Source organism: Kocuria sp. CNJ-770 (genome assembly GCF_001942375.1).
Classification (GTDB): domain Bacteria; phylum Actinomycetota; class Actinomycetes; order Actinomycetales; family Micrococcaceae; genus Kocuria; species Kocuria oceani.
Genome location: NZ_MKJW01000090.1, coordinates 1 through 46,065 on the forward strand (window position 1 = coordinate 1; position 46,065 = coordinate 46,065).

General features: G+C 74.5%; 47 protein-coding genes, 2 rRNA genes and 2 pseudogenes. 33 read left to right on the plus strand and 18 right to left on the minus strand.

Annotated elements, in window-relative coordinates:
* The 3 genes from BJF77_RS08755 to BJF77_RS08765 all read left to right on the plus strand — a co-directional run.
* Nucleotides 1-237 (plus strand): 23S ribosomal RNA (locus BJF77_RS08755); the annotation flags it as partial.
* 204 nt (nt 238-441) lie between these two features.
* A 5S ribosomal RNA gene (gene rrf, locus BJF77_RS08760) occupies nt 442-558 on the plus strand.
* A 147-nt stretch (nt 559-705) separates the two neighbouring features.
* The gene (locus BJF77_RS08765; protein WP_075871905.1) at nt 706-1,194 is read left to right on the plus strand and encodes a GNAT family N-acetyltransferase; all 489 of its coding nucleotides are present in this window, start codon (nt 706-708) and stop codon (nt 1,192-1,194) included.
* A gap of 12 nt (nt 1,195-1,206) precedes the next feature.
* Here BJF77_RS08765 and BJF77_RS08770 read toward each other — a convergent pair whose 3' ends face one another.
* Together BJF77_RS08770 and BJF77_RS08775 are read right to left on the minus strand one after the other, a co-directional pair.
* On the minus strand, nt 1,207-2,319 hold the full coding sequence (locus BJF77_RS08770) for an EamA family transporter (protein WP_083665042.1): 1,113 nt from the start codon (nt 2,317-2,319) through the stop codon (nt 1,207-1,209).
* Entirely contained in the window at nt 2,316-2,909 is a 594-nt protein-coding gene (locus BJF77_RS08775; protein ID WP_075871906.1) for a TetR/AcrR family transcriptional regulator, read from the minus strand. The genes BJF77_RS08770 and BJF77_RS08775 overlap by 4 nt, the downstream gene beginning before the upstream one ends.
* Nucleotides 2,910-3,105: 196 nt before the next feature.
* On the opposite strand from BJF77_RS08775, the gene BJF77_RS08780 reads away from it, so the two are divergent.
* Nucleotides 3,106-4,212 (plus strand): DUF808 domain-containing protein, encoded by a 1,107-nt coding sequence (locus BJF77_RS08780; protein WP_075871907.1) that lies wholly within the window; start codon nt 3,106-3,108, stop codon nt 4,210-4,212.
* Between the two features lie 120 nt (nt 4,213-4,332).
* On the opposite strand, the gene BJF77_RS08785 is transcribed toward BJF77_RS08780, so the two are convergent.
* Together BJF77_RS08785 and BJF77_RS08790 are read right to left on the minus strand one after the other, a co-directional pair.
* Nucleotides 4,333-6,333: a VWA domain-containing protein gene (locus BJF77_RS08785; RefSeq protein ID WP_075871908.1), complete on the minus strand. Its 2,001-nt coding sequence runs from the start codon at nt 6,331-6,333 to the stop codon at nt 4,333-4,335.
* Nucleotides 6,334-6,373: 40 nt separating this feature from the next.
* A complete protein-coding gene (locus BJF77_RS08790; RefSeq protein ID WP_075871909.1) occupies nt 6,374-7,783 on the minus strand; it encodes a sigma 54-interacting transcriptional regulator in 1,410 nt (469 codons plus the stop codon).
* Between the two features lie 106 nt (nt 7,784-7,889).
* Here BJF77_RS08790 and BJF77_RS08795 point away from each other — a divergent pair, with 106 nt between their 5' ends.
* Both BJF77_RS08795 and BJF77_RS08800 read left to right on the plus strand, forming a co-directional pair.
* Entirely contained in the window at nt 7,890-8,534 is a 645-nt protein-coding gene (locus BJF77_RS08795; protein WP_047803813.1) for an MSMEG_4193 family putative phosphomutase, read from the plus strand.
* A 10-nt stretch (nt 8,535-8,544) separates the two neighbouring features.
* A complete protein-coding gene (locus BJF77_RS08800) occupies nt 8,545-9,240 on the plus strand; it encodes an SCO1664 family protein (protein WP_238986049.1) in 696 nt (231 codons plus the stop codon).
* A 54-nt stretch (nt 9,241-9,294) separates the two neighbouring features.
* Here the strand turns inward: BJF77_RS08800 and BJF77_RS08805 are convergent, their stop codons facing one another.
* The 3 genes from BJF77_RS08805 to BJF77_RS08815 form a co-directional block, all read right to left on the minus strand.
* Nucleotides 9,295-10,251, minus strand: a complete 957-nt coding sequence (locus BJF77_RS08805; RefSeq protein ID WP_075871910.1) for a helix-turn-helix transcriptional regulator — start codon at nt 10,249-10,251, stop codon at nt 9,295-9,297.
* 20 nt (nt 10,252-10,271) lie between these two features.
* Nucleotides 10,272-11,231: an AraC family transcriptional regulator gene (locus tag BJF77_RS08810; protein WP_083665043.1), complete on the minus strand. Its 960-nt coding sequence runs from the start codon at nt 11,229-11,231 to the stop codon at nt 10,272-10,274.
* A gap of 66 nt (nt 11,232-11,297) precedes the next feature.
* Nucleotides 11,298-12,350: a helix-turn-helix domain-containing protein gene (locus BJF77_RS08815; RefSeq protein WP_075871912.1), complete on the minus strand. Its 1,053-nt coding sequence runs from the start codon at nt 12,348-12,350 to the stop codon at nt 11,298-11,300.
* Between the two features lie 343 nt (nt 12,351-12,693).
* Here BJF77_RS08815 and BJF77_RS08820 point away from each other — a divergent pair, with 343 nt between their 5' ends.
* Nucleotides 12,694-13,173: a GNAT family N-acetyltransferase gene (locus BJF77_RS08820; protein ID WP_053004950.1), complete on the plus strand. Its 480-nt coding sequence runs from the start codon at nt 12,694-12,696 to the stop codon at nt 13,171-13,173.
* A 21-nt stretch (nt 13,174-13,194) separates the two neighbouring features.
* Here the strand turns inward: BJF77_RS08820 and BJF77_RS08825 are convergent, their stop codons facing one another.
* Complete coding sequence (locus BJF77_RS08825; protein ID WP_075871913.1) at nt 13,195-14,010, minus strand: hypothetical protein; 816 nt, start codon at nt 14,008-14,010, stop codon at nt 13,195-13,197.
* Entirely contained in the window at nt 14,007-14,801 is a 795-nt protein-coding gene (locus BJF77_RS08830; protein WP_047803811.1) for a ferritin-like domain-containing protein, read from the minus strand. Before BJF77_RS08830 ends, BJF77_RS08825 begins: the two co-directional genes overlap by 4 nt.
* Before the next feature lie 224 nt (nt 14,802-15,025).
* Here BJF77_RS08830 and BJF77_RS08835 point away from each other — a divergent pair, with 224 nt between their 5' ends.
* From BJF77_RS08835 to uvrA, 8 genes and pseudogenes are all read left to right on the plus strand, one after another.
* Entirely contained in the window at nt 15,026-15,700 is a 675-nt protein-coding gene (locus BJF77_RS08835; RefSeq protein WP_053004955.1) for a haloacid dehalogenase type II, read from the plus strand.
* Nucleotides 15,701-15,924: 224 nt separating this feature from the next.
* On the plus strand, nt 15,925-17,637 hold the full coding sequence (locus tag BJF77_RS08840) for an ABC-F family ATP-binding cassette domain-containing protein (RefSeq protein WP_075871914.1): 1,713 nt from the start codon (nt 15,925-15,927) through the stop codon (nt 17,635-17,637).
* 36 nt (nt 17,638-17,673) lie between these two features.
* On the plus strand, nt 17,674-17,979 hold the full coding sequence (locus BJF77_RS08845; protein WP_075871915.1) for a hypothetical protein: 306 nt from the start codon (nt 17,674-17,676) through the stop codon (nt 17,977-17,979).
* Nucleotides 17,980-18,396: 417 nt separating this feature from the next.
* Nucleotides 18,397-18,876, plus strand: a complete 480-nt coding sequence (locus BJF77_RS08850; RefSeq protein WP_075871916.1) for a hypothetical protein — start codon at nt 18,397-18,399, stop codon at nt 18,874-18,876.
* A gap of 220 nt (nt 18,877-19,096) precedes the next feature.
* Nucleotides 19,097-19,510, plus strand: a complete 414-nt coding sequence (locus BJF77_RS08855; RefSeq protein ID WP_139318492.1) for a hypothetical protein — start codon at nt 19,097-19,099, stop codon at nt 19,508-19,510.
* Between the two features lie 198 nt (nt 19,511-19,708).
* Nucleotides 19,709-19,837 carry a hypothetical protein gene (locus tag BJF77_RS21590; RefSeq protein WP_255396193.1) on the plus strand — a complete coding sequence of 43 codons (129 nt, stop codon included), beginning with the start codon at nt 19,709-19,711 and terminating at the stop codon, nt 19,835-19,837.
* Nucleotides 19,834-20,664 (plus strand): FAD:protein FMN transferase, encoded by an 831-nt coding sequence (locus tag BJF77_RS08860; protein ID WP_075871917.1) that lies wholly within the window; start codon nt 19,834-19,836, stop codon nt 20,662-20,664. Before BJF77_RS21590 ends, BJF77_RS08860 begins: the two co-directional genes overlap by 4 nt.
* Nucleotides 20,665-20,758: 94 nt before the next feature.
* Nucleotides 20,759-23,217: pseudogene (gene uvrA / locus BJF77_RS08865) on the plus strand (excinuclease ABC subunit UvrA).
* A 98-nt stretch (nt 23,218-23,315) separates the two neighbouring features.
* Here the strand turns inward: uvrA and BJF77_RS08870 are convergent.
* The 3 genes from BJF77_RS08870 to BJF77_RS08880 form a co-directional block, all read right to left on the minus strand.
* Nucleotides 23,316-23,513: an antitoxin gene (locus BJF77_RS08870; protein ID WP_047803830.1), complete on the minus strand. Its 198-nt coding sequence runs from the start codon at nt 23,511-23,513 to the stop codon at nt 23,316-23,318.
* A 196-nt stretch (nt 23,514-23,709) separates the two neighbouring features.
* On the minus strand, nt 23,710-24,189 hold the full coding sequence (locus BJF77_RS08875) for a nucleoside deaminase (protein ID WP_075871918.1): 480 nt from the start codon (nt 24,187-24,189) through the stop codon (nt 23,710-23,712).
* A gap of 49 nt (nt 24,190-24,238) precedes the next feature.
* Nucleotides 24,239-24,940: a FadR/GntR family transcriptional regulator gene (locus BJF77_RS08880; protein ID WP_047803806.1), complete on the minus strand. Its 702-nt coding sequence runs from the start codon at nt 24,938-24,940 to the stop codon at nt 24,239-24,241.
* Between the two features lie 142 nt (nt 24,941-25,082).
* Here BJF77_RS08880 and BJF77_RS08885 point away from each other — a divergent pair, with 142 nt between their 5' ends.
* The 5 genes from BJF77_RS08885 to BJF77_RS08905 all read left to right on the plus strand — a co-directional run bounded on the left by BJF77_RS08885 (nt 25,083) and on the right by BJF77_RS08905 (nt 30,358).
* Nucleotides 25,083-26,462, plus strand: coding sequence for a GntP family permease (locus BJF77_RS08885; RefSeq protein ID WP_047803805.1), 1,380 nt, complete (start codon nt 25,083-25,085; stop codon nt 26,460-26,462).
* Between the two features lie 7 nt (nt 26,463-26,469).
* Nucleotides 26,470-27,237 carry a glucose 1-dehydrogenase gene (locus tag BJF77_RS08890; RefSeq protein ID WP_075871919.1) on the plus strand — a complete coding sequence of 256 codons (768 nt, stop codon included), beginning with the start codon at nt 26,470-26,472 and terminating at the stop codon, nt 27,235-27,237.
* Nucleotides 27,238-27,301: 64 nt separating this feature from the next.
* Nucleotides 27,302-28,321, plus strand: a complete 1,020-nt coding sequence (locus BJF77_RS08895) for an L-idonate 5-dehydrogenase (RefSeq protein WP_075871920.1) — start codon at nt 27,302-27,304, stop codon at nt 28,319-28,321.
* The gene (locus tag BJF77_RS08900) at nt 28,321-29,868 is read left to right on the plus strand and encodes a gluconokinase (protein ID WP_075871921.1); all 1,548 of its coding nucleotides are present in this window, start codon (nt 28,321-28,323) and stop codon (nt 29,866-29,868) included. Before BJF77_RS08895 ends, BJF77_RS08900 begins: the two co-directional genes overlap by 1 nt.
* A 160-nt stretch (nt 29,869-30,028) precedes the next feature.
* Nucleotides 30,029-30,358, plus strand: a complete 330-nt coding sequence (locus BJF77_RS08905) for an antitoxin (protein ID WP_075871922.1) — start codon at nt 30,029-30,031, stop codon at nt 30,356-30,358.
* Between the two features lie 232 nt (nt 30,359-30,590).
* On the opposite strand, the gene BJF77_RS08910 is transcribed toward BJF77_RS08905, so the two are convergent.
* The 3 genes from BJF77_RS08910 to BJF77_RS08920 all read right to left on the minus strand — a co-directional run bounded on the left by BJF77_RS08910 (nt 30,591) and on the right by BJF77_RS08920 (nt 33,091).
* The gene (locus BJF77_RS08910; protein WP_075871923.1) at nt 30,591-31,427 is read right to left on the minus strand and encodes an alpha/beta fold hydrolase; all 837 of its coding nucleotides are present in this window, start codon (nt 31,425-31,427) and stop codon (nt 30,591-30,593) included.
* A 158-nt stretch (nt 31,428-31,585) separates the two neighbouring features.
* Nucleotides 31,586-32,299: a class F sortase gene (locus tag BJF77_RS08915; protein ID WP_075871924.1), complete on the minus strand. Its 714-nt coding sequence runs from the start codon at nt 32,297-32,299 to the stop codon at nt 31,586-31,588.
* Nucleotides 32,300-32,320: 21 nt separating this feature from the next.
* On the minus strand, nt 32,321-33,091 hold the full coding sequence (locus BJF77_RS08920; protein ID WP_047803799.1) for a hypothetical protein: 771 nt from the start codon (nt 33,089-33,091) through the stop codon (nt 32,321-32,323).
* Between the two features lie 349 nt (nt 33,092-33,440).
* Here BJF77_RS08920 and sigK point away from each other — a divergent pair, with 349 nt between their 5' ends.
* From sigK to BJF77_RS08955, 7 genes and pseudogenes are all read left to right on the plus strand, one after another.
* Complete coding sequence (gene sigK, locus BJF77_RS08925; protein WP_075871925.1) at nt 33,441-34,049, plus strand: ECF RNA polymerase sigma factor SigK; 609 nt, start codon at nt 33,441-33,443, stop codon at nt 34,047-34,049.
* A 5-nt stretch (nt 34,050-34,054) separates the two neighbouring features.
* Nucleotides 34,055-34,165: pseudogene (locus BJF77_RS22590) on the plus strand (zf-HC2 domain-containing protein); the annotation flags it as partial.
* A gap of 5 nt (nt 34,166-34,170) precedes the next feature.
* Nucleotides 34,171-34,878 carry an anti-sigma factor gene (locus BJF77_RS08935; protein ID WP_075871926.1) on the plus strand — a complete coding sequence of 236 codons (708 nt, stop codon included), beginning with the start codon at nt 34,171-34,173 and terminating at the stop codon, nt 34,876-34,878.
* Between the two features lie 25 nt (nt 34,879-34,903).
* The gene (locus tag BJF77_RS08940; RefSeq protein WP_075871927.1) at nt 34,904-35,593 is read left to right on the plus strand and encodes a Pr6Pr family membrane protein; all 690 of its coding nucleotides are present in this window, start codon (nt 34,904-34,906) and stop codon (nt 35,591-35,593) included.
* 4 nt (nt 35,594-35,597) lie between these two features.
* Nucleotides 35,598-36,344, plus strand: a complete 747-nt coding sequence (locus tag BJF77_RS08945; RefSeq protein WP_075871928.1) for an HpcH/HpaI aldolase/citrate lyase family protein — start codon at nt 35,598-35,600, stop codon at nt 36,342-36,344.
* Complete coding sequence (locus BJF77_RS08950; RefSeq protein WP_083665045.1) at nt 36,341-37,255, plus strand: hypothetical protein; 915 nt, start codon at nt 36,341-36,343, stop codon at nt 37,253-37,255. Before BJF77_RS08945 ends, BJF77_RS08950 begins: the two co-directional genes overlap by 4 nt.
* A 90-nt stretch (nt 37,256-37,345) precedes the next feature.
* Nucleotides 37,346-38,296, plus strand: coding sequence for a hypothetical protein (locus BJF77_RS08955; RefSeq protein ID WP_075871929.1), 951 nt, complete (start codon nt 37,346-37,348; stop codon nt 38,294-38,296).
* 153 nt (nt 38,297-38,449) lie between these two features.
* Here BJF77_RS08955 and BJF77_RS20525 read toward each other — a convergent pair whose 3' ends face one another.
* Both BJF77_RS20525 and BJF77_RS08960 read right to left on the minus strand, forming a co-directional pair.
* The gene (locus tag BJF77_RS20525) at nt 38,450-38,605 is read right to left on the minus strand and encodes a hypothetical protein (protein ID WP_158041216.1); all 156 of its coding nucleotides are present in this window, start codon (nt 38,603-38,605) and stop codon (nt 38,450-38,452) included.
* A gap of 82 nt (nt 38,606-38,687) precedes the next feature.
* A complete protein-coding gene (locus BJF77_RS08960) occupies nt 38,688-39,326 on the minus strand; it encodes a hypothetical protein (RefSeq protein WP_075871930.1) in 639 nt (212 codons plus the stop codon).
* A 156-nt stretch (nt 39,327-39,482) separates the two neighbouring features.
* Between BJF77_RS08960 and BJF77_RS08965 the strand changes: the two genes are divergently transcribed.
* The 5 genes from BJF77_RS08965 to BJF77_RS22320 all read left to right on the plus strand — a co-directional run bounded on the left by BJF77_RS08965 (nt 39,483) and on the right by BJF77_RS22320 (nt 42,606).
* On the plus strand, nt 39,483-40,319 hold the full coding sequence (locus BJF77_RS08965) for a Gfo/Idh/MocA family protein (RefSeq protein WP_255396194.1): 837 nt from the start codon (nt 39,483-39,485) through the stop codon (nt 40,317-40,319).
* Nucleotides 40,316-40,618, plus strand: coding sequence for a hypothetical protein (locus BJF77_RS21595; protein ID WP_255396195.1), 303 nt, complete (start codon nt 40,316-40,318; stop codon nt 40,616-40,618). Before BJF77_RS08965 ends, BJF77_RS21595 begins: the two co-directional genes overlap by 4 nt.
* Nucleotides 40,619-40,756: 138 nt before the next feature.
* Nucleotides 40,757-41,122: a YciI family protein gene (locus BJF77_RS08970; protein ID WP_047803793.1), complete on the plus strand. Its 366-nt coding sequence runs from the start codon at nt 40,757-40,759 to the stop codon at nt 41,120-41,122.
* Nucleotides 41,123-41,377: 255 nt separating this feature from the next.
* Nucleotides 41,378-41,962 (plus strand): hypothetical protein, encoded by a 585-nt coding sequence (locus BJF77_RS08975; RefSeq protein WP_139318494.1) that lies wholly within the window; start codon nt 41,378-41,380, stop codon nt 41,960-41,962.
* A 95-nt stretch (nt 41,963-42,057) separates the two neighbouring features.
* Nucleotides 42,058-42,606 carry a CueP family metal-binding protein gene (locus BJF77_RS22320; RefSeq protein ID WP_075871932.1) on the plus strand — a complete coding sequence of 183 codons (549 nt, stop codon included), beginning with the start codon at nt 42,058-42,060 and terminating at the stop codon, nt 42,604-42,606.
* Nucleotides 42,607-42,710: 104 nt separating this feature from the next.
* Here the strand turns inward: BJF77_RS22320 and BJF77_RS08985 are convergent, their stop codons facing one another.
* Nucleotides 42,711-44,156, minus strand: coding sequence for an aldehyde dehydrogenase family protein (locus BJF77_RS08985; protein ID WP_075871933.1), 1,446 nt, complete (start codon nt 44,154-44,156; stop codon nt 42,711-42,713).
* Between the two features lie 178 nt (nt 44,157-44,334).
* Between BJF77_RS08985 and BJF77_RS08990 the strand changes: the two genes are divergently transcribed.
* Nucleotides 44,335-45,942 carry a GMC family oxidoreductase gene (locus BJF77_RS08990; protein WP_075871934.1) on the plus strand — a complete coding sequence of 536 codons (1,608 nt, stop codon included), beginning with the start codon at nt 44,335-44,337 and terminating at the stop codon, nt 45,940-45,942.
* The last annotated feature ends 123 nt before the right edge of the window (nt 45,943-46,065 follow it).

Consider the following 46,065-nt stretch of genomic DNA (forward strand, 5'->3'; position numbering starts at 1 on the left):
GGACGGACGAACCTCTGGTATGGCAGTTGTACCGCCAGGTGCACCGCTGCTTCGCTACGTTCGGAAGAGATAACCGCTGAAAGCATCTAAGCGGGAAGCTCGCTTCGAGATGAGATTTCCAGACCCGCAAGGGTGAGAGGCCCCCAGCGAGACCACTGGGTTGATAGGCCGGAGGTGGAAGCACGAACCAACGACGTGTGCAGCCGACCGGTACTAATACGCCGACAACTTACCCCACACCCCACCCCCCACCCCGGGCCACCGGCACACGGGGGGCACCGGGGACACCGCAGAACACCGCGTCCACTATACGGCTCCCAACCAACAACCCCCGCCGGGGTCACGGTTGCACCAACCGCACAATTGCATCCACAGTCATCACTGTGACCAGATTTCCCCCCCACCCCGGCCCACCGGCCGGGACCGGCGGGGAGACAGAGTTACGGCGGTCATAGCGTGGGGGAAACGCCCGGTCCCATCCCGAACCCGGAAGCTAAGACCCACAGCGCCGATGGTACTGCACCCGCCAGGGTGTGGGAGAGTAGGACACCGCCGGACCACACCCAGGGTCGAGCCCCCGCACCACCCGGTGCGGGGGGCTCCCCACACCCCCCCACACCCCAGGCCCCCACCCACCGGTGCGGGGCCTTTTCTCATGGCTGCACGCGACGCAGGAGAAGCGCCCGACCGGCCTAGCATGAGCGCATGCACCTGCGGCCGACCACCCCCGAGGACCTCGAGGTGCTCCGCACCTGGGTCCCCACCGAGACCGACATGTTCCTGTGGTCCGGGCCAACCTTCGCCTGGCCGTTGGACCGCGCGCAGCTCGAGGCCTACCTGTCGGACGAGCGCCGGCTCTACTGGTCCGGTTCCGCGGCGATCGCGGGGCAGATGTCCGGGCACGGCTCCCTGCTGGTGGACGAAGCGGCAGGCAGGATGCGGCTGGGCTGCGTCGTCGTCGATCCGGCGCTGCGGGGGCACGGGCTGGGCCGTCGGTTCGTGACCGCCGCGGTGCACGAGGCGTTCCGGATCTCGGACCTGCCGGTGCTGACGCTGGGCGTCTACGCCCACAACGCCGTTGCACGGCGGCTCTACGGCAGTCTCGGTTTCCGCGAGACCGGTCTGGTGCGCGACACCAGGGTGGGTGAGCACATCTGGCACGTGCTCGATCTGGAGCGTCCGCGCGTCCTGTGACCGTCTCCCGCGTCACGGGCGCCGGGTGATCACCTCAGTGGGCCCGGTGGAGCTGTCGACGTGCGTGCTGTCCGGCGCGGTTCCATGGCCATCCGACGGCATGGCACCGGACAGGACGTCGCTGGGCAAGGCACCACTGTTCCGACCGGCACTGTTCCGATCGGCACGGGACCGGACGTCGTCGGCCCGATCGGCGCCGGAACCGCCTCGACGGAGCCGGAGGGCACCGGGGTCGGCCTCGACATTGGCCGGTGCGAGGGCGAGGACGACCAGCGCGACGCCGATGACGGTCAACCCGGTCCAGCCGAGACCCGACAGCCGCTCACCCACCACGAGCACGGCCAGCACGGCGGCGACAGCCGGTTCGGTGAGGGTGAGGGTGGTCGCCGTGCTCGGACGCACCCGGGTGAGGCCGAGGCCGAAGAGGAAGTAGCCCAGGAACATCGGCACCAGGGCCGTGTAGGCCGCGGCGGTGAACGCCTGCGCCGAGTGGAGCAGGGGCGCGCCGGTGAGCAGCAGGACGGGCATCAGGAGCGCTCCGCCGGCGCCGAAGACCGCGCCCATCGACGCCGCACGGCCCACCTCGTGGCCCATCAGCCGGTGCACCACCCACGAGTAGAGCGCATAGGTCGTGCCGGCGACCAGGCCGAGCCCGATGCTCGCCGCGGTGGCCGGAGCCGAGGCCGCCGAATCCCCGGCCCTCGCCACGCAGAGCATGCCGCTGCCCAGGATGCCCAGGAACGCGGCCAGCTTCCACCACCGGCTGAGCGGAAGGCGTTCGATCACCCGCTCCAGGACGCCGGAGGCGAGCGGCGCGGAGGCCAATGAGACCACCGTGCCGATCGCAACCCCGCCCAGGCGCATCGAGCTGTAGAACGCCAGAGGATAGATCGCCACCGCGACGGCGCCGAGCGCCACCAGGCCCGCGTGCGTCCGCAGCGCCTGCTGTGCGCGGCGCAGGGCGGGCAGGGCGATGGCGGCCTGCAGCAGACCGCCGATGCCCAGGGCGGCGGCGCCGATGGCCAGGGGCCCGGCCGCGGGGGCGAAGGTCGCGGCGGTCCCGGTCGTCCCCCACAGGACCGAGGTCACCAGGATCGCGGCGATGCCGCCGGCCCGGCCCCTCACCGGGCGGTCAGCAGGTCGGCGGCGATCGCGCGGGCCCGCAGAAGCCGGGCCGGCTCGCCCTCGAGCCCGGCCAGGGCCATGGAGCCCTCCAGCAGGAAGCTCAGGTGCTCCGCCAACCGATGGGCGGTGGCCGGGTCGGTCAGTTCGCCCAGCGGCTCGAGCAGGAGCTGCTCGACCTGCTCCTTGTGGCGGCGCACGGCGGTCCGCGCCGGGTCCGCGGCGGAGAGCTCGGCGGCCGCGTTGAGCAGCCCGCACCCGCGGAACTCGTGCTCGTAGGCGGCCGCCGCGTGGTCGGCGTAGGCGTCGAAGACCGCCAGGACGCGCTCCTGCGGGGTGCTGGTGTCCTGCACGCGGGCCCGGTACAGCTGGAGCCACTCCTCGTGGCGGGCCTCGACGTAGGCCTCGACCAGGGCCGCCTTGGAGGCGAAGTTGTTGTACAGGCTCATCTTGGCCACCCCCGCCGACGCGGTGATCGCGTCGATGCCGGTGGCGGCGATGCCGTCGGCGTAGAAGCGCGCGGCTGCGGCCTCAAGGATCCGCGACCGCGCGGATCCTTGACGACGGTCCACGGCGTGCTGGTCCGTGCTCATGGAACGACCTCCTCGGAGCTGGTTAGACCAGTCTACCTATTAGGGGTGCGGGGTGCGGGCGGGGCCGTCCGCAATTCGTGCCGGCGCCGGACGCTCCCGGGGGCGCATCCGGCCCTCCGAGGACCTACTCTGTCAACATGCTGATCACCACTGCGGCTCCGACCGCCCCTGTTGAGACCGCGCCGGAGGTCCTCCGATGAGCGGCGGTCTGATGGCCCTGCTGGACGACGTCGCCGCCCTGGCCCGCGTCACCGCCGCCTCCGTGGACGACATCGGCGCGGCCGCGGGCCGGGCGAGCATGAAGGCGGCCGGCGTCGTCGTCGACGACACCGCCGTGACCCCGCAGTACGTCCAGGACGTCACCCCGGCGCGCGAGCTGCCCATCATCTGGCGCATCACCAAGGGGTCGCTGCGCAACAAACTGATCTTCATCCTCCCGGCCATCCTGCTGCTGAGCCAGTTCGCGCCGTGGCTGCTGACCCCGATCCTCATGCTCGGCGGCAGCTACCTGTGCTTCGAGGGCGCCGAGAAGATCTGGGCCAAGGTCTCCGGCCACGGGCCCAAGACGAAGACGCCTGTGGTCGAGAAGGGCAAGAGCGCGGAGGACACGATGGTCGGCGGCGCGGTGCGCACCGACCTGATCCTCTCCGCCGAGATCATGGTGATCTCCCTCAACGAGGTCGCCGACGAGCCGCTGTTCTCCAGAGCGGCCATCCTCGTGGTGGTGGCCATCGGCATCACCGTCCTGGTCTACGGCGTGGTGGCCCTGATCATCCGGATGGACGACTTCGGTCTGCACCTGGCCGAGCGGTCCTCCCCGACCAGCCAGAAGATCGGCCACGGCTTGGTCAAGGGCATGCCCGGGCTGCTCGCGGTGATCTCGGTGGTGGGCACCGCCGCCATGCTCTGGGTGGGCGGGCACATCATCCTCGTCGGCCTCGACGAGCTGGGCTGGCACCCGCCCTACGAGGCCGTGCACCACGTCGAGGAGCTCGTGCACGGCGCCGTGCCCGGCGGGCTCGGCGCGGCGCTCGCCTGGCTCACGAACACCTTCTTCTCCGCGGTCCTCGGCCTCGTCTGGGGGGCCGTCCTGGTGCTGGTCTGGGAGCTGCTGCCCTTCGGCAAGGGGGAGCACGAGGCCGACCACGCCGCCCCCGGCCAGCACGAGTCCGAGCACGGCAGGCACGAGGACCACGGCGAGCACCACGGCAAGCACTCCACCGCGGCCACGGATGGCGGCGCCGCCCCGGACGGGTCCGGCCGGACGCCTCCGGGCGAGGGGGGTTCCTCGGCGGCCCGGTGACCGCGGCCGGCCGATCCCGGGAGCCCGACCTCCCGGGACGTGCCGGGGACATGCCGCCCAGCACGAGCACCCTCATGGCGATCCCTCCCGGACAGCCTCAGGCTTCCGGTCGGTGCGCACCTACCCCCACGGGTCGGCGTCGTCGGCGTCCTTGGAGCGGGCGTCGAGGTACTCCTGCAGGACGGCCGAACCCAGGTCCGCGGGATCCGGGGCGACCACCCGCCCGTCCACGCGCTCGGCCATCCGCAGCAGGAACCGCTCCAGCCCCGGGTCGTCGCCGAGCCGGAAGAACGTCGTCTGGGCGCCCAGGCGGCCCAGCCGGTCCAGCTCCTGGACGGTGGCGCGCAGGGTGGCGGGCTCGGCCGGCCAGGAGAACCAGCTCTCGCCGTCGGGCAGCAGGTGGGCCGTGGGCTCGCCGTCGGTGACGACGAGCAGCACGGGCTGGGCGGAGGGGTGCTTGCGGAAGAAGCGGGTGGCGAGCAGCAGCCCGTGGTGCAGGTTGGTGCCCTGCTCCCGCCGCGGCGGCAGGGACGTGAGCTCCTCGATCCGCAGGTCCCGGGCGTAGCGGCCGAACCCGATGAGCTGGAGCCGGTCCCCCCGGAACCGGGTCGAGACCAGGTGGTGCAGCGCCAGGGAGGTGCGCTTCATGGGCACCCAGCGTCCTTCGGCGGCCATCGAGAACGAGGTGTCCACGAGCAGCGCGACGGCGGCCTGGGTCCGCGCCTCGGTCTCGGCCACCTCGATGTCACGCACGTCGATCCGCAGTCCCCGCCCGGCGTCGCCGCCCTCGGCGACCGTCCGGGTGATGGCGTTGGTGAGGGTGCGGGTGACGTCCCAGGGCTCCGCGTCCCCGAACTGCCACTCCCGGGTGGCGCCGGTCGGCTCCCCGGCCGCGCCCGCCAGCCGGGTGTCCCGGGCGCCGGGCCGCCCGGAGAGCCGCTGGGCGGTGTCCCGCAGCAGCGACTTCCCGAGCCGCCGCACGGCCCGCGGCGAGAGGCGCAGGTCCCCGTCCTGGTCCCGCTGCAGATAGCCGCTCTCCCGCATGGCCCGCTCCAGCTCGGCGAGGGTCCGCGCGGACACTGCGGCGTCGTCGCCGAGCTGGCGGGCCAGCGCGTCGAGGTCGAGGTCGTCCAGGTTCGCGCCCTCGTGGTGCTGGGACAGCTCGTCGGCCAGCGCGTCGAGCTCGGCGATGTCCTGCAGCACCCCCGTGCCGTCGCCGAGACCCAGGCCCTCCCCGCCCTGGAAGCGCTCCGACCCGTTCCAATCCTCGCCGGGGCGCAGCGCCTGCAGGTTGGCGTCGAGCTGGCCCAGCTGCGCCATGAGGTCGGGGGAGCCGAACGCCTGGGCCGAGAGCTGCATCAGCTCCTGGCGCTGCTCGGGGGTCATGGAGTTCAGCATCCGCTGGGCCGCCGCCGAGCGCTGGGCCAGGGCGTCGATCAGCTCGTCGACCGATTGCGGGTCCTCCGGGAAGTGCTGGCCGTGCTTGGCCATGAAGTCCTGGAAGTCCTCGTCGGTGTCCTCGCCGCGCCCGTGCTTCTCCAGCAGCTCGTTGAGGTCGCGCAGCATCTCGGCCACCGCCTCCCGGTCGGCGTCGGTGGCGTTCTCCAGGGCCTGTTTCATGCCGGCGAAGCGCTGGTCCAGGATCTCGCGCCCGAGCAGGTCCTTGATCTGCTCGTAGGCCTCCCGCGCGGAGTCGGACTGCCAGTCGTAGGAGGCGAGCTCGCTGACCGCCGCGGCCGTGGAGCGGGGCAGCCCGTCCAGCTGCATCTCGCGGAAGGACCGGTCCATCGGGTCCATCCGGGCGTCGCGCAGGAACTGCTCCCGCTCCAGGCGCAGGGCCTTCTCCAGCAGCTGCTTCGCCTCGTCGAGCGTGCCGCCCAGGCGGTGCTGCTTCAGCAGGTCGCGCCGCCGCTGGTGCACGCGCCGGGACAGGTCGTCGAGACCCTCCCGGCCGCGTCCGCCCCGGCGGAGGAACTCCCGCATCGCCTCCTCCGGCGAGTACCCCGCCATGACGTCCTCCGAGACGGCCGCCAGCGCCTCCGAGAGGTCCACCGGCGGGGCCAGTGGGTCCGGCCCTCCGGCGTACCGTCCGTACCGCGATGACCGGTGGTGTGCGGGCATGACGCCCCCTAACGTGTCGTGGCGCTGACGCGGCGAGCGGTCAGCCGTAGATGGTGCCGTCCTCGTCGGAGTCCTTGGAGATCTTCTGGGCCAGGAACAGCCCCTCGAGGGCCAGCTCGACGGCGCTGGCGCGCTGTCCGGCGCTGGTGGCCCCGAGCCGGGCCGCGATCTGGTCGTAGACCGCGCCGTCCCCGTCGGACTCCGGCAGCTCGGGCAGAGCGGCGAGGAAGTCCCGGGCCGAGACGTCGTCGCCGGTGGAGACCGTGGTGCGGCCGTCGAAGGCCTCCACGACCGGGCCGAGGTCCAGGCCGCGGAAGCGGTCCCGGACGGTCTCGGCGGTCGCCCGGCGCAGCAGGTGGTCGAGGATCGCGCGCTCGCGGCCCTCCTCGCCGGACTCGAACTCGATCTTGCCGCCCAGGACGTCGGTGGCCGTCTCGATGTCGACCATGCGCGCGACGGCGTCGTCCTCGCGGCGCACCGTGGCCCGCCGCAGGGCCGCCGCCGCGACCGTCTCCGCGCCCGCGATGGCGAACCGGGCCGAGACCCCCGAGCGCTGGTCGACGGCGGAGGAGTCCCGCAGCAGGCGGGTGAAGCGGGCCAGGATCTCGAGGATCGTCTCGGGGACCTCCGCGACCAGCTCCGCCTCCTGGCGGATGACGGCGATCTCGTCCGCCAGCTCCAGCGGGTAGTGGGTGCGGATCTCGGCGCCGAACCGGTCCTTGAGCGGGGTGATGATCCGGCCCCGGTTCGTGTAGTCCTCGGGGTTGGCCGTGGCCACCACCAGCACGTCCAGCGGCAGCCGCAGGACGTACCCGCGGATCTGGATGTCCCGCTCCTCCATCACGTTGAGCATGGCCACCTGGATGCGCTCGGCGAGGTCGGGCAGCTCGTTGATCGCCACGATGCCGCGGTGGGCGCGCGGCACGAGCCCGTAGTGGATGGTCTCCGGGTCCCCGAGCCGGCGTCCCTCGGCCACGCGCATCGGGTCCACGTCACCGATCAGGTCGGCCACGGAGGTGTCCGGGGTCGCGAGCTTCTCCACATAGCGCTCCGAGCGGTGCCGCCACACGACGGGCAGCTCGTCGCCCTCGAGCAGCACGCGCCGCCGGGACTCCTCCGTCAGGGGCTCCTCGGGGTGCTCGTTGAGCTCCGAGCCCTCGATGGCGGGCGACCACTCGTCGAGCAGACCGGCGAGCGTGCGCAGCAGCCGCGTCTTGCCCTGACCGCGCTCGCCGAGCAGCACGACGTCGTGGCCGGCCAGCAGCGCCCGCTCCAGCTGGGGCAGGACCGTGCGCCCGAGCCCGTGCAGGCCCGGCCAGGGATCACCGCCCTCCGCCAGCGTCCTCAGCAGGTTCTCGCGGATCTCCTGGCGCAGCGGCCGGGGGGAGTGTCCGGCCGCGCGCAGCTCGCCGAGCGTCCGGATGTCGGGTCGATCTGTCCGATCAGTCACAGCGCCACATTAACCCCGGCGTCAAGAGGGCCGGTGCCGAGAGGACCGGAGTCCGCGGCCGCAGACCCTCTGGTCAGCGCCGCCCTGATCGGTACGCTGGTACATCATGGCAACGCGGAAGAGGCCCCGGAGCACGCTCGTGCTGCTCGTGCGCCACGGCGAGACGCCCACCACCGGCAAGGTCCTGCCGGGGCGGGCGCCGGGCCTGCACCTGTCCGACCACGGCCGCGCCCAGGCCGAGCAGGTCGCCGAGCGGCTCGCGGGGGTGCCCGTCGACGCGGTGCTCACGTCCCCCCTCGAGCGCACCCGGGAGACGGCGGAGCCCACCGAGGCCCGGACCGGCCGGGCGGCCGTCGTGGACCCCGGGCTGCTCGAGTGCGACTTCGGGGAGTGGACCGGGGCGGAGCTCTCCCGGCTGTCCCGGCTCTCGGCCTGGTCCACGGTCCAGCGCGCGCCGTCGACCTTCCGCTTCCCCGGCGGGGAGAGCTTCCCCGAGATGCAGGCCCGGATGGTGGGCGCCGTCGACCGGGCCCGCGCCGAGCACGAGGGCGGGGTCGTGGTGTGCTTCTCGCACGCGGACCCCATCAAGGCGGCCCTCGCGCACGCCCTCGGGACGCACCTGGACCTCTTCCAGCGGATCGTGGTCAGCCCGTGCTCGGTCTCGGCGATCTCCTACGCGCCGGGGCAGGCACCGGCCGTGCTCACGCTCAACTCCACCCACGAACCGCTGAGCGGGCTGAGGGTCTCGTGAGCAGGTCCCGGTGAGCGAGCTCGCTCTGCTCGCGGAGGGGCGGATGGAGCTGCTCGGGATGATCCGGGGCAGCAGCAACTCCGCGCTGCTCGTGCAGGTGTGCCTGGAGGACCGTTCCGCCTGGGCCGTCTACAAGCCGCGGGAGGGGGAGCGGCCGCTGGTCGACTTCCCCCCGGGGCTGCACCGGCGGGAGCGCGCCGCGTACCTGCTCAGCGAGATCCTGGGCTGGGGGATCGTCCCGCCCACCGTGCTGCGCGAGGACGGGCCGTTCGGCGTCGGCTCCCTGCAGCTGTTCGTGGAGCACGATCCGCTGGCGCACTACTTCACCCTGTACGACGGCGTCCCCGGCAGCCACGAGGCGCTGCGCCGGATCGCCCTCTTCGACGTCGTGGCGAACAACGCCGACCGCAAGGGCGGGCACGTGCTGCGCGGGACCGACGGCCGGGTGTGGGGGATCGACCACGGCCTGTGCTTCGCGGCCGGCTACAAGCTGCGCACGGTGGTGTGGGACTTCGGCGGCGACCCGGTCCCCGAGGGCCTGCTGGCGGCCCTCGCCCCCCTGGCGGAGTCCGTCCCGGACGAGCTGGCCGACCTGCTCACCGCCCCGGAGGCCGCCGCGCTCCGGCAGCGGGTGTGCCGGCTGCTGGAGCGTCCGGTCCTGCCCGTCGACGTCACGGGGCGCCGGGTCCCCTGGCCGCTGCTCTAGGATCCCGGATCCTGCCGGTGTCCCGTGCCGCCGCGGCGCGGTGGCACGGGACGCCTAGCGGCGCAGCGTCTCGACCGGGCTCTCGCCGTAGACCTGCCGGTGGCGGCGGGCGAAGTCCCCGGAGTGCACCATCCCCCAGCGCAGGGCGATGGCCCGGACCGTGTCGCCTGCCTCGGGGTCCGCCTGCAGGAGGTCCTGGTGGGCCGCCGCGAGCCGCAGCTCGCGGAGACAGCCCCCCGGCGTCGTCCCGGTGTGGGAGCGGAAGGCGCGGGTGAGCTCGATCGTGCTCAGGCCTGCGTGGCGGGCGACGTCCTCCACGGTGATCGGCGAGGACAGCTGCGCCCGCATGTACTCCACGGCACGCCGGTAGGCGGACTGCCGGTCGGTGGTCGAGGTGCGACGGGTGCGCGGGTCGCCGAGGAGGGCGAAGGTCTCCAGGGTCGCCACCGACATCTTCCGGAGCAGGTCGGTGCGCAGCAGGGGGACGGCGGCGACGGCGGGGTCGGTCAGGGCCTGTGACACGAACTCGTGGGTGCTGCGCCAGTACCGCGCGCGCCCCGGGGAGACCGGGTGCGGGCCGTCGAAGGCCACCTCGAGCGACTCGTCGCCGTGGACGTCCCGGGCCGTGCGGCGCAGGGTCTCCGGGCCGAGGTTCACCGAGGCGACCGACAGCCGGTCCACCTCGCCGTAGTACTCCTGTCCCGGCTGGAGCAGGAACAGGCCCGGTCCGCCTCCGGCCCGCCCGTCGATCCGCCAGCTGACTCCTCCGGCGCGCGGCAGCATGACCGAGAAGGCGCCGTCGACGACCATGTGCCCGGCGATCCTGCCGCGGAAGGTGAGCTGCCCCAGGTTGAGGTCGGAGTCGCCGTCCACGTCCTGGCTGTACAGGAAGGACGTCCGGTCCCGGACCGTGCCCATCCGCGCGCGGGAGTAGACCTGCTGGAGCGCCTCGTTGGCCGTGTCGGGATCGGTGGTCGCGAGGTGCAGGCTCACCGGTGTGGCGGGTGTCATCCTCTGGTCCTCTCGTGGGGTCAGGTGCGCAGCGTGACGGCCGGGGATCGCCCGTACCGGTCCCGGTAGGCGGCGGCGAAGCGCCCGCGGTGGGTGAAGCCCCACCGCGCGGCGACGACCTCCACGGTCGCCCCGGTGCTGGGGTCGGCGGCGACCAGGTCCCGGTGGGCGGCGTCCAGCCGGGCGGCGCGCAGATGGGCGGTCGGGGTGGTGTCCAGTTCGCGCCGGAAGGCCGCCTGGAGCCCGCGCACGCTCATCCCGGCGGCCGCGGCGATCTCGGCGAGGCCGATGTCCGCGTCCACGTGCTCGTCGATGTAGGCCACCGCGCGCCGGAGCCCCGCCGGAGCGGCGCGGGACTGCCCGGGCAGGGCCTGGCTCCGGTCGAGGAACGAGCCGGGGAAGGTGTGCAGCAGCGCGGTGGTGAGGGAGCGGGTGAGCTCGGCCCGGAGGAGCGGGCTGGTCAGCGCCTCGTCGTCGGCCAGCAGGTTCCGGCCGAGGTGGGCGACGGTGCCCAGCCAGTACCGGGACATGGCCGCGGAGACCGGGCGGGACCCGGCGAAGGCGAGCCGGAAGGTCTCGTCCCCGAGCAGCCCCCGTGCGTGGGCCTCCGCCACCGCGGGGTCCACGGCCACCGTCATGGCCTCGATGTCCTCCCACCAGCTGGTGTACGTGCGCTGGGGGAACAGGAAGGGCCCGGTCCGCGGAAAGCGGTCGCCGGCGCTGACGGCGCTGACGGCACCCTGCGTCACGTGGCACACCCGCAGCACCCCGGCCCCGTCCGTGCGCCCGGTCGTGGAGGAGCCCATGAGCCGGACCCGCTCGTAGCTCACCGGGCCCACCGCGGTCTCGGACAGGTCCATCGAGAACCGGCCGTCCCGGTCCCTGCGCACGTCCCGGATGGCGAAGACCTCGTCGAGCACGGCGACGCCCTCGGCCGGGTCCCGGGTGCTGAACACGGAACGCCGCACCTGGCAGTTCATGCCTGAAACGCTACGCCTCGGCGCGCGCCGCGTCGACCGTTCCGCGCGCGGGAACCCGTCCTGCTCTCAGCCGCGCAGAGTGGCGGCGGGATTCTCGCCGAAGCGGTCCCGGTAGGCGGCGGCGAAGCGCCCGGGATGGCTGAAGCCCCACCGGCCGGCGACCTCCGCCACGGTGGCGCCGGCCCCGGGGTCCGTGGTCAGCAGCTCGGCGCGCACCGCCTCGAGGCGCAGCGTGCGCAGGTGGGCCAGGGGGGTGGTGGACAGCTCCCGGCGGAAGGCCGCCTGCAGTCCTCGCGGGCTCATCCGGGCCGCACGGGCGATCTCGCCCAGGCCGATGTCCTCCGCGGCGTGCTCCTCCATGAACGACACCGCCCGGCGCACTCCGGCGGGCGCCGCACGCTCCGGCTCGGGCACGGCCGAGCGCTCGAGGAAGCTGTTCGGGAACGCGTGCAGCACCGCGGTGGCCAGGGCCCGGAACGTCTCGGCGCGCACGAGCGGGCTGGCCATGGCCTGCTCGTTGCCCAACTGGTGCTGCCCCAGGGCGGTCACGGACCCGGCCAGGTACCTGGCCATGGCGGGGCTGACCGGTTCGGCGGCCGTGAAGCGCAGGCGGAAGTCCTCGGCGTCCAGCAGGCCGGCCGCGTGCGCCTCCACGGCGGCCAGGTCCAGGGAGAGCGTCAGCAGGTCCAGTTCGTCCCACCGGCAGCTGTAGGAACGCACCGGGAAGAGGAACGGGCTGGGGCCGGCCGCGGTGGACGTGGCGTCCGTGAAGGCGAGCCGGCCGCCCAGCACCCGTGCGACGCGCAGGGTGCCCGGGGCGTCGATCAGGGCCGCGGCGGGCGCGCCGCTGAGGCGCACCCGCTCCAGGCTCAGCCGCTCCACCGCCCCCAGGGCCTGGTGCATGGAGAAGGGGTTGCCCGGGGACACCCGGACCCGGGCGGCATAGACGCGCTCGAGGACCTCGACGCCCTCCGACGGGTCGTGGGAGACGAACCGGAGCTTGCGCACGGCCGGTCGCCGGTGCGCCGTCTCGTCCGCCCCCCACGCGCGGCGGGACACGGGCGCGGAGGTGACGTCCGGTGGGATCGAAACCTGCGCGTCGGGGGCGGGACGAGGCATGGAGGAGTCCTTCGGGTGCGGCGAACGCTCCGGCCGTCTGCTTGACCTGCCGGTGTGGAGCGGTCCCGCGCTGCGTTCTGCAGCCCGGGGCCGGGTGCACCGGTGCACTGTTCAGTGTAGTCACCACGACCCGCGCACCGCCGGACACCGAATCACGCGCAGGGCCTCATACCTCTGGCCAGAGGGGGCGCGCGCGATCTACTCTTGTCAAGAGACATTGCGTTTTTCGAACTAAGGTGCGCCCAGCGTGCCGTCATGATCCGACATCTCGCGGCCGGACCGTCCGCGGAGATCCGGGGCGGCTGCCGTCCCGGGGCTCTGCACGACGAGTGAGGAGGGCGTCTTGACCATTCCACAGCCTGCCGGTGCGAACCGGGCGGCGCAGGTGGTCCTGCGCCCGGCCCGGGTCTCCGACATGTTCCTGCTCATGGACCTCGCCGACCAGGTGGGGTACAGCCTCAACCCCGAGTGGATCCGCACGCGACTCCGGGCCGAGCCCGCGACCGAGGACCACGTGGTCGCCACGCTCCACGACATCCCGGTCGGGGCCGCGCACGTCTACCTGTCCCCGCGGCAGACGCCCGAGGACGCGGTGCGGGCGAGCGTCACGGCGCTGGTCGTGGACGAGGAGCACCGGGACGAGCGGATCGGGTCCCGTCTGCTGGACCGGTGCGAGGAACTGGCCCGGCAGATGGGGGCGCACACCTTGGAGATCGTCATCCCCTCCCGGCGCCACGAGGACCTGCACGGGTTCTGGCAGCGCCACGGCTACGCCCGTGACGGCTCCTCGCCCTTCGCCAAAGTGCTCGGCGCCCGCCCGTGAGGGCATGCCCTCGGGGAGGGCTCAGCCGCGGGTGATGCGGGCGAGCGCTGTGCGCACCGACCGGGTGCCGTACGGTCCCCGCCGGGCCGCCGCACCGGCTGCGCGCTCCGGGTGCAGCCCGAGGCCGAGCTCCGGGTGGAGCCCCAGCAGGGCGGCGCGGACCTCCGGGTCCGCGGCCGGGCGGGTCCGCGTCCTGCGGGCGGTGTAGCGGGTGCCGGGCCACTGCCACCGGGACACCGCGATCCGCGCCAGCCGCCGCGCGCCCGGGCCGGCGGCGAGCCGGGTCCGGGCCTCGGCGGTGAAGAACGCGAGGTGGCGTTCCTTGAGCCGCACCACGGCCCCGGTCGTGGCGGCCAGCCGCGGTTCGGCCGCCCCCAGCCGGCGGTAGGACTCGGCGAGCACCGCGGTGTCGAGCCGGCTGGTGAGCATCTGGGCGGCGGTGGTCTCGGCGCCCAGGAGGTTGCTGGCGATTGCGCCGAGCACCGGGCCGAGGCGCTCGTCCCGGGCGCGGCGCAGGCGCCCGAGGGCTGTGGCCCGGTCCTGCCCGGCGGCGCGGCCGTTGGCGGCCAGGACCGCTCCCAGGGTCTGGACGAGCCAGTGCTGCTCGTAGGCCCAGGTGGTGAGGAAGGCCGTCACCCTCGACTCCGCATGGGTGGGGGTCACCAGGAAGTCCCGCATGCGGTGCAGCAGGGCGCGCTCGGCGGCCTCCAGGCGGGTGAGCGCCTCCAGGGTGGCCGGGTCCAGGTCGCCCAGGGCGGGCAGGTCGAGGTCGGTGGGGCGCACCTGGAGCGGGTCGCGCATGTAGGCGCGCACGTCGAACCCGGTCGGGTCGCTCACGCCGGCACGCCCCGGGCGTCCAGGGCGTCGGCGACCACGGTGAGCCCCTCCATCCCGGGCAGCTTGGCGATCTGCCGGTCGATGGCCTCGATCTCCTTGCGCCCCTCGGGCCCGGCGAAGAGATGGGTCATCACGTGGGTGACCTCCTCCTCGGGCGAGACGCCGGAGCCGACCGGCTGCCACGCGGTGCGCAGCGCCAGGCGCGCCAGCTTCTGCGCCCGCGGGTTGTCCTGCAGCCGGGCCCGGGCCTGGGTGGTGTAGAAGGCGATGTGCTTGGTCTCCTGCGCGGCGATGCGCCGGACCAGCGGGGCGAGCACGGGGTGGTCCTCCAGCGCGGCCAGCCGCCGGTAGCCGGCGGCGGCCGAGCGCTCGTTCACCGCGCCCCAGAGCATGTGCACGGCGACGAAGTCCGTGCCCACGATGTTGGACAGCAGCGACTGCTTCACCGGGCTGATCCGGTCCCGCCAGCCCAGCTTCACGCGCTTGGCCTTGACCTCGTCGAAGGTCACGGTGATCCCGTGCAGGTCCAGGACGTGGGCGAGGGCCTCGCCGTGCCAGAACTCCTCGTGGTTCCAGATGGTCATGAAGGTGGCGACCTCGGGGTCCCGGCGGGACGGGCTGACGAGCATGTCCCGCAGGTAGCAGACGGTGTGGAACTCGACGTCGCACATGTAGCGCAGGGTGCGCAGCGTCTCCGGGGGCAGCGGGTCCTCGCGGAACGCGTCGAGCCCGAGGTCCTCCCAGTGCACGCTGGTGGACTCGTGGGCGAAGCGGTCGATGTCGAAGGCCATGACATCACTTCCTCTGGTCGTGGGGGCGGTCTCGTGGAAGTATTCGGAGCCGGTGGCGCAGCGGATGGGTGGCCGGCACCCCGGCCCGGCCGGGGGCGTGACGACGGCGGGGCCGGGTCCGCTCCGGCGGCCCGCCGGGGCGGTGGACCGTAGGCTCGTCAGCACGCCGCCCGGCCGTGCACCGGACCCGTGCACAGCATCGACAACCGTGAGGTGAGAACGTGGTGAGCAGTCCCCGGACGATCGTCTTCGACGTCAACGAGACCCTGTCGGACATGGCCCCGCTGGGGGAGGCCTTCGCCGCGGCCGGCGCCCCCGCCCACCTGGCGCAGGTCTGGTTCGCCGGCATCCTCCGCGACGGCTTCGCCGTCACGGCCGCCGGCGGCAACGCGGGCTTCGCCGAGATCGCCCAGGACAGCCTCGTGCGCCTGCTGGCGGAGGCCGGCGACGGGGCGGACGAGGCCGCCGCGGGCTCGATCCTGTCCGCGCTCAGGAGCCTGGAGGTGCACCCCGACGTCGTCGCCGGGATCGAGGCCCTGAGCCCGCTGGCCGAGCTGGTCACGCTGAGCAACGGTTCCGCGAGCGTGGCCGAGGGCCTGCTCGGCCGGGCCGGGGTCCGGGAGCGCTTCCGGACCCTGCTCAGCGTCGACGACGCCCCGGCCTGGAAGCCGGCCCGGTCCGCCTACGCCTACGCCGCGGCGCAGTGCGGCCGCCCGGCCGAGCAGATGCTGCTGGTCGCCGTGCACCCGTGGGACGTCCACGGGGCGCACGAGGCGGGACTGCGGACGGCGTGGCTCAACCGCACCGGAGCCCAGTACCCGGGCTACTTCGCCCAGCCGGACCTCGAGGTGGCCGACCTCCCGTCCCTGGCCGCGCAGCTGGGCGGCTCCCCGGCCTGATCCGCGGTGCCGCGACCCGCCGCACCGCGCCGGCCGCCTGGACGCCGTCGTCGCCCGGGTCCTTGCCGCGCGGCGGCCGCCGGCGTAGCTTGGGGCCATGTTCTCGTCCTGATGCCCCGGCCCGCGTCCGCGGCCGGCACCGTCGATCCGAGCCCGTGCGGCTCCGCGCATCCGGTGCCGCACCGGCCCGGCGGGCCCCGCTCCCGCATCGACAGGACCCCACCATGGCCTCGGCCCCGCACCGCCCCCTGCACCTGCGCCTGGACGGCGTCGCCTTCGGCTTTCCCGGCCGCCGCGTCCTCACCGACGTCTCCCTGACCGTTCCGGCCGGTGGGCACATCGGCCTCATCGGCGAGAACGGCGCCGGCAAGACCACCCTGCTGCACCTGGCCGCCGGTCTGCTGGTGCCCGCCGCCGGCACCGTCCACCGCCCCGAGCGCACCGGGCTGCTCCGGCAGCAGCTGGACCTGCCCGGGCGGGTCACGGTGGGGACGGTGGTCGAGGACGCCGTCGCCGACGTCCGCGCCCTGGAGCACCGCCTCGCCGCGCTCGCCGCCGGGATCGCCCAGGACCCCGGCGACCCCGCGACCGCCGACGCCTACGACACCGTCCTGCGCGACGCGGAACGCCAGGGCCTCTGGGCCCTCGACGCCCGGATCGAGGCGGTCCTCGGCGGCCTGGGCCTCGGCGGGCTGCCCCGGGACCGCCGGATCGGGGAGGCCTCCGGCGGCCAGCAGCGGCGGCTCGCCCTCGCCGCGCTGCTGCTGTCCCGGCCCACGGCCCTGCTGCTCGACGAGCCGACCAACCACCTCGACGACGCCGCCGTGGACTTCCTCGTGGCCGAGCTGGCCGCCTGGCGGGGGCCCGTGCTCATGGCCAGCCACGACCGCTGGTTCCTGGACGCCGCCGCCACCGGGGTGGTCGACCTCGACCCCGCGCTGGGCCCGGACGAGTCCGCCGGCGGCCCGGCCCGGCAGGGCACCGTGTCCACCGGCGGCTACTCGGCCTACCTGGACCGGCGCGAGTCCGCCCGCCGCCGCTGGGGCGAGCGCTTCACGGCCCAGCAGGAGGAGCGGCAGCGGCTGCAGGAGGTCGTCGACGTCTCCGGGCGGGAGATCTTCCACACCACCGCTCCCAAGTCCGAGGGCCGCATCACGCGCAAGTTCTACAGCGACCGCGCCGCCAAGACCATCGGCGGCCGGGTCCGCTCGGCCCGCCAGCGGCTCGATGCGCTCGAGCGCACCGCCGTCGGCGCGCCGCCGGCCCCGCTGCGCTTCGCGGGGATCGCCGGGACCGCGGACGACGACGCCGCCGGCACCCTGCTCCGGCTGAGCGGGGCGGCCGTCGCGGGGCGGCTGGCCCCGACCGACCTGGTGCTGCACGCCGGGGACCGGGTGCTGGTCCAGGGCCCGAACGGCACGGGGAAGTCCACGCTGCTCTCCGTGCTGGCGGGCGAGCTGCGCCCCGACGCGGGCACCGTGGAACGTCGGGGCGGCGCCGTCGTCGGGCGCCTGGCCCAGGAGGACGACTGGCCGGACCTCGCGGTGCCCGCCGAGGCGGCCTGCCGCGCCCGCCTGCGGGACCCCGTCCGCGCCCCGACCCTGCGCGACCTCGGGCTGCTGCGGGACGAGGACGCCGCCCGCCCCCTCGGGGAGCTGTCCCCCGGCCAGCGCCGCCGGGTGGCGCTCGCGGCCCTGGTCGCCGATCCCGCCCCGCTGCTGCTGCTGGACGAGCCGACCAACCACCTGTCCCTGGCGCTGGCGGAGGAGCTCGAGCAGGCCCTGGAGGACTTCCCGGGCACCGTGGTGCTGGCCACCCACGACCGGTGGATCCGGCGGCGCTGGACCGGCCGGGTGCTCTCGGTGCGGCCCGCCGCGGCGGACAGGTCCGCGGTGGGGCGCGGGGCGACCCTTGAGGGTGTTCGGAAGCTGGCTTAGTGTTGGGGTCCGTCGACAACCCACGGAGGAGGAGACATGGCCGCAGCAGCGGACAGGAACTGGTGGCGGAAGGTGCTGGTGATCGCGACCCTGCCGTTCGCGGCGCTGGGCGTCACCGGGTGCGACAACACGGAGCCGGGAGGCGAGGAGAGCATCGAGCAGGAGGCCACCACCGGGACCGAGGAGACCGCCGGCACCCAGGAGACCGCCGAGAGCGAGGAGACCGCCGGCAGCGGGGAGACCATCGGCGAGGAGGAGAGCACGCCGGAGGAGGAGAGCGCCACGGAGGGCGAGCTGCCCTACGAGGACGGCCAGCAGGAGGAGGGACAGGGCGGGAACTGACCCCGCCGGGGCCCTGCTCCGCTCCGCTCGGCTCCGCGTGGGCGCGAGTGCGCCGTGCCCGCCCTGATCGACCGCCGTCCGGTCCAGCCCCACAAGAGGGGGCAGGGCCGGACGGCGCGCTCCTGCGGGGACCGGCGACCCCCCAGCGCGCGGCGGCACCGCACGTCAGCGCGGGGGCACGGGTCCGCCCCGCCGCGGCGCCGACCGGTGACCACGGGTGCCCGGCGTCGTCGCAGGCGGGTCACGGACGAGCACACGGTTCCGGTCGGCCGCCCCGCGGGGTCAGGATGAGGCCATCCCCGGCACGGGCGATCGGGGGGACTCCGGCCGAGGCCGCCCGCCGGGGCCGCTCGCCGGTCCGTGCCGCTCGTCCTGACGGTCGTGCGCCGCGGACGGGCCGGACGCGAAAGGACCGCCGTGACCACACCACTCGTTCCCGAACTGCCCGAGGTGCCCGGGACCGCGCGCCGCGCCTCCGACCGGGGGGCGGGGCGCCACCGTGCGCCCGACCGCACGATCGAACGGGCCGCCGTGCTCGCCCTGCTGGCGCTCCTCGTGCTCGCCCTGGTCCTGGCCGCGTCCACCCGGGTCGCGCCGGTCGTGCCGCTGGTCACCGCGACAGCCCTGCTGCTCGTGGCCGTCGCCGCGCTCGGGCGGGACACCGCGGCCGACCGCCCGGCGCCGCCGGTCCGCCCGGCGGCGGACGGCGCGACGTGCGGGCTCGAGGACCGCTCCGACGTCCTGCGCTGCCACCGGCCGGCCGGTCACCCCGGTCCTCACCGCGACGAGCGGGCCGACCAGGCGTTCGAGGACACGCTCGCCGCCCACATCGGCGACGCCGGGGCCTACTACCTCGACCGGCAGGGCCGCCCGGTGCCGATCGGCGACGCCTTCTGAGCAACGCGTTCCGCCCGTCACGTCCTGCAGGAGGACTTTCCGGCGAGGTCGTGTCCGAATCGTGTCCGTCATCTTCCCGCCACGTCGGCCGTGCCCGCTGACCTGCGCCTACGTTGGGGATGTCGTACAGACACGGGGTTCGACGGGCGTCCGGGGGGACGCCGCGAGCCGGCACCAGTCGCGAAGCGGTCCCCGCTTCTCCACCGGATGGGACAGAACCATGAGAAGAACCACCAGGGCAGTCACGGCCGCCGTCTTCGCGGCGGGAGTCGGCCTCGCCGCCGCCGCACCGGCGCAGGCGATGGTGATCTCCGACATCAGCGACGCCACGCGGATCGCCGAGGGGGCGGCCGTCCAGGGCACCTACACGGTCTCCTGCACCGCGGGCAGCAACGTCTTCGTCTCCCTGAGCGTGACCCAGCGGGTCTCCGAGGGTCGCATCGCCAACGGCAGCTATTTCGAGCAGTGGGTCTGTGAGGGCGGCGAGATCGAGATGGACTACCAGGCCGTGGCCTTCAACATGGCCTTCGACGAGGGGCCGGCCGTCATCTCCGGGTTCATCCAGGAGTGCCAGGCCGAGTTCTGCGGGACCGGCACCAACCTGCCGCTGCAGGTCATCGAGATCAGGGACTGACCGCGGCCCGGCCCCGCTCCGCGTCGACCCCCGCGCCGGCGAGGGGCGGGGCCGCCCGCCGAGCGCACTCCGGGCACCGGGGCCCGGGAACTCTGCCCGAAAGTCCACTGCCCGGTCCCCGTCCCCCGACCTAGAGTCGAGCGCATCGACCGCACCGCCGTTTCCCCCCGCCCCCCGCAGTGGACCGACGACCGCGCCGTGCCCGTCCTCCAGGAGGAGGTCCTCACGAGGCAGCCGGCGCGGATCGACGCCGTGAGCGGGGCCGACCACGCCGTGCGGGGCTACCGCTCCGCCTTCCGGGAGCTCGTGGACCGGGCCCGGTCATGAGCGCCCCCGCCGTCGAGCTGCGCCGCCCCAAGGGCCGGCGGCACCTCCACCGGGAGCGGATCTGGGGCACCACGGTGACCGTCGACGTCCGCGCCGGGGAGGACGCCCTGCCGGCCGAGCGCGTCGTGCAGCACGCCCTGGACGTGGCCGTGGCCAACATGGGCTGGGTCGACGCCGTCTTCTCGACCTACCGGCCCGACTCCCTGGTGACCGCCCTGCGGACCGGTCTGCTCGACGAGCGCCGGCTCACCCGGGGCGACCCGGCGCAGGGGGCCCTGCTCGACGTGCTCCTCCGCTGCCGGGAGGGGCGGCTGCTGACCGGCGGCTGCTTCGACCCCTGGGCCGTGCGCGGCGGCTTCGACCCCTCCGGCTACGTCAAGGCCTGGGCCGCGGAGCGGCTCGCCGACGACCTGGTCCGCGCCGGCTGCGCGAACGTGTGCATCGACGCCGGCGGGGACGTGGTCACCCGCGGGGTCGCGGCACCCGGGGAGCCCTGGGCGGTGGGGATCCGCCACCCGGACGATCCCGGCGCGCTCTCGTGGACCGTCCTGCCCGGCGACGGGGCGGTCTCGACCTCCGGGACCTACGAACGGCCCGCCCACATCGTCGACCCCCGCACCGGTCGGCCCGCGGCCGGGGCCCGCTCCGCGACCGTCGTCGGCCCGGACGCGCGCCTGGCCGGGATCCTGGCCACGGCCCTCGTGGTGGCCGGCCGGGACGGGGCCCGCTGGTTCACCGGCCTGGACGAGTGGTCCGCGTGGGTGGTGGACCCCGCTCCCGCGGACACCGCGTGGACGATCGGCCGGGACCGGCACCGGACCGGCTGAGTCCCGCCGCGCGCCCGCGGTCGCTAGGGTGGACGCGGTGAGCATCGACCTCGACACCACTGCGGCCATCGTCCCCGTCGCCGCCCGCTCCGGCATGGTCCGGGTCCGCGGGGCCTCCGAGCACAACCTGCGCCACGTGGACGTGGACATCCCGCGCGACGCGATCGTCGCCTTCACCGGCGTCTCCGGCTCCGGGAAGTCCTCCCTGGCCTTCGGCACCGTCTACGCCGAGGCCCAGCGGCGCTACCTGGAGTCCGTCGCGCCCTACGCCCGGCGCCTGATCCAGCAGGGGCACAACCCCGCCGTGGAGGAGATCACCGGTCTCCCGCCCGCCGTGGCCCTCCAGCAGCGGCGCGGCGCCCCCAGCTCCCGCTCCACGGTGGGCACCCTGACCACGCTGTCCAACTCGGTGCGCATGCTCTTCTCCCGGGCGGGCACCTACCCCGAAGGCGCCGAGGGCAGCCTGGACTCCGACGCCTTCTCGCCCAACACCGCCGCCGGCGCGTGTCCCGAGTGCTCCGGCCTGGGCACCGTGCACGACGTCACCGAGTCCTCCCTGGTCCCGGACCCCGGGCTGAGCATCCGCGAGGGCGCGGTGGCCGCCTGGCCCGGCGCGTGGCAGGGCAAGAACCTGCGGGACATCCTCGTGCACCTGGGCCACGACGTCGACGTCCCGTGGCAGGAGCTGCCCCGGGACGTCCGGGACTGGATCCTGTTCACCGAGGAGCAGCCGGTCGTGGAGATCACCCCGCAGCGGGACCGCGTGGCGAAGCCCTACAAAGGCCGGTTCTGGAGCGCCCGCAGCCACGTCCTGCACACCCTGGCGGACTCCGCGAGCCCGCAGATGCGCGAGCGCGCCCTGCGCTTCGTGGTCACCGGCCCGTGCCGGGTGTGCGGTGGCGCCGGCCTGCGCCCGGAGGCGCTCGCCGTGACCTTCGGGGGCCGGACCATCGCAGAGTTCAACGGGGCGACCCTGGCCGAGCTGGCCGAGGCGGTGCGCCCGACGGCCGGGCTGGAGCAGGCCGGGACCGCCTCGCGCGCGGTGACCTCCGGGGAGCGCAGCCAGGCGGCCGTCACCATCGCCCGGGACCTGCTCGCCCGGCTGGAGGTGCTCCTCGGCCTGGGTCTGGGCTACCTGAGCCTGGACCGGTCCACCCCCACGCTCTCCCCGGGGGAGATGCAGCGGCTGCGCATCGCCACCCAGCTGAGGTCGGGACTGTTCGGGGTGGTCTACGTGCTCGACGAGCCCTCCGCGGGCCTGCATCCGGCCGACGCCGAGCCGCTGCTGGCGGTGCTGGAGGAGCTGAAGGCCTCCGGCAACTCGGTGTTCGTGGTGGAGCACGACATGGCCGTGGTCCGCCGGGCCGACTGGGTCGTGGACGTGGGCCCGCAGGCCGGGGACCGGGGCGGCTCGGTGCTCTACAGCGGTCCCGTGCCGGGGCTGGCCGAGGTCCCCGCGTCCGTCACCCGCCCGTTCCTGTTCCCGGACCCGGCGGCCGCCGCACCGGCGCCCGCCGCCCGGCGGCCCGAGCGGTGGCTTCAGCTGCGCGGGGTGAGCCGCCACAACCTCGTCGACCTCGACGCCGAGATCCCCCTGGGCGTGCTCACCGCCGTCACCGGGTCTCCGGCTCGGGCAAGTCCACCCTGGTCAGCCAGGTCCTGGCCGAGACCGCGGGCCGGCACCTGCACGGCGGGCCGGGGTCCACGGGCGACGACGAGGCGGCGCCCGCCCCCGGGGCGCGGGTGGGCTCCGCCGAGGGCCTGGAGCACCTGGACCGGCTGATCCGCGTGGACCAGCGGCCCATCGGCCGCACCCCGCGCTCCAACCTGGCCACCTACACCGGGCTCTTCGACGCGGTCCGGAAGCTCTACGCCGCCACCGACGAGGCCCGGGCCCGGGGCTACGGGGCCGGGCGGTTCTCCTTCAACGTGGCCGGCGGGCGGTGCGAGACCTGCCAGGGGGAGGGCTTCCTCGCCGTGGAGCTGCTCTTCCTGCCCGGCACCTACGGCCCCTGCCCCGACTGCCGGGGCGCGCGCTACAACCCCGAGACGCTGGAGGTCACCCACCGGGGCCGGAGCATCGCCGACGTGCTGGGCATGCGGGTGGAGACGGCCGCGGAGTTCCTCGCCGACGTCCCGGCCGCCGCGCGCAGCCTGCGCGCCCTGCTCGACGTGGGCCTCGGCTACCTGCGGCTGGGCCAGCCGGCCACCGAGCTCTCCGGCGGCGAGGCCCAGCGGATCAAGCTGGCCACGGAGCTGCAGCGGGCCCGGCGCGGGCACACCCTCTACCTCCTGGACGAGCCCACCACCGGGCTGCACCCCCAGGACGTGCAGGCGCTGCTGGGCCAGCTGAACCGGCTCGTGGACGCGGGCAACACCGTGGTGGTGGTGGAGCACGCCATGGACGTGGTGGCGTCGTCGGACTGGGTGATCGACATGGGCCCGTCCGGCGGCGAGGCCGGCGGGCGGATCCTCTGCGCCGGCACCCCCGCCGAGGTCGCGGCGTGCCCGTCGAGCCGCACCGCCCCCTACCTGGCCGCAGCCCTGCGCTGACCCGGTCCCTCCTCCAGCCACCTCGGCGGGGGAGGGGGCCGGAACGGCGCAGCCCCCGCGCGCCGGTCGGCGGGCGGGGGCTGGGGGGCTGCCGGGGATCAGTTCTGCTGGTCCTTCTGGTCCTGCTGGCCGGTGCCGAGGAAGTCCCCGGCCTTCTCCTGGCCCTGGTCCACCTGGCTCTCGTACTTGTTGCCGGTGCGCTCGTCCACGGCGTCGCCGCCGCGGTCGATGCCCTGCTGCACCTTGTCCGGGTGCTGCTCCGCGAAGTCCTTCGCCTTGTCCGCGAATCCTCCCATGTCCACCACGGTCGTTCCCTTCGTCGATCGGTTCCGGTGGGGGCGCGCCCGCCGGAGGGACCCTCCCATCCTGGCCTCCGGGCGGGGGCCCTGGCCACCCCGCGCCGAGATCGCGGCTCACGGCGACGCGACCGTGCCCGGTCGCCGCCCCGGGCAATCTCGCGGGCAGTGGCGGGCAGCGGAGGGGTAGAGGGGGTCAGCGGGCGTGGCGGGTGGCGTGCAGGGTCCGCACCTCCGGGGCCAGGTCGGGGCACGGGCCGTCCACCGGCACGTCCGGGGCCACCTGGGAGATCGGCAGCGCCGCGACCGGGGCGGGCGGGACGCCGAGCTCCTGCAGCCACCGGACCAGCTGCGCGGAGGAGGAGGCGTGGACGATGCGGCCCAGCCCCACCCAGGCGTGCGCGGCCGAGCACATGGGGCAGTGCTCGCCCGAGGTGTAGACCGTGGCCGCGGAGCGCTCTCCCGGGGCGAGGTGAGCGGCTGCCCAGCGGGCGATCTCGAACTCGGGATGCCGGGTGGCGTCACCGCCGGCCACCCGGTTGCGGTCCTCGAACAGCACCTCGCCTCGCGCCGAGACGAGCACCGAGCCGAACGGCTCGTCCCCGGCGTCGAGGGCCTCGCGGGCCAGTTCCACACAGCGTCGCAGGTGCCCGCGGTCGGTCTCGGAGATGCCCATGGGCTCAGCCTACGAGTCGTCCGGTCCGCCCGCCGGCAGGACCGGGGCGTCACCCGGTCCCGTCGGCGACCTCCTCGAGCACCTCCGTCACCACGGCCCGCGCCCGGGCCTCGGCCGTGGCGGCGTCCCCGGAGGCGACGGCGGCGGCCGTGGCCTCGTGGTCCTCGAGCGCCCCGGGAGCGGGGTCCCGGGGCATGAGCCCCAGCGCGGTGCGCCCGGAGAGCACCTCGGCCACCACCCCGCCCAGGGCGGCGAGCATGGGGTTGCCGCTGGCCGCCAGCAGCAGCTCGTGGTAGGCGATGTCGGTCGCCAGGTACTCCGGGTCCGTGCCGCGGTGGGCCTGGCCCAGCTCCTTGAGCCGGGCGGCCAGCTCCACGAGACGGCGGCGGGTGGACTCGTCCGCCCGCGCGGCGGCGAGCCGGGCCGCCATGGGTTCGATCGCCGCGCGCAGCTCGGTGAGGCTCAGCAGCTGGGCGTCCCGCCCGGGGCCGCCGAGCCGCCACCGGATCAGCCGGGGGTCGAACGGGTTCCAGTCCCGGGGCGGCCGCACGGTGACGCCCACGCGACGCCGCGACTCCAGCATGCCCATGGACTCGAGAACCCGCACGACCTCGCGCACGAGGGTGCGGGAGACCCCGAACTCCTCCTCGAGGCCGGCGAGTGTCAGGACCGTGCCGGGCACGCGGTCGCCCGAGGCGATGCTGCGGCCGAGCCGATCCAGCACGCCGCTGTGCTGCTCCACCCCGTGCATCCCGGCCCCGTCCCTCTCGCGGCGCACATGACGTGCCCGCTGTTGCCAAAAGTATGATCTTTCTGTCAGCCTAGCGCGTGTCGTGGATCACGACGAGCACCCGAAAGGCCTGCGCGCAGGCCCGAGATCACGGAGACCCTCAGTGGAAGACTGGACACAAACCCTCGGAACCGCCCCCCTGCTGGGCATCGCGGCCGCCGCCATCGCGCTGATCCTGATCCTGGTGATCAAGTTCAAGCTGCACGCGTTCCTGACCCTGATCCTCGTGGCGCTGCTGACCGCGCTCGCCACGGGCATCCCGCCGGCGCTGATCGTGGACACCGCCGTGGAGGCCTTCGGCGGCACGCTCGGCTCGGTGGCCCTGCTGATCGGCCTCGGCGCCATGCTCGGCAAGCTCGTGGAGCACAGCGGCGGCGCCAGGGTGCTCGCCGACAAGCTCGTGGACATCTTCGGCGAGAAGCGGGCCCCCTTCGGCCTCGGCATCGCCTCGCTGATCATGGGCTTCCCGATCTTCTTCGACGCCGGCCTGGTGGTCATGCTGCCCATCATCTTCGCCGTCGCCCGCCGCGTGAGCGGCACCAACGTGCTGCTCTACGGCATCCCCGCCGCCGGTGCGTTCTCGGTGATGCACGTCTTCGTGCCGCCGCACCCGGGCCCCGTGGCCGCCACCGAGCTCTACGGCGCCGACCTCGGCATGGTCCTGCTGATCGGCCTGCTGCTGGCCTTCCCGCTCTGGTACGTCACCGGCTACCTGTGGGGCAAGCGCGTGGGCTCCAAGTTCATCCTGCCCGTGCCGGGCCTGTTCGGCGAGATGGACGACGACCAGCCGGCCAACCCGCCCAAGGTCGGCACCATCATCGCCCTGCTCCTGCTGCCCCTGGTGCTCATCTTCATGAACACCGGCCTGGACTTCCTCCGCGCCGCCGGCACGGTCTCCGAGGACGCCCCGTGGTACGGCGCGCTCTCCATGGTCGGCGCCTCCCCGGTGGCCCTGCTGATCTCGGTCCTCGTGGCCCTGTTCGTCCTCGGCACCCGCCGCGGCGAGCACGGCACCGCCCTGGAGAAGGTCGTCGACTCGGCCCTGGGCCCGGTGGCCTCGGTCATCCTGATCACCGGCGCCGGCGGCATGTTCGGCGGCATCCTGCGGGCCTCCGGCATCGGCGACGCCCTGGCCTCCTCCCTGGACGGCATCGGTCTGCCGGTCATCTTCGCCGCCTACCTCATCGCCGTCGTCCTGCGCCTGGCCCAGGGCTCGGCCACCGTGGCGCTCGTCACCGCCGCAGGCCTCATGGCCCCGGCCGTGGCCGCGGGCGGCTTCAACGCCGTGGAGGTCGCGGCCGTCGTGCTGGCCACCGCCGCCGGGTCGGTCTTCGCCGGCCACGTCAACGACTCCGGCTTCTGGCTCGTAGGCCGGCTCATGGGCATGGACGTCAAGACCACGCTGCGCACGTGGACCGTCCAGCAGGCCCTGCAGTCCGTGGTGGGCTTCGCCATCGTGCTCGTCATCTTCTACATCGCCTGAGGTGGACATGAACAGCGTCTTCGACATCACCGGCCGGCTCGCCCTCGTCACCGGGTCCTCCCGGGGGCTGGGGCGGGCCCTGGCCGCGGGCCTCGCCGAGGCGGGCGCCCGCGTGGTCCTGCACGGGCGCGACGGCGAGGCCCTCGCCCGGGTGCGCGACGAGATCGCCGGCCGCACGGGCACGGCACCGGCCACGGCCGCCTTCGACCTCACCGACGCCGATGCGGTGCGGTCGGGGATCGAGGCGGTGGTGGCCGAGCACGGGGTGCCGGACATCCTGGTGAACAACGCCGGGATCCAGCGCCGCGCCCCGTTCGCCGAGTTCACCGCCCAGGACTGGGAGGACATCGTCGCGGCGAACCTCTCCAGCGCCTTCCACGTCTCCCGCGCCGTGGTCCCCGGGATGCAGGAGCGGGGCTCCGGCAAGATCGTCAACATCGCCTCGGTGCAGTCCGTGCTCGCCCGGCAGACCATCGCCCCGTACTCGGCCACCAAGGGCGGGGTGGTCATGCTGACCAAGGGGATGGCCGCCGACCTGGCCCGCTACAACATCCAGGTCAACGCGATCTCCCCCGGCTACTTCGCCACGGAGATGAACCAGGCCCTCATCGAGGACGAGGCGTTCAACGCGTGGGTGGTCGACCGCACCCCGGCCCAGCGCTGGGGGCGCGTCGAGGAGCTCGTGGGCACGCTGATCTACCTGTGCTCGGACGCCTCCAGCTTCGTGTCCGGGCACAACGTCCTGGTCGACGGCGGCATGACCTCCGTCGTCTGATCCGAAACCGCCACTCACCGATCCGGACGTCCCAGCTGATCCGGGCGTCCCAGGAAGAGAACACATGAGAGCCATCGTCATCCACGGCAAGCAGGACCTGCGCGTCGAGGAGCAGCCCATTCCGGAGCCGGCCGCGGGGCAGCTCCGGCTCCGGATCGCCTACGGCGGGGTGTGCGGGTCCGACCTGCACTACTGGGCCGAGGGCGCCAACGGGGAGTACGTGGTCCGGGAGCCGCTCGTGCCCGGCCACGAGGTCTCCGGGACGGTGGACCTCGACCCCGCGGGCCAGCTCGCGCCGGGCACCCCGGTGACGGTGCACCCGGCCACGTTCGGCACCCCCGAGCCGGGGATCGAGGACCGGCGCCACCTGTGGCCGGGCGGGGCCTACCTGGGCAGCGCCGCCACCCGGCCGCACACGCAGGGCGGGATGAGCGAATACCTGCTGGTGCGCCCGGACATGGTGCGGGTGCTCCCGGAGGGCCTCCCGCTGCGCCGGGCCGCGCTGGCCGAGCCGCTGGCCGTGGCGCTGCACGGGCTGACCGTGGCCGGGGACGTGGCCGGCCGGCGGGTGCTCGTCTCCGGGTCCGGGCCGATCGGGCTGCTCGCGGCGGCCGCGGCCCTGGCCCGCGGCGCGGCGGAGGTCGTGGCCACCGACGTCCTCGAGGGCCCGCTGGAGCGGGCCCGGGCCCTGGGTGTGCACGGCACGGTCCGGATCGGGGCGGACCCGCTCCCGGCCGAGGCCTTCGACGTGGTGCTGGAGTGCTCGGGAGTGCCCGCGGCCGTGAGCCCCGCGCTGGCGGCGGCGCGACGGGGGGCCGTGGTGGTCCAGGTGGGGATGGTGCCGAACGAGGCCCGGCCCGTGAACCTGGCCCCGCTGGTGTCCAAGGAACTCCAGCTGCGCGGCTCGTTCCGCTTCGACGACGAGATCGACGAGGCGATCGAGCTGCTCGCCGCCCACCCCGGGATCGAGGGCGTCGTCACGCACGAGATCCCGGCCGAGCGGGCCCTGGAGGCCTTCTCCGCGGCCCGGGACTCCGCGGCCTCCGGCAAGGTGCTCGTCTCCTTCGGCCAGCAGACCCGCTGATGACCGGGCCGCACGGAGATCCCACCGCCGGCACCGTGGTGCTCGGGGTGGACATCGGCACCACGAGCACCAAGACCGTGGCGTTCGCGGTGGGCGGCGAGCAGCTCGCCTCCGCCTCGGCGGGCTATCCGCTGGAGGAGCCGCACGGCGGCCACGCCGTGCAGGACCCGCAGCTGATCCTCCGCGCCGTCCTGGACACGGTGCGCGCCGTGGTCGAGGAGGTCGGGGCCGAGCGCGTGGCCGGACTGTCCTTCAGCTCCGCGATGCACGGCCTGCTCGGGCTCTCGCCCGAGGGGGAGCCCCTCACCCCGCTCGTCACCTGGGCCGACACCCGGGCCAGTGCGCAGGCGGAGCGGCTGCGCGCCGCCGTGGGCGGACTCGCGCTGCACCGGCGCACGGGCACCCCCGTGCACCCGATGTCACCGCTGGCCAAGCTCGTGTGGTTCCACGAGCAGGAGCCCAAGCTGTGCGAGCGGGTCGCCTTCTGGGCCGGCATCAAGGAGTTCGTGCTGCTGCGGCTGTGCAACGCCCTCGTGGTGGACCACTCGGTGGCCTCCGCCACGGGGCTGATGAACATCCACGAACTGACCTGGGACGACGAGGCCCTGGCCCTGGCCGGGATCCTGCCCGAGCAGCTGCCGGAGCTGGTGCCCACCACCACCGTCCTGCCCGGGCTCACGGAGGCGACCGCCCGGGCCACCGGCCTGCCCGAGAGCACGCCGGTGGTGGTCGGCGCCAGCGACGGGCCCCTCGCGAACCTGGGGCTGGGGGCGGTGCGGCCCGGGGTGGCCGCCTGCTCGATCGGCACGAGCGGCGCGCTGCGCGTCGTCGTCGACCGTCCTGTGGTGGACCCGCTGGGCCGGGTGTTCTGCTACGCCCTGACCCCCGGCCGCTGGGTGGTGGGCGGGGCCATCAACAACGGGGGCGTGGTCCTGGGCTGGGCGGGCGACGCGCTCGCCCCGGACCTCGGTGAGGACTCCCAGGAGGCCCTGTGCGCGCTGGCCGAGAGCGTCCCCGCCGGCTCCGGCGGGCTGCTCATGCTGCCCTATCTGCTGAGCGAGCGCGCCCCGCACTGGAGCTCCCTGCCCCGGGGCGCCTACGTGGGGCTCACGCGCGCGCACGGACGGGCGCACCTGGTGCGCGCGGCCCTGGAGGGGGTGTGCCAGCAGCTGGGCCTGGTCCTGCAGTCGATGCGCTCGGCAGGCCTGGGGGTGGAGCAGATCCGGGCGACGGGCGGGTTCGCGCGCAGCCCCCTGTGGCGGCAGATGCTCGCCGACGTGCTGGGCACGGACATCTCCTTCGCGTCCGGGCACGAGGGCTCCGGGTTCGGCGCGGCGCTGCTCGGGATGCAGGCGCTGGGGCTCATCGAGTCGATCGACGTGGCCGCGGACCTCGTCGAGGTGGACTCCACCCTGCGCCCCGACCCGGCCGACGCCGCGGTCTACGCCTCCCTGCAGCCGGTCTTCGAGCAGCTGTACGAGGCGCTCGTCCCCACCTTCACGTCCTTGCGGCGCCTGGCCCCCGCCCTGCCGCTGGAGCGGGACTGACCGCCGCCCCGGCCCGAGTATGCCTTCGGGGGCATATTCAGCGCCGGGGCCGGCGGGGCGGGCCACAGGTGCTGGCCAGCGCGGCGACAGCTCTGCATGATGGAGTCGTGACAGCACCGCGGCGGACTCGCGGCGGTGACCGCTCTCGGAAGGAGACGTCATGGTGAACTTCAAGGGGCTCACGGCGAAGGCCAAGCAGCTCGCGCAGCGCAACCCGGACAAGGTGAACAAGGTCCTGGACCAGGCCGGGAACTTCGTGGACAAGCGCACCGGACGGAAGTACGAGCGGCACGTGGACTCGGTCCAGCAGAAGGCCCGGGACTACCTCGGCGGACACCGGGGCGCCGGGGGGACCGCGCCGGACGACCGGTCCCCGGGCGCCGGGCCGGGCGGAACGGACCGGCCCGGCGGGACGGACCGGCCCGGCGGCACGGACCGGCCCGGTGAGGGTCCGGGGGGAGTCCGCCCGGACCGCGACCCCCGCGGCTGAGCGGTCGGCACCGCCGCAGCACGTGCCTGATCAGGCCCCCGGCCGGGGGCCTGATCAGGCACGAACGACGGCCCCGGTCCGCCGGGAGAGGCGGGCCGGGGCCGTGGGACCACCCGCGCAGGGGACGCCGATGGTCCGGGAGAACGCGGGGGGATGTTCTCATGACGTTACGTTACACATTCGTTATCGATCGCACCAGCGGGCGCCCCCGGCCGATCCGGGGCCGGGCCGGTCAGCCGGCGAGGAAGTCCAGCAGCGCCTCGTTCACCTCGAGAGCGTGCGTCCAAAGCATGCCGTGCGGGGCGCCCTCGATCTCGACGTAGCGCGCCTCCGGCAGCGCCTTGGTGAACTGCCGGCCGGTGGCGTCGATCGGCAGGATGTTGTCCGCGGTGCCGTGCACGATCAGGACCGGGACGTCGATCCGGGGGATGTCGGCGCGGAAGTCGGTGAGCCAGGTCGGCTGCGCGGCCACGGAGGCCACGGCGCCCGAGCGGAACGCGATGTTCTTGCTGGCGTCCACGATCTCCTGGCTGAGCCGGTCCGTGCCGAGGAAGGTGTCGGCGTTGTAGAAGTTGCCGAAGAACTCGGTGAAGAACGCGTACCGGTCCGCGGTCACGGCGGCGGCGAGGCCGTCGAAGACCTCCTGCGGCACGCCGGTGGGGTTGTCGTCCGTCTGCAGCAGGTAGGGCTCCAGCGAGCCGAGGAAGACCGCCTTGGCCACCCGGGCGGAACCGTAGGTGCCGAGGTAGCGCGCCACCTCGCCGGTGCCCATCGAGAAGCCCACGAGGACGGCGTCCTGCAGGTCGAGGTGGGTCAGCACGGCGTTCAGGTCCGCGGCGAAGGTGTCGTAGTCGTAGCCGGTGGTGGGCTTGCTGGAGCTGCCGAAGCCGCGCCGGTCGTAGGTGATCACGCGGTGGCCGGCCTCGAGCAGGGCCACGGTCTGCTTCTCCCAGGACGACCCGTCCAGCGGATAGCCGTGGATCAGCACCACGGGCTGCCCGCTGCCGTGGTCCTCGTAGTACAGCTCGATGTCGGTGCTGTTCTCGGTGCCGACGCTGATGTACCCCATGGAGGTTCTTCCTCTCGGTCGTTCGCACTGCGCGTGAGAACGGTCGTTCTCACCGGTCCGAGTCTAGGGAACGACCGTCCTCGAGCGCAGGCACCGGGCGTGGGAGGACGGGGCCCGCGCGCGGTCCAGGACCGCGTCGTCGTGCTCGTCGAGGCGGCTCAGGACACCAGGGACGCGTAGACGACGTAGTTGTCGTCGAACTCACCGGTGGCCGGGTCGTAGCCGTCACAGGTGATCAGCCGCAGCTCGGCGTCCGCCGTGTTGCCGTAGACCTCCAGGGTGGGGAAGTCGTCCTTGCCGTACTGCTCCCCGCGGTCGACGGCGAAGACCGCGGTGCTCCCGTCCTCCCGGGCGACCTCGATCCGGTCCCCGGGAGCGAGCTGCCGCAGGTCCGCGAAGACCCCGGGGCCGCCGCCGGTGGCGTTGACGTGGCCCAGCAGCACGGCCGGGCCGCGCTCGCCGGGGGTGGGGGAGCCGGTGTACCAGCTCGCCGGGGACCCGGGGCCCTCGGGCGGGACCTCCAGGGACCCGTCCTCCCGCAGACCCAGGTGCAGCAGCTCGGAGCGGGTGCCCGTGGACGGCACGGTCAGGGAGACGGGCTCGGAGGCGTCGAGGACCGCGGGGCGGTCCTCGGGGGCGGCGGTCGGCGTCGCGCGTGCGGCCGGCGGTGTTCCCGTGGACGACGGCGCCGCCGTGGACGACGACGTGGGGGAGGGCGTGCCGGTGGCGCTGCTCGAGGCCGCCGGGGACGTGCTGCCGGAGGCGGCCGGGGGGCCGTCACCGGATCCGGCGGCGCAGCCGGTGGCGAGCAGGACGGCGGCCGCCGCGGAGGCCAGCAGGCCCCCGCGGCGACCGGTGGTCGATCCCGTCATGACAGGAACCGTCCCGCGGGATCAGGCCCGGGCAGCGCGCCGGCGCAGCGCCCAGGCGCCGCCGGCCACGGCCGCCAGGAGGCCGCCGCCCAGCGCCGCGGTCTCGGCGCCGGAGCCGGTCTCCTGGGTCACGCCGGTGTCGGCGCCGCCCTCGGGCATCGCGCCCATCTGGGAGGCGGTCAGCGTGCCGCAGGCCGCCGGGAGGGTGGCGGCCAGGGGCAGCTCCTCGTTCAGCGAGCTCATCTTCTCGGCGGCGGCGGCCGGCATCTTGGCCGGGTCCACACCGTGGACGACGACGACCGCGGTGCCGTTCTGCAGGGACTCGGCGGTGGCCGCGTCCAGCTCGAAGGTCCGCTCGTAGGTGTAGGCGGACCCGCCGGGGAAGCGCTCCACGGCCAGGGCCGAGTCGGCGCTGGTGTCGCCCTCGGTGGTCAGGGACGTGCCGATCATCCCGTAGAACGGGTGACCCTCCGGGGTGGAGACCACGCCGTCGCCGTCGGTGTCCGCGGTGGGGGGCGGGCACACGCCCTGGGCGGCGATGTGGATGTGCTGGGCGTGCGGGAACGGCCCGTCCATGAAGGTCTCGGCCGCACCGGTGACGTTCATCGTGACGGTGGCCTCGGTGCCGTGGACGTCGACCATGACGTCGCCGGTGGTGCCGGAGTTGTTCAGGGTGTTCAGGGTCGCCTGGGAGGACCACGTGTCCTCCGCGTGGGCGGAGGCGGGGGCGGCGGCAAGGGTGAGGGCGCCGAGGGCCAGGGTGGGGACTGCGAGGAACGTGGACTTGCGCATCAGTTTCTCCTGTGTCGTACCGGGGGTCGTGCCGTGTGCGCACATTCGGTGTGTGCACAGGGGGTTCGGCGCCGGGGCGGCCCCGGATGGGTGCCGCCGCAAAGTTTTTTTCGGCCCCCTGGATCGGCGCCCCGGAACCGGGTGCCGGACCGGGGTCCTGGACCGGCCCCGGAACCGTCCGGACGCGCCGCGGACCCATCCGCGAGGCGTCCGGTGACGAACACCTGGCATGGAAGGACAGCGTGTGTCGACAGTGCGGCACCGGTCGGATGTGGCAGTCTGCGGTACAGGACTGTCCTCGCCCGGGTGGCGGGCGAGGCGTTGCCCCCCGAGTGAACAGCGAGATCGCGTGAGTGAAGGATCGACCGGCCGCGGCTGCGGCGCGGGGACCCAGTCCCGTTCCTCCAGCGGGACCGACGACCTGGCCGACCTGCTGCGGCGCAGCGCCGCCGGGGACGAGGCCGCCTTCGCCCAGCTGTACGACGCCACGTGCACGAAGCTGTTCGGGCTCGTGGTGCGGCTGACCCGCTCCCCGGAGCTGGCCGCCGAGGTGGTCCAGGAGGTCTACCTGATGGCCTGGCAGCAGGCGGAGCGCTTCGATCCGCGGCGCGGCACCGTGCTGGCCTGGCTGTGCACCATGGCCCACCGGCGCGCGGTGGACCGGATCCGGCAGAGCCAGCGGGAACGCGTCCGGGACGAGCAGTACGAGCTCCGCCAGGCGGGCCCGCCCTCCGACGAGACCTGGGGCGAGGTCGAGCAGTCCTTGGACACCGAGGAGGTCCGCACGGGGCTGGGATCCCTGAGCGAGCTCCAGCGCGAGGCCGTCTGCCTGGTGTACTACCGGGGCTACAGCCACCGACAGGTCGCCGAGCACCTGGCCGTCCCACTGGGCACGGCGAAAGCACGGATCAGGGACGGGCTCAACAATCTACGCTCAGCATTGGGGGTGCAGCGGTGAACGACATGCAGGGGGACGACCGGTCCGACGACGTCCACGGGGACGCGGCACTCTACGCCGTGGACGCCCTCGAGCCCGAGGAGCGTGCCGCGTTCGAGGACCACCTCCGGGGCTGCGCGGCGTGCCGCGCCGAGGTGGACTCGTTCGGAGAGGTCGGCGCTGCCCTGGCCTCGGCGGTGGCCCAGGAGCCGCCGCCGGCCCTGCGCGCGAACGTCCTCGCCGCCATCCACGGGACCCGGTCCGGGGCACCCGCCGGGACGCCGGCCACGTCGGACCCCGGGCCGCCGAGCCGCCGAGCGCTGCCTCCTCCGGGAGCTCGGCGGGCCCGGGGTCCGGCGCGGACGTCGTCTCCCTGGCGGAGCGCCGGCGGCAGCGGCGGCAGCGGCTGGCCGTCGCGGCGGCGGCCGCGGTGCTCCTGCCGGGTGCCGCCCTGGGCGGCTGGGCGATCGGGACGCAGACGGAGCAGCGCGAGCAGCAGCAGCTCGCCGCGCAGGAACAGGACCGGCAGGCCCGCCTGCTGGCCGCCGCGGACGTGGCGACCCACCGGCTGGAGGTCGACGGGAGCGCCGCCACCCTCGTGGTCTCCGAGCAGGAGGACGCGGCCATGCTCGTGGCTGCCGACCTCCCGGACCCGGAGGAGGGGCGCGAGTACCAGCTGTGGCTGATGCAGGACGGCTCCCCGGTGCCGGACGCGCACTTCGGCGGCGGGCAGGTGCAGGTGTGGCTGAAGGGGGACGTCGACCGTGCCGGCGCGGTGGCCATGACGGTCGAGCCCGCCGGCGGCTCCGAGACGCCCACCACGCCGGTGCTGGCCGCCGTGGAGGTCTGACCGGGCACGGAGGAGGGGACCGGGCATGAGGCGGCTGTTCGCCGTGACCCGTGCGGCCGCGGCCGTGGCAATGGTCGCGGCCGTGCTCGGACAGTTCCGGGTCAGCCTGCAGTTCTGGGTCGACCGCGGTGACCGCCACATCGCGGTGGACGTGGCGAACTTCTTCAGCTACTTCACGATCCAGAGCAGCCTGCTGCTCGCCGTGGTCCTTGCCGTCGGGGCGGGACTGCTGCTGCGCGGTCCCGGCGCCGAGCCGGGAGCGTTCAGCGCCCTGCGCGCGGCGGCCACCACGTACACGGTCGTCACGGGGCTGGTCTACAACGTGCTGCTGCGCGGCATCCCGCTCCCGGCCGGCCTGGAGCAGCAGTGGTCCAACGAGGTCCTGCACCTCATCGCGCCCGTCTACGTGCTCCTGGACTGGCTGCTCGCGCCCGGTCGGCGCCCGGTGCGGTGGCGGGTCGTCGGCTGGACGGCCGTCTACCCGGTGCTGTGGGTGGTCTACACCCTCGTGCGGGCGCCCCGGGTGCTCGACGAGGCCACCGGCGCGCCCTACTGGTATCCCTATCCGTTCCTCGACCCCTACGCCACCGCCGGCGGGTACTCCGCCGTGGCGGTCTGGGTCGCGGTGCTCGCCGGGCTGGTCACGGTCGTCGCCGGCGGCGTCGTCGCAATCTCGCGGCGAGGTCGTGCCCCCGCCCGCCCCCTGCCATCATGAGGCCATGACCGACGCAGACCTTCCCGCGGACGCGGTGCGCGCCGGTGTGTGGGCCACGCTCGGCGACGCCCGCACCACGCTCGCGCTCGAGCGCGCCGGCTTCGACTGGGTCGGCGTCGACGCCCAGCACGGACACTTCGACGACGCCGCCCTCCGCGGCCTCTTCGCCCTGCGGCACGAGGCGGCGGCGCCGGTGCTGGTCCGGGTCGCCGCGAACGACCCCACGGCGATCGGCCGGGCCCTCGACGCCGGGGCGGACGGCGTGATCGTCCCCCTGGTCCAGAGCGCCGGGCAGGCCGAGGCTGCCGTGGCCGCGGCGCACTACCCGCCACGGGGCGCCCGCAGCTGGGGTCCCCTGCCCGGGAGCCGGGACTCCACCGGGGGCGCGGCGTCGATGCCGCGCCCCCGGTGTTCGGTGATGGTCGAGACCGCCCCGGCAGTGGCCGCGGTCGAGGAGATCGCGGCCACCCCGGACCTGGACATGGTCTTCGTGGGGCCCTTCGACCTCTCCCTCGCGCTGGGCCGGGACGTCGACGACCTGCTCGCGGACACGGCGGAGGACGCGCCCCTGCCGGTGATCGTGCGCGCGTGCCGGGCGGCCGGTGTGCTGCCGGGGGCGTTCGCGGGGTCCCCGGAGCGGGCGGCCGCGCTGCGCGCGCAGGGCTTCTCCTGGATCGCGGTGACGACCGACTCGGGTGTCCTGCACCTGGGCAGCGCGGCGGCGCGCGCCGGGCTGACGCCCCCGGCATGAGCTCCCGGTCGGCCGGACGGCGGTCCCACCCCCTGCGGTGGGTGCTGTCCCGTGCGCTGGTCCGCAGCTGGCTGCACTCGTTCCGGACCAGCCGCAGCGCGCTGTACTTCCGGGCGCGCAACCGCTTCGTGGGGACGCCCGTGCGGGGGGACGCCCCCGTCGTCGTCAGCCTCACCTCCTACGGGAGCCGGATCCGCACGGTGCACCTGGCCGTCGAGTCGATGGCGCACGGGACGGTCCGCCCGCGGCGGCTGATCCTGTGGCTGGAGGACCCCGCCGTGGTGGCCGATCCCCCCGCGCCGCTGGCCCGGCTGGTGCGCCGCGGCCTCGAGATCCGCGCCACCGAGGACTGGGGCCCGCACAAGAAGTACTACCCCTACGTGCGGTCCGAGGCCCGGCACGAGCTGCCCCTGGTGATCGCCGACGACGACGTCCTCTACGGCGGGACGTGGCTGGAGGAGCTGCTCGCCGTCCACGAGCGGCACCCCGGCGACGTGGTGGCGCACCGGGCGCACCGCATGCGCGTGCAGGCGGGACGGATCCAGCCCTACGCCACCTGGGTGCCCGGCGCCCCCGCGGGAGCCTCGCTGCTGACCTTCGCCACGGGCACCTCCGGTGTGCTCTACCCGCCGCGCCTGCTCGACGCCCTGCGCGAGGCCGGGAGCGGGTTCACGGCGTGCGCGCCCCGGGCCGACGACGTGTGGCTGCACGCCGTCGCCCTGCGCCAGGGCGTGGGCACCCGGCCGGTTCACGACGGCCGGACCACGTACCGGCCCATTCCCCGGCTCGTCATCCGAGGTCTCAAGACGGCCAATGTGCTCCGCGGAGGCAACGACATGCAGATCGAGGCGACGTATTCGCCCTCGGACGTGGAAGAGTTGGAGCGTGCACGGGCGGCCGAGGGCCCCTGAGCACTCGGACGGGCGGTTCCCCCCAGCTTCCCGTCCCTCCGGCCGTCCCCCACGGCCACCGACTGCGCTCCCATCCCCCCAGGAGTATCCATGCCGAACGACCCCCACCGACCGGACCCGCTGGACTGCAGCTCCGCAGGGACCGCCTCCCGAGCAGCACAGCACGCGATCTTCTTCGACTCGCCGGCCGAGCTGGCGGCCTACACGCGGCACGACCGCCTGACGGCCACCGGGCCCCTCCTGCTCGCCCGCCGCGGCGGCTACCACCCCGACGGCCCGTGGCCGTGCTCCGCTCTCGAGTCGGCCCAGAACGTCCTGGCCACCCGGCCGCGGACGATGATCGAGATCGATCTGCGCAGCACCGTGGACGGCCGGTGCGTCGTCCTGCACGAGCCCGTCATGGGGCACGGGAGCACCGGCGTCGGGCCGGTGAGCGAGCAGTCCGCCGACTACGTGCTGAGCCAGCACCTGGTGGACAACTACGGCGAGGTCACCCGCTGCCCCGTGCGGGAGGCCGGCGAGTTCCTCACCTGGGCCGTGCTGGCCGGGGCGGTCCTGTGGCTGGAGGTGCACCACGTGGCGCCCGAGGTCGTCGTCGAGCTCGTCCGCACCCACCGTGCCGAGAGCCAGGTGGTGGTGGGGGTGCAGGGGCTGACGCAGCTGGCCGTCTACCGCCGGATCGCCCCGGACCTCGTCTACTTCGTGCCCACCCACCCGGACGGGCTCGCCACGGTCGAGGACGTGCGGCGCGAGGTGCCCGACATCGGGCGGGTCATCGGCTTCGCCGGCCACTACGTCCCGGACATGGAGACGAGCCTGCGGATGCGCGGCTGGGACGTGCCGATGCGCCTGGAGCTGCACCGCTACGACGAGAACCTGCCCGCCGACGCCCTGGACCCGCACTACTACCGCCGCGCGGTGGAGACGGGCTTCGGCATCCTCTCCACCTGCCACTACCGCGAGGCGTCCGACCTCCTCGGCCTGCCGGGGTGGGCGCCGACGTCCGGGAGCCGGCACGGCCGGGGGCTGAGCCGGCACTGAGGTCCGCGCCCGGAGCCGGGCCGGGCACCGCGGACGCCGGGGGCTCCCGGCCGGGCGGGGCCCAGGAGCTCGCGCCGGGCACGAGGGAAACGCCCCGTCACGGCGGCGCCGGGCGCCCCGGGATCGGGACGCCCGGCGTCGGGGGCTCGGGTCTCAGTCGTCGCCGGGGGCGTCCTCCGGCGCGTCGCCCTCGGCCTGGGAGGGCTTGTTGCCGGCCGGGTCGACGGCCGACTCCACGTCCTGGTCCTCGGGAACGTCCCCCTCGGCCTGGGACGGCTTGTTCTCGGCGGGGTCCGGGGTCTGCGTCATGACGGTCCTTCTTCCTCAGCAGGGTGATGGTCCGGTGCCACGCTACGCCCGCGCCAGGAGCGCCCACAAGGGGAGCGGGCCGCTACGCCGCCCGGCCCGCGACGACCGCGGCGAACAGCGAGGCCGGGACGAGCCCGGCCCGGTGGGCGCGCTCGACCGCGGCGAACCCGTCGGGGGTCTGCTCGTAGGGGAAGTGGATGAGGTCGGCGGCGAGCTCCCAGTGGTCGATCATCCCGCCGGCGTAGAGCTGGCAGATCGCCCAGGGGGTGTCCGCGGAGAAGCTCGGCTCGTCGGGCAGCACGTACTCGTCGGCGGGGACGCGCCAGGCCTCGAGGTCGTCCAGGGCCGCCTCGAGCTCCTCGAGGGTGTCGTAGTGCCCCGAGCGGTCGGGGTCCACGGTCCCGTTCGGGTTGGCGAGCTCGACGTCGTAGCCGCCCTCCGCCGCGGCGAAGACGGACGTGGGCCCGGGCTCGCCGCCCACCCCGGCGTCCAGCGGCAGCTGGGACGGCAGCCACTCCCAGCCGTCGCCGAGCTGGTCCATCTCCAGGTCCCGGTAGGCCACCCAGCCGCGGGCGACCAGCAGCTCGTGGGCGTCGTCGTCCCACGTGCCCTGCGGGGCGCCGTCGATCTCGACGCCGCGGGCGCCGGCCGCGGCGTGGAACTCCCGCCGCTGCTGCTTCTTCTTGGCGGCGGCCTTCTTGCGGGCCTTGCTCTTGGGCACGGAACTCTCCTGGCGGTCGGGGACCGGCGACGGTCCTGCGGGGGCGTGCTCCCATGATGGCCCACCCGGCCCGGACCGTGCGCGGGCGTTCCACGCGTCCCCGCCCGCCGCTAGTCTGGCCGGGACCGCCCCGTTCCCGACCGCGAAGGACATCCCATGACGATCCCCCGCACCGCCCCCTCGACGAACGGCCCCGTGCGCTACGCGGTGGTCGGGCTCGGCCAGATCTCCCAGCAGGCGTTCCTGCCCGCCATCGCCCGGACCGGCAACTCCGTGCTGGCCGCCCTGGTCACCGGCACCCCGCAGAAGGCCCAGGAGCTCGCGGCCGAGTACGGCGTGCCCGCGTACTCCTACGAGGACTACCCGGCGCTGCTGGCCTCCGGTGACGTGGACGCCGTGTACGTGGCCACGCCCGTGTTCCGGCACCGGGAGTTCGCGGAGCCGGCCCTCGAGGCCGGCATCCACGTGCTGGTCGAGAAGCCGATGGAGACCTCCGTGGAGGACTGCCGGGCGATGATCGACGCCGCCGCGCGCGGCGGGGCCCGGCTCATGGTCGCCTACCGGCTGCACCACGAGCCGGGCACCCTGGAGCTGATCACCCGGGTCCGGGACGAGGCCCTGGTGGGCGAGCCCCGCCTGTTCACCGCGGTGTTCGCCCAGGACATCGACGAGGCCAACCACCGCGGCCACTCCGGGTTCTGGGGCGGGCCGATCCCGGACATGGGCAGCTATCCGCTCAACGCGGTGCGCAACCTGTTCGCGGCCGAACCGGTCGAGGTGCACGCGATGGGCGTGCGGACACCGGGCCGGGGCTTCGACTTCGACGACACCGTGACGGTGACCCTGCGCTTCCCGGGGAGCGGCTGGCGCAGTTCACGATCAGCTACGCCACCGAGGCCACCGAGCAGTTCACCGTGGTGGGCACCGGCGGTGCGCTGGCGGCCCAGCCGTGCTTCGGCTTCGGTCCCGAGGTGGGCATCAGCTACACCGTGACCCGCGACGGCCGGACCGAGACCCGCACCCACGACCCGGTGGAGCAGTTCGCGGGCCAGACCGACTACTTCTCGGCGTGCATCCTGACCGGCGCCGCGCCCGAGGCCGACGGGGAGGAGGGGCTGCTGGACATCCGCGTGCACGAGGCGGTGCTCGCCTCCCTCGAGACGGGCCGGCCGGTGCGCCTGGAGCCGGCGGACCGGGCCGTGCGCCCCTCCGCGGACCAGGTGCGCACCCTGCCGCCCGTGGCGGAGCCCGACGACGACGAGCTCGTGGCCCAGCTGCCGCAGAACGGCTGAGGGCCCCGTGACGCAGGAACGGGGCAGCCCGGGACCGGTGCGCGAGGGCCGGGTGGTGGGCGTGCAGGTCTGTTTCGGGGGACCGCCCCGACCGTAGACTCCGAGGACCATCCGACGCCCCAGGGAGGCTCACCCGCCATGAAGCACTACCTGCTCAGCATCGAACAGCCCGACGGCGGGCCGGCGGCCCCCGAGGTCCTCGAGCCCGTGATGCGCGACGTCGCCGCGTTCAACGAGGAGCTGCGGGCCGCGGGGGCGTGGGTCTTCGCCGGGGGCCTGGACCGCGCGGAGGCCTCCGTCGTCGTGCGCTTCCACGGCGCGGACGTGGTCACGACCGACGGCCCGTACGAGCGCGAGGACGAGCACGCGGGCGGAATCTGCATCGTGGCCGCTCCCGACTACGACGCCGCCATCGAGTGGGGCCGGAAGCTGGCGCGGGCGACCACCCTGCCGGTCGAGGTGCGGGAGTTCCAGGGGGCGCCGGAGGAGCACCTCCCGGGCTGAGGGGCCGGGCGGGTCAGCGGCCGATCCGGCGGGCCTGCTCCTCCCACGCGGCGTGGGCGTCCCGGGAGCCCGTGGGCCGGTGGATCTCCCGCAGCGCCCGCAGCGCGGCGTTGCGCTCCCGGGCCAGGGAGTCCGCGGCGCCTGCGCGGCGGCGTCCGCCCGGGCCTGCGCCCGGGCGGCGGAGATCGCACCCATGATCGCCTCCACGGCCTCGGACCCGCCCGCCAGGTAGGCGGCCCGGACGTCGGGATCGGGGTGGAGGAGGTACCGGTCGTCGCGCTGCCCCAGGCGGGTGTCGAACTCGTCCTCGGTCAGGTCCGAGATCACGGCGGCCACCCGGTCCAGCCGGGCCTCGACCTCCTGGTGCAGAGGTGTCCGTCCGGCCGCGTCCCGGACCGACCACAGCGCCCGGCCGTGCAGCCGGAGACGGGCCACGTCCCAGTCCGCCCGGGGCACCTCGGCCAGCCGGGCGGCGACGAAGGCCGTGTCCGCGGTCCGCTGCTGGGGCGGCAGGAGCCCGAGCTGCCGGTGCATCCAGGCCGCCCGCATGTCCTCGGTCCCGGCTCGGCGGGCGGTCTCCAGCGTCCGGTGCCGCGCTCGCCGCCGGCCGGCCGCGCCCGGGCGCAGGGCCCGAAGGGTGGTGCGCAGCAGCAGCACGACGACCAGCAGGCCGGCGAGGACCAGCGCGGTGACGGCAATGACCCGCAGGTCGGCCAGGACGGACGACACGACGGACACGACGGTGGCCCCGGTGACCAGCAGTGCGACGCCGGAGCCGTCGCTGTTCCCGGTGCTGTTCATGGCGGATCCTCCCGCATCCCGCATCCCGCAACCGCTTGACCCCGCAGTGTAGTCGCTTCCACCGGCAGCGGGCTGGGGAGCAGCCCGGCGGGACCCGCGACCGGTCCGCCGGGGGCCTCGATAGGGTGGACGGCATGAGGTCCTGGGTGCTGTCCGTGTCCGCCGCCGTCCTCCTGCTCGCCTCCGGGTGTGCGGGCGGGAACGCCGAGCGCGAGGCCCTGCTGCGCGAGCACGGGCTGGAGGGCGCGAGCACCGAGGAGGTCGTGGAGCGGCTCGACCGCACCCACGAGGACCGGGCGGCGGGACTGGCGGGCTCCGTCACCTACGACGAGGTGGTCCTGACCGACGGCGGGTCGGAGGCCGTGCTGCCCATGCCGGAGGACCGGTTCTACCTCGCGGTCGCCCCGTGGACCACCACCACTCACGAGTGCTTCCACCACAGCCTCTCCGGCTGCCAGGGCGAGCTCGTGGGCGAGGAGTTCGACGTGCGGGTGACCGACGACGCCGGCCGGGTGCTCCTCGACCGGACGCTCACCAGCTACGAGAACGGGTTCGTGGGCCTGTGGCTGCCCAAGGACATCACCGGCACCCTCGAGATCAGCTCGGCCGCCGGGACGGCGACCCAGCAGGTCAGCACCTCCGCCGACGACCCGACCTGCCTCACCACGCTGCGCCTGGCCTGATCCCGGCCCCGGGGGCCGTGGGCCCCCGGGAGCGAGGCCCGCGCCCACCGCCCGGCCCGTCCGCGGGCACCGGTGGCGTCCGCGGACGGGCCGGGCGGGCACGCTCAGGAGGAGATGACCTTCGGCACGCCCAGGGCCTTGAGGCCCTCCACGCCGAACTCCAGGCCGAACCCGGAGCTCTTGATCCCGCCGAAGGGCATCCGGGGGTCCACGGTGCCGTGCTTGTTGATCCAGACGGTGCCCGCCTGGAGCCGGGCGGCGACCTCCCGTGCCCGGTCCGGGTCCGAGCCCCACACCGAGGCCCCGAGGCCGACGTCGAGGCGGTTGGCCATGCGCACGGCCTCGTCGACCGAGGAGTACTTCACGATCGGCAGGGCCGGACCGAACTGCTCCTCGGTCACCAGGGGGTTGTCGTCGTCGACGTCGGCCACGAGCGTGGTGGGGTAGAAGTACCCCGGCTGCTCCGCGGCCGGCTCGCCGCCGATCAGCACCCGGCCGCCCCCGGCCCGCGCCTGCTCGACGAGGTCCGCGACGATCTCGAACTGCGCCCTGTTCTGCAGCGGGCCGAGGACGTTGCGCTCGTCCCGCCCCTGGCCCATCGGCATGGCCGCCGCGACCCGGGTGAGGGCCTCGCACACGGCGTCGTGGACGTCCTCGTGGACGTAGAGGCGCTTGAGCGCGGCACAGGTCTGGCCCGTGTTGATGAACGCGCCCCAGAACAGGCCCTCGGCGATGGCCTCGGGGTCCGCGTCCGGGAGCACGATCCCGGCGTCGTTGCCGCCCAGCTCCAGGGTGAGCCGGGTCAGGGAGTCGGCGGCCGAGCGCATGATGGCCTTGCCCGTGGCGGTCGAGCCGGTGAACATCAGCTTGTCCACGCCCGGGTGCTTCGACAGCGCCTCGCCGACCTCCCGGCCCCCCGCCACCACGGTCAGCACGCCCTCGGGCAGCACCTGGTTGAGCACGTGGGCGAGCCCGAGCACGGACAGCGGGGTGTACTCGGATGGCTTGGCCACCACGGTGTTGCCCATCCGCAGGGCCGGGGCGAGCTGCCAGACCGAGATCATCATCGGCCAGTTCCAAGGGCTGATGGCCCCCACGACGCCGATGGGCTCGTAGCTGAGCACGGCACGGCCGGACTCGTCGTCGAAGAGCGTCTCGGGCTCCAGCGGCAGCGCCGCCGTCGCGCGCAGCCAGGCCACCGCGCCGCCGACCTCGAACAGGGCGTTCGGCCCGTTCTGCACGGGCTTGCCCTGCTCGCGCGAGAGCAGCTCCGCGAGCGCGGCGGCGTTCGCCTCGACGGCGTCGGCGGCCCGGAGCAGCAGCGCCGAGCGCTCGGAGTCCGGGACGGCGGCCCACTCGGGCTGCTTCCGGCGGGCCCGGGCCAGGGCGTCGTCCAGGTCCTCGACCGTGGACTCCGGGGACCGGCCGACCAGCTCCCCGGTGGCCGGGTCGAAGATCTCCCGGCCCTGCGGGTCGGTGACGGCCGCCAGCAGCTCGTCGAGACCGAGGACGGTCGGGGTGTCGGTCGTGGCAGCGGGAGTGGTGGTCACGGTGGCTCCTTCGGGAGGACGGATGCGGTGCTGCCCCCATGGTGACCCGGGACACAGCCGGACGGCTTGACCGTGCGAGCACGGCTGTTGACCCACAGCGCGGATTCCCGCGCTGTGGGTCAAGGGCCGTGCGCGCCGGGACAACTCCCCTCGACGTGCCCGGGATCACACTGGGGCCATGCGCAACGAGACCGCCAAGACCTACGTCGTCGTGGGCGCCGGCACCGCCGGCAGCATCCTGACCCGCCGCCTCCTGGACGCCGGCCACGAGGTGATCCTCCTCGAGGCCGGGGGCACGGACCTCAACCCGGCCATCCACCAGGTGTCCCGCCTGGGCGAGCTGTGGCACTCGCCGGAGGACTGGGACTACTTCACCGTGCCCCAGCGGCACGCGGACGGCCGGGTGATCCACTGGCCGCGCGGACGCGTGCTCGGCGGCTCCCACGCCCTCAACGCCACGATCTGGGTGCGCGGCGCCGCCCAGGACTACGACGCCTGGGTGGCGGACGGGTGCCCGGGATGGGGGTGGGAGGACGTGCTGCCCTGGTTCCGGGCGCTCGAGACCTACGTCCCGCCCGCCGGGGCGGTCCCCGGCGACAGTCGCGGCACCGACGGGCCGGTGCCCGTGGTGCAGGACTACCCGCTCAACCCGGTGTTCGCCTCGATCATCGAGGCGGCCGAGCAGGTGGGGGTGCCGTACAACGCGGACTACAACGGCGGCACGCTCGACGGGGTCTCCCAGCAGCAGATCAACGTCCGGGACGGGCGGCGGTTCAACACGTGGATGGCCTACGTCAAGCCGGTGGAGGATCACCCGCGGCTGAGCCTGCGCACCGGAGTGCTCCTGCAGCGGGTGCTCGTCGAGGACGGGCGCGCGGTCGGCGTGGCGGTGGTGCCCTTCACCGACCCGGACGGCGCGCCCGAGGAGATCCGCGCCGACGAGGTGGTCCTGTGCGCGGGGGCGCTCGACTCGCCGAAGATCCTCCTGCGCTCGGGCATCGGCCCCGCCGCCCACCTCACCGACGTCGGGGTCCCCGTGGTCCACGACCTGCCCGGGGTCGGGTCGAACCTGCACGACCACCTGCTGGCCCCGGTCATCGCCGAGGCCACGGCCCGGACGATCGAGCACCCCGCGTCCGACTGGTCGGTCACCCAGACGCACCTGTTCTGGCGCTCCCGCCCGGACCTGGACGCGCCCGACACCCAGCCCATCCACTTCTCCGTCCCGATGTACGACGAGGGCATGGAGGGGCCGACGAACGCGTTCACGCTGCACGCGGGGCTCGTCCGCCCCCGGTCCCGTGGCACCGTGCGCCTCACCGGGCCGGGCGTGGCCGACCCCGTGGCGCTCGACCCGAACATCTTCGAGGACCCGCGCGACCGCGAGGCCCTGCTCGCCTCCCTGCGCCAGGCCCGGGAGATGGTGCGCACCCGCCCCCTCGCGCAGGACTGGGGCGCCGAGGAGCTGTACCCCGGCCCGGAGGTGCGCACCGAGGAGGAGGAGATCGCCTACCTCCACCGGTTCGTGACCACCTACCACCACCAGGTCGGCACCTGCCGGATGGGCACCGGCCCGGACGCGGTGGTCTCCCCGGAGGACCTGAGCGTGCACGGCGTCGACGGCCTGCGGGTGGTGGACGCCTCCGTGATGCCGCGGGTGCCCAGCGGCAACACCAACGCGCCCACGGCGATGATCGCCGAGCGCGCCGCGTCCCTCATCACCGGCGGCAGCACCACCCTCGCCGCCGCAGCGGCCGCAGCGGCCGCCGCGGGCGCCGAGGGCTGACGCCTCTCCGCCGGACGGAAGGCCCGCCGCGCAGCTGCGCGGCGGGCCTTCCGCGTCCCCCGAAGTGCGGGCGGTCTCGGGGCGACATGCCCCGCGGCCTGCGGAGTTAGCGAGCGTACACTT

Coding starts and splice junctions, on each gene's coding strand:
- BJF77_RS08765 (WP_075871905.1), top strand. CDS start 706: ATGCACCTGCGGCCGACCACCCCCGAGGACCTCGAGGTGCTCCGCACC.
- BJF77_RS08775 (WP_075871906.1), bottom strand. CDS start 2,909: ATGAGCACGGACCAGCACGCCGTGGACCGTCGTCAAGGATCCGCGCGG.
- BJF77_RS08780 (WP_075871907.1), top strand. CDS start 3,106: ATGAGCGGCGGTCTGATGGCCCTGCTGGACGACGTCGCCGCCCTGGCC.
- BJF77_RS08785 (WP_075871908.1), bottom strand. CDS start 6,333: ATGCCCGCACACCACCGGTCATCGCGGTACGGACGGTACGCCGGAGGG.
- BJF77_RS08795 (WP_047803813.1), top strand. CDS start 7,890: ATGGCAACGCGGAAGAGGCCCCGGAGCACGCTCGTGCTGCTCGTGCGC.
- BJF77_RS08805 (WP_075871910.1), bottom strand. CDS start 10,251: ATGACACCCGCCACACCGGTGAGCCTGCACCTCGCGACCACCGATCCC.
- BJF77_RS08810 (WP_083665043.1), bottom strand. CDS start 11,231: ATGAACTGCCAGGTGCGGCGTTCCGTGTTCAGCACCCGGGACCCGGCC.
- BJF77_RS08815 (WP_075871912.1), bottom strand. CDS start 12,350: ATGCCTCGTCCCGCCCCCGACGCGCAGGTTTCGATCCCACCGGACGTC.
- BJF77_RS08830 (WP_047803811.1), bottom strand. CDS start 14,801: ATGGCCTTCGACATCGACCGCTTCGCCCACGAGTCCACCAGCGTGCAC.
- BJF77_RS08840 (WP_075871914.1), top strand. CDS start 15,925: ATGGCCTCGGCCCCGCACCGCCCCCTGCACCTGCGCCTGGACGGCGTC.
- BJF77_RS08845 (WP_075871915.1), top strand. CDS start 17,674: ATGGCCGCAGCAGCGGACAGGAACTGGTGGCGGAAGGTGCTGGTGATC.
- BJF77_RS08855 (WP_139318492.1), top strand. CDS start 19,097: ATGAGAAGAACCACCAGGGCAGTCACGGCCGCCGTCTTCGCGGCGGGA.
- BJF77_RS08860 (WP_075871917.1), top strand. CDS start 19,834: ATGAGCGCCCCCGCCGTCGAGCTGCGCCGCCCCAAGGGCCGGCGGCAC.
- BJF77_RS08870 (WP_047803830.1), bottom strand. CDS start 23,513: ATGGGAGGATTCGCGGACAAGGCGAAGGACTTCGCGGAGCAGCACCCG.
- BJF77_RS08875 (WP_075871918.1), bottom strand. CDS start 24,189: ATGGGCATCTCCGAGACCGACCGCGGGCACCTGCGACGCTGTGTGGAA.
- BJF77_RS08880 (WP_047803806.1), bottom strand. CDS start 24,940: ATGCACGGGGTGGAGCAGCACAGCGGCGTGCTGGATCGGCTCGGCCGC.
- BJF77_RS08890 (WP_075871919.1), top strand. CDS start 26,470: ATGAACAGCGTCTTCGACATCACCGGCCGGCTCGCCCTCGTCACCGGG.
- BJF77_RS08895 (WP_075871920.1), top strand. CDS start 27,302: ATGAGAGCCATCGTCATCCACGGCAAGCAGGACCTGCGCGTCGAGGAG.
- BJF77_RS08900 (WP_075871921.1), top strand. CDS start 28,321: ATGACCGGGCCGCACGGAGATCCCACCGCCGGCACCGTGGTGCTCGGG.
- BJF77_RS08905 (WP_075871922.1), top strand. CDS start 30,029: ATGGTGAACTTCAAGGGGCTCACGGCGAAGGCCAAGCAGCTCGCGCAG.
- BJF77_RS08910 (WP_075871923.1), bottom strand. CDS start 31,427: ATGGGGTACATCAGCGTCGGCACCGAGAACAGCACCGACATCGAGCTG.
- BJF77_RS08915 (WP_075871924.1), bottom strand. CDS start 32,299: ATGACGGGATCGACCACCGGTCGCCGCGGGGGCCTGCTGGCCTCCGCG.
- BJF77_RS08920 (WP_047803799.1), bottom strand. CDS start 33,091: ATGCGCAAGTCCACGTTCCTCGCAGTCCCCACCCTGGCCCTCGGCGCC.
- BJF77_RS08940 (WP_075871927.1), top strand. CDS start 34,904: ATGAGGCGGCTGTTCGCCGTGACCCGTGCGGCCGCGGCCGTGGCAATG.
- BJF77_RS08945 (WP_075871928.1), top strand. CDS start 35,598: ATGACCGACGCAGACCTTCCCGCGGACGCGGTGCGCGCCGGTGTGTGG.
- BJF77_RS08950 (WP_083665045.1), top strand. CDS start 36,341: ATGAGCTCCCGGTCGGCCGGACGGCGGTCCCACCCCCTGCGGTGGGTG.
- BJF77_RS08955 (WP_075871929.1), top strand. CDS start 37,346: ATGCCGAACGACCCCCACCGACCGGACCCGCTGGACTGCAGCTCCGCA.
- BJF77_RS20525 (WP_158041216.1), bottom strand. CDS start 38,605: ATGACGCAGACCCCGGACCCCGCCGAGAACAAGCCGTCCCAGGCCGAG.
- BJF77_RS08965 (WP_255396194.1), top strand. CDS start 39,483: ATGACGATCCCCCGCACCGCCCCCTCGACGAACGGCCCCGTGCGCTAC.
- BJF77_RS08970 (WP_047803793.1), top strand. CDS start 40,757: ATGAAGCACTACCTGCTCAGCATCGAACAGCCCGACGGCGGGCCGGCG.
- BJF77_RS22320 (WP_075871932.1), top strand. CDS start 42,058: ATGAGGTCCTGGGTGCTGTCCGTGTCCGCCGCCGTCCTCCTGCTCGCC.
- BJF77_RS08990 (WP_075871934.1), top strand. CDS start 44,335: ATGCGCAACGAGACCGCCAAGACCTACGTCGTCGTGGGCGCCGGCACC.